Here is a 56,920-nt window from a genome sequence, read left to right on the forward strand (position 1 = left end):
GGCGCGGGCGGGCCTGGTCGCTCCCGGCCGCCCGGGATCAGGCGATCACGACCACCTTGGTCTCCTTCGGCGCGAAGTCCCAGAGCAGCTGCCCCTCGGCGCGGCCGCTGCGGATGCCGCCGGTCTTGGTGCCCGGGTCGGTGGTCGGCGTCGCGCCGTCCACGGCCGCGCTGAAGCCGAACACCACGCCGTTCTGCTGCGCGAAGCGCACCACGTGCTCGATCTGCCGGCCGTCCGTCCCGGTGGCGGTCGGGGTGCGGCTGTACACGGCGTAGTTGCCCGGGGCCGGCTCGACCGAGCCCGGGGTGACCGGGAAGGCGGCTGTGACCTGCGGGGTCTTCTTCGGGTCGACCAGCCAGACGTAGTGGCTGCCGACCGAGTACACGACCCGGATGCCGGTGCCCGAGGTGGTCGGCAGCGCGGGGACGGTCGGGGTGGCCGCGGGGGTCGGCGCCGCGGCGGTGGCCGTCCCGGTCGCCGTGGTGGTGGCGGTGGGCCTGGCGCCGCCCGCCCGCTCCTGGGCGCCGTTGGCCTGGAAGGCCAGCAGGCTCACCACCACCAGGGCCCCCACGGTCAACCCCGTGACCACCACTCCAGGACCCATCTTCGCCACGTTGCCGCTCCCGCCGCCGTCCCTTTACGTACGGCCCCATCGTGCCAGGTTCATCCGCGCGGGTCGCAGCGCCTCGGATGTGTGTTCCCGGGTAGTACGCCTTGCCGATCGGCCGGTCGGCCCAACGTCGGTCTAACCTTGACCCGTGCTGCTGCTCGCGTTCGACACCGCTACCCCCGCCGTCACCGCCGCCGTCCACGACGGCACGGCCGTCCTCGCCGAGACCCACCAGGTCGACGCCAGGCGCCACGGCGAACTGCTGCTGCCCGCGATCGACCAGGTACTGCGGGCCGCCGGGGTGGACAAGCACCGGCTGACCGGCATCGCGGTCGGCGTCGGCCCCGGCCCGTACACCGGCCTGCGGGTCGGTCTGGTCACCGCCGCCGCGCTCGGCCACGCGCTCGGGCTGCCGGTCCACGGCGTCTGCACCCTGGACGCGATCGCCTTCCAGGCCCGCGCCGAGGGCCTGGCCGGGCAGCCGTTCACGGTCGCCACCGACGCGCGCCGCAAGGAGGTCTACTGGGCCTCGTACGACGCCGAGGGCCGCCGCACCGAGGGCCCCGACGTCGACCGCCCGGCCGAGCTGACCCCGCGGGAGCGCTCCGTCGGCGCCGGCGCGCTGCTCTACCCCGACGCCTTCCCGGGCGCGCACGGCCCCGCGCACGTCTCGGCCGGCGCCCTGGCCGGCTTCGCCGCCGCCGAGCTGGCCGCCGGGCGCGAGCTGCTGCCGAACCACCCGCTGTACCTGCGCCGCCCGGACGCCCAGGTCCCGGCCGGCTACAAGGCGGTGCTCCCGGCGTGAACCACGGCACCACCCTGCGCCCGATGCGCTGGTGGGACATCGCGCCGGTGCTGGAACTGGAGCTGCGGCTCTTCCCCGAGGACGCCTGGTCCGCCGGGATGTTCTGGTCCGAGCTGGCCGACGCCCACCCCGGCGGCACCCGCCACTACACCGTCGCGGCCGCCCCGGACGGCACCGTCGTCGGCTACGCCGGGCTGATGGCGATCGCCGGCGAGGGCGACGTCCAGACCATCGCCGTCGACGAGCGCCACCAGGGCGCCGGCCTCGGCACGGCGCTGCTCACCGACCTGATCCGGGAGGCCGCCCGGCGCGAGTGCGCCGAGCTGCTGCTGGAGGTGCGGGTGGACAACCCGCGCGCCCAGCGGCTGTACGAGCGGCACGGCTTCGAACCGGTGGGCATCCGGCGCGGCTACTACCAGCCCGCCAACGTCGACGCGCTGGTGATGCGCCTCGACCGCCTGGGTCTCGACCACTCGAGTCCCGACCGCCCGGGCCTCGACCGCCCGAGCACTGACAGCACCGACCCGAAGGACATTGAGGACACCCGCCATGGCTGACGAACCGCTCGTCCTCGGCATCGAGACCTCCTGCGACGAGACCGGCGTCGGCATCGTGCGCGGCACCACGCTGCTGGCCGACGCGGTCGCCTCCAGCGTCAACGACCACGCCCGCTTCGGCGGCGTCGTGCCGGAGATCGCCAGCCGCGCGCACCTGGAGGCGATGGTCCCGACCATCCAGCGCGCCCTGGACACCGCCGGCATCAAGGCGAGCGACCTGGACGGCATCGCCGTCACCGCAGGCCCCGGCCTGGCCGGCGCGCTGCTGGTCGGCGTCAGCGCCGCGAAGGCGTACGCCTGGGCGCTGGACAAGCCGCTGTACGGGGTCAACCACCTCGCCTCGCACATCTGCGTCGACCAGCTGGAGCACGGCCGGCTGCCCTCGCCGACGATGGCCCTGCTGGTCTCCGGCGGGCACTCCTCGCTGCTGCTCAGCGAGGACATCACCAGCGACGTCCGCCCGCTCGGCGCGACCATCGACGACGCCGCCGGCGAGGCCTTCGACAAGGTCGCCCGGGTGCTCGGCCTCGGCTTCCCCGGCGGCCCGATCGTCGACCGCACCGCCCGCGACGGCGACCCCGGGGCGATCGCCTTCCCGCGCGGCCTGTCCGGCAGGAACGACCCGGCGTACGACTTCTCGTTCTCCGGTCTGAAGACCGCCGTCGCCCGCTGGGTGGAGGCCAAGCGCCGGGCCGGCGAGGAGGTGCCGATCGCCGACGTGGCGGCGTCCTTCCAGGAGGCCGTCACCGACGTGCTCACCCGCAAGGCCGTCAAGGCGTGCCGGGACAACGGCGTCGACCACCTGATGATCGGCGGCGGCGTGGCGGCCAACTCGCGGCTGCGCGAGATGGCCCAGCAGCGCTGCGACCGGGCCGGCATCCGACTGCGGGTGCCCCGGCCGGGCCTGTGCACCGACAACGGCGCGATGGTCGCGGCGCTCGGCGCCGAGATGGTATGGCGCGACCGCACGCCGTCCGCCTTCGACCTGTCCGCCGACTCCTCGCTGCCGGTGACCGACGTCCACGTGCCCCACACGGACTTCCACGGTCAGGCCTACGACGCCCTCGGCGGCGGCGCGGCATGACCGTCGCCGCGATGTGGGAGGCCCGGGCGGCGACCGGCCGGGCCGGCGAACTCGCCGCCTGGGTGCGGGAGTCGGCGCTGCCCGCGCTGCGCGGCTCGGCCGGGCTGGAGCGCCTCGAACTGCTCTCCGCCCCGGGCGAGAGGGTGCTGCTGATCGCCTGGTGGAGCGGCGAGCCGGTGCCCGTCGCCGACCCGCCGGCCGAGCTGTTGGGCCGCCCGGTGCACCGCTGGTCCTTCACCAGCGAGCACATCGAATAACTGATCGGGAACCGCTGACCTGTTCGCTACCGTGCTAGCTGAGAGAAAGCTGGACGGGAGCCGGGAGCGCGCAGCGGTGATCAGGGACGGGCGGAGCAGGGCCAGGACGTACGCGGCGGGGGCGGTGGCCCTGCTGGCCTTCGCCACCGCGTGCGGTGACGGCGGAGGCGGCGGTGGGGCCGCCCCGGCCGCCGCGGCCACGTCCGCCGCGGCCCGGCCCACCGGCGCCGCGCCGACCACCGGGGCCGCGACCGCCACCCCGTCCGGCGCCCCGGCGGGAGCGGGCGCCGCGGCCTGGGCCAAGTGGGGCCTCACCCCGCTCGCCCCCGCCCCGGCGCCGCCCGCCGACAAGCCCGTCAAGCTCCAACGGACCGGCCCGGTACCGGTGTTCAGCGACGTGAAGACGAGCGACAAGGTCGTCTTCATCACCATCGACGACGGCGCCGAGAAGGACCCGAAGTTCGTCGAGATGCTGACCGACCTCAAGGTGCCGGTCTCGATGTTCCTGACCCGGGACATCGTCAGGAACGACTACGCGTACTTCAAGCCGCTCCAGGCGCTGGGCAACCACGTCCAGAACCACACCGTGGACCACCCGGTGATGAGCAAGCTCCCGGTGGACAGGCAGAAGGCCGAGATCTGCGACGCGCAGTCCGCGCTCACCCAGCAGTACGGCACCGCCCCGCTGCTGTTCCGTCCGCCGTTCGGCGACGGCGCCAACACCCCGGTGCTCAACACCTCGGTCCAGGAGTGCGGCCCGCGCGCCATAGTGCTGTGGCGCGAGTCGATGCAGATCCACGACATGCAGTACCAGTCCGGGGACAAGAAGCTGAAGCCCGGCGACATCATCCTGGCGCACTTCCGCGGCCCCAAGGAGCTCAAGGGCGCCACGATGACCCAGATGTTCGGCGACCTGCTGGCCCGGATCCAGGAGCAGGGCTTCTCGGTGGCCCGGCTGGAGGACTACATCCAGGCGCCCGCCTCGTAGCTCAGACCGGCCGTCCCAGCATCATCAGCGGCCCGTGGTCGGTGCGGCTGAGGATCACCGTGACGGTGTTCGGCCCGGAGGGCTTGAGCTGGCGGCGCAGCTCCTCCGGGGTGATCGCCATCCCGCGCTTCTTGATCACCACCGTGCCGACCGCCCGCTCGCGCAGCAGCGCCTTCAGCTTCTTGATGTTGAACGGCAGCACGTCGGTGAGCTCGAAGGCGTGCGCGTACGGGGTGGCGACCAGTTCGTCCGAGGTCAGGTAGGCGATCTTCGGGTCGATCAGCCGGCCGCCCACCTGCTCGGCCACCTCGGCCACCAGGTGGGCCCGGATCACCGCGCCGTCCGGCTCGTACAGGTAGCGCCCGACCGGGCCGGCCGGCGGGTCGGGCAGGTCGCCGCCGGTCAGGCTGGCGCCCTGCGGCAGCAGGGTGGCGCGGTGCGGGCTCGCGGCCCGGGTGCCGAACCAGAGCACCGCCTCCTTGACGTCGCCGTGGTCGGACACCCACTCGGCCTCGGCGTCCTGCGGCACCGCCTCGTGCGGGATGCCCGGCGCCACCTTCAGTGCGCCGACCGGGGTCCGCCGGCCGGCCTCGACGGCCCAGGAGAGCGGCGGGGCGTACGCCTCCGGGTCGAACACCCGGCCGCGCGAGGTGCGCCGGGCCGGGTCGGTGAACACCGCGTCGAAGCCGGTGACGTCCACCTCGGCGACGTCCGCGCAGCGCACCTCGACCAGGTCGGCCAGGCCCAGCGCGGCGGCGTTGGCCGCGGTGGCGGCGCAGGCCGCCGGGTCCCGGTCGACGGCCAGCACCTCGATGCCCGCCCGGGCCAGCGCCAGCACGTCCCCGCCGATGCCGCAGCAGAGGTCCGCCAGCCGCCGTACGCCCAGGGCGGCGAACCGCCGTGCCCGCCACTCGGCCACGCTGCGCCGGGTGGACTGCTCCACCCCGTTGGGCGTGAAGTACATCAGGTCGGCGTCGGCCCCGAACTTCGCCCGCGCCCGCTGGCGCAGCCGCGCCTGCCCGAACGCCGCCGACACCAGCTCCGCCGGGTGCTCCCGGCGCAGCCGGGTCGCCAGCGCCAGCTCCTCCTCGGGGGTGAACTCGCGCAACTCGGCGAGCAGGGCCTGGCCCTCGGGGGTCAGCAGCGGCTGGAGGTTCTCGGTGTCCACGGGGCCATTCTCGCCGGTCGGGCGCCCCCGCTCCGCGTGCCCGCCGGCTCCGGCGGGCCGGACGGCGTCAGCGCCACAGGACGCCCGAGGACAGGACCGCCGGCAGCACGAAGGGGGAGAGCACCGCGGCGACCGGGAGGTACTGGTAGCCGGACCGCCGGCTGCGGAAGGCGACCACCAGGCCCGCCGTCAGGGCGGCGACCGGGGCGGCCAGCATCCCGATGCCCAGGAAGGCCCATTCGAGGCCGTCCCCGTCGTCCCCGTGGCCGGGGCCGCTGCCGAGGGAGGCGACGACGAAGAAGACCACGAACGGCAGCGCGGCTCCCAGCAGGGGCAGCGACAGCAGGGCGAGGGCGGCGTCCGTGGTCCGGGACGGGCCGACACGCACCGGGATCGATGTCATGACGAGGAGTCTGCCGACGGCGGGAGCGTCGCACATGAGTACGGCTACTCATCCGCGAATCGGGGTTCCCAGGGCGCGTCGTTGGCACTCTGGTTGACTGAGTGCTAACACGGCCCTATGGTCGTCCTTGGCACTCCCCACTAGGAGAGTGCTAACGCGACGACGTGTGTCTGACCCCCGCGACGGCAGACCCGCAGGATCGCCCCTACCCGTTAGAAAACCCCGTAATCTCCGAAGGGGAGCTCGGACGTGACCACCAGCAGCAAGGTTGCCATCAAGCCGCTCGAGGACCGCATCGTGGTCCAGCCGCTCGACGCCGAGACCACCACGGCCTCCGGCCTGGTTATCCCGGACACCGCCAAGGAGAAGCCCCAGGAGGGCGTCGTCCTGGCCGTCGGCCCGGGCCGCTTCGAGGACGGCCAGCGTCTGCCGCTCGACGTCGCCGTGGGTGACATCGTCCTGTACTCGAAGTACGGCGGCACCGAGGTGAAGTACCAGGGCGAGGAGTACCTGGTGCTCTCCGCTCGCGACGTTCTCGCCATCATCGAGAAGTAAGTCGTCCCGACCCGCCCCGGATCCGTGTCCTCCGTGACAGTGGCCCGGGGCGTGGTTGTTGGTTCACGTAGTTCGGCGGCCGGTCGGCCGGCCGCAGCCCCGAGGGAATAGGGAACATGGCGAAGATCCTGCAGTTCGACGAGGACGCCCGCCGCTCGCTGGAGCGCGGTGTCAACAAGCTGGCCGACACCGTCAAGGTGACCATCGGCCCCAAGGGCCGCAACGTCGTCATCGACAAGAAGTTCGGCGCCCCGACCATCACCAACGACGGTGTCACCATCGCCCGCGAGGTCGAGCTGGACGACCCGTACGAGAACCTTGGCGCGCAGCTCGTCAAGGAGGTCGCCACCAAGACCAACGACGTCGCGGGTGACGGCACCACCACCGCCACCGTGCTGGCCCAGGCCCTGGTCAACGAGGGTCTGCGCAACGTCGCCGCCGGTGCCGGCCCGGCCGCCCTGAAGAAGGGCATCGACAAGGCCGTCGCCGCCGTCTCCGAGCACCTGCTCTCCATCGCCCGCGAGATCGAGGGCAAGGACGACGTCGCCGCCGTCGCGTCCCTCTCCGCCCAGGACACCCAGGTCGGCGAGCTGATCGCCGAGGCGATCGACAAGGTCGGCAAGGACGGTGTCATCACCGTCGAGGAGTCGAACACCTTCGGCGTGGAGCTGGACTTCACCGAGGGCATGCAGTTCGACAAGGGCTACCTGTCGCCGTACTTCGTCACCGACGCGGAGCGGCAGGAGGCGGTCCTGGAGGACCCGTACATCCTGATCAACCAGGGCAAGATCTCCTCCATCCAGGAGCTGCTGCCGCTGCTGGAGAAGATCCTCCAGGGCGGTGCCTCCAAGCCGCTGCTGATCATCGCCGAGGACGTCGACGGCGAGGCGCTGTCGACCCTGGTCGTGAACAAGATCCGCGGCACCTTCAACGCCGTCGCCGTCAAGGCCCCGGGCTTCGGCGACCGCCGCAAGGCGATCCTCGGCGACCTGGCCGTCCTGACCGGTGGCCAGGTCATCTCCGAGGAGGTCGGCCTCAAGCTCGACCAGGTCGGCCTGGACGTGCTGGGCACCGCCCGCCGGGTGACCATCACCAAGGACGAGACCACGGTCGTCGACGGCGCCGGTGACGCCGAGGCCGTCGCCGGCCGCGTCGCCCAGATCAAGGGCGAGATCGCCGCGACCGACTCCGACTGGGACCGCGAGAAGCTGCAGGAGCGCCTGGCCAAGCTGGCCGGCGGCGTCTGCGTCATCAAGGTCGGCGCCGCCACCGAGGTGGAGCTGAAGGAGCGCAAGCACCGCCTGGAGGACGCCATCTCGGCGACCCGCGCCGCGGTCGAGGAGGGCATCGTCGCCGGTGGTGGCGCCTCCCTGGTCCACGCCGCCAAGGTGCTGAACGACGGCCTGGGCCTGTCGGGCGACGAGGCCACCGGTGTCGCGGTCGTCCGCAAGGCGCTGCACGAGCCGCTGCGCTGGATCGCCCAGAACGCCGGCCTGGAGGGCTACGTCATCACCTCCAAGGTCTCCGAGCTGGAGGCCGGCCAGGGCTACAACGCCGCCACCGGCGAGTACGGCGACCTGGTGAAGGCCGGCGTCATCGACCCGGTCAAGGTCACCCGCTCCGCCCTGGAGAACGCCGCCTCGATCGCCTCCCTGCTCCTCACCACCGAGACCCTCGTGGTGGAGAAGAAGGAGGAGGAGGCCGACAACGGTCACGGCCACTCGCACGGCCACGGCCACTCGCACTGAGGCTCCGACGCCTGACCGGAGGCCCGGTCCGCGCCCCGCGAGGGGAGCGGGCCGGGCCTCCGGCGTTCGCCCGCGCTTCAACTATCAGTAGAATTTTGCAGATTCCAAAGATTGCCTTATAAATAAGGCATGATCGAGGCCCGCCATCTGCGCGTCCTGCGTGCCGTCGCCCGCACCGGCTCCTTCTCCGCCGCCGCCCGCGAGCTGGGCTGTACGCAGCCCGCCATCAGCCAGCAGATGAAGGCCCTGGAGAAGTCGGTGGACACCCCGCTGGTGGTCCGCTCGGGCCGCGGGATGCAGCTCAGCGAGGCCGGCCGGGTCCTGCTCAAGCATGCCACCGGAATCCTGGCCGGGCTCTCCGCCGCCGAGGAGGAGGTCGCCGCGATCGCCGGGCTGCGGGCCGGGCGGGTGCGGCTGGTCTCCTTCCCGACCGCGAGCTCCACCCTGGTGCCGCCCGCCGTCGCCCGCCTGCGGGACGGCCATCCCGGGGTGCGCGTGTCGCTGGTCGAGGCGGAGCCGCCGGAGTCGCTGGCGATGCTGCGCGGCGGCGAGTGCGAGATCGCGCTGGCCTTCCGCTACCCGCAGTCCGACGGCGCCGCCGCGGCCCCGGCGCCCGCCCACGGCACGCCGCGCGAGGCCCGGGCCGAGGCCAACCTGGAGGCGCAGCAGCTGACCGCCGGGACCGACTGGTCCGATCTGGTGGTCACCCCGCTGCTGGACGACCCGCTGGTGGGCCTGCTGCCCGCCGACCACCCGCTGGGCGGGCGCGGCGGGGCGGTGGAGCTGGCCGAGCTGGCGGGGGAGCAGTGGATCGCCGGCTGCCCGCAGTGCCGGGGCCACCTGGTGGAGCTGTGCGCCGGCGCGGGCTTCGAGCCCCGGATCGACTTCGCGACGGACGACTACCCGGCGGTGGTCGGCCTGGTGGCGGCCGGGCTGGGGGTGGCGGTGCTGCCCCGGCTGGCGCTCCAGTCGGTGCGTCCTGACGGCGTGTCGACGGTGCCGGTGCGGACGGCCTCCGGGGCGCCCGCGGTGCGCCAGGTGGTCGCGCTGACCCTGCCGGACCTGGCCGAGGTGCCGGCCGTGGCGCTGATGCTGGAGCGGCTGGCGGGGGCGGCCGCCACGCGCTGACGGTGGGTGACGGGGCCGCCGTGGCCCTGTACGTACAGTGAGCCGACAGGCTGAAGCGCCGCGAGGAAACGTTTCTTCACGGCGCTCATGGAGACGGGTCTAGCGCCGGGCGACCGCCGGCGGGGTCAGCGGGACCTCGACCAGCCGGTGCCGCGAGCGTCCCAGCATCTCCTCGCGCTCGTCCTCGGTCATCCCGCCCCAGACGCCGTACGGCTCACGGACCGCCAGCGCGTGCGCCGCGCACTCGGCGATCACCGGGCAGCGCATGCACACCTCCTTGGCGCTGGCCTCGCGCGAACTGCGCGCGGCCCCGCGCTCGCCCTCGGGGTGGAAGAAGAGCGAGCTGTCCACGCCACGGCAGGCTGCGGAGAGCTGCCAGTCCCAGAGGTCCGCGTTGGGACCGGGGAGGCGGGAGAAATCTGCCATGGCTCATTCCCTTCAGAGGCTGTCGGCCGTCGGCCGGGCGTTCGGCGGGGCTGGCTGCCGAGCGGTGCGGCGGGGCTTCGATGCACTGGTGTGGACACCTGGAAATATGACTTAAGGCAACTCCATGGACAAGTCACCCACACACTGGCACAACAGTCAATGACCATACGAAAGCTATAAAAAAGGGCATAGTGGGCAAGGGGTCCGCCGGGCGCGGGCGTGGCAATCGGGTGGCCCGAGGGGCGCGCGGCGTGCCGGGCCGGTGTGCGGGTCGTACGCCGACCGCGCGCGAGCTGCGCAAAAGAGCGGCGTGTGCACCGCGATGCGGCTGATCGGTAACGGGTCGGCCACGTACAGTGGTGGAGATGGCCCCGAAGGCCGTAACTCATTCGAGTGACGGTCGTTGGAAGTGCGGAGGCGGTTAGCGGGCGCCGGACGTCGGGAACGATCGCGGGCAGGTTGGGGCGATCAGCACGGAGTCTGTCGCCGATCGGCCGTGTCGGAGAGGTTCGTACCAGCCAGGAGGCTCAACGTGACGCGGATCAGCTGCGGAGGACGACGGTCATGACTTCCGTTCTCGTTTGCGACGATTCCCCGCTCGCCCGCGAGGCGCTTCGCCGCGCGGTCGCGACCGTACCCGGTGTGGACCGGGTCACCACCGCGACGAACGGGGAGGAGGTCCTCCGCCGCTGGGTGGCCGACCGCTCCGATCTCGTTCTGATGGACGTCCGGATGCCCGGCCTCGGCGGGGTCGAGACGGTCCGGCGGCTGCTGTCCGCCGACCCGGGCGCGCGGATCATCATGCTCACCGTCGCCGAGGACCTCGACGGTGTCGCGCTCGCGGTGGCCGCGGGCGCCCGCGGATACCTGCACAAGGACGCCTCGCGCGCCGAGCTGCGGGCCACCGTCACCCAGGCCCTCGCCGACCCGACCTGGCGGCTCGCCCCGCGCCGGCTGCGCAGCCCCGACATGGGCGCGGCGCCCACGTTGACGGCGCGTGAGATCCAGGTGCTGGAGGGCATGAGCCACGGCCGCAGCAACGCCGAGATCGGCCGCGAGCTGTTCCTCTCCGAGGACACCGTCAAGACCCACGCCCGACGGCTCTTCAAGAAGCTCGGGGCCTCCGACCGGGCGCACGCGGTGGCGCTGGGCTTCCGCTGGGGCCTGGTCCGCTGACCACCGGCGGCGCCGCCGGTTGCGGCGTGCCGCCGGTGGTTCCCGGAGCGGACACCGCACAGGCGTGTGACGTTACGGTCCCGAGGTTGCACCATGGAGGAGTGGAGCACCTCGGGGACCAGCGGACAGGCACTGCGGCGAACCACGCAGCCGCAGGACACTCGGCGGACGGCGCGACGGACGGTACCAGCGACTGCGGCGGGGCGGGAGGCGGCACGGTGCAGGAGGGGCGGGTGGTGCACGGCATGCCGCACGGTGCCGCAGCGCATAACGTTCCGGTGCACAACTCCGGACGCGGTGCCGCGTTTTCCCGCTCGACCAGGCACCATGGACCGATGCGCGACGACGTCGCCGGTACGGCCGGCCAGGCGGACCCGGTGGAGGCCGAGCCCTCCGGTCCGGGTCACGATCCGTCGTACGCCGAACCCGGCGGTTCCGCCGGTGCGACCGGGCCGGACCGCCCGCCGGTGCTCGGCAGGGGCGGCTCCCCGTTGGTGGGCGAGCTGGTCGCGGCCGCTGTGCGCGGCGAGGGCCCGGCGATCGACGCGCTGCTCGCCTACGTCCACCCGCTGGCCCTGCGGTACTGCCGCGCCAGGCTGGTCCGGCTGCCCGGCGGGGCCCGGCACCACGTGGACGACGTCGCCCAGGAGGTCTGCGTCGCGGTGCTCTGCGCGCTGCCCCGGTACAAGGACCAGGGGCGCCCGTTCGAGGCCTTCGTCTACGGGATCGCCGCGCACAAGATCGCCGATCTCCAGCGGGCCGCGATGCGCGGGCCCGGCTCGACCGTGGTGCCCCAGGACGACCTGCCGGAGGTGCCGGACGAGGCGCTCGGCCCGGAGGAGCAGGCGCTGCTGAGCAGCGACGCGGCCTGGGCGAAGGAACTGCTCTCCAACCTGCCGGCCCGTCAGCGCGAGCTGGTGCTGCTCCGGGTGGCCGCCGGACTGTCGGCGGAGGAGACCGGCGAGGTGCTCGGGATGTCGCCCGGTGCCGTCCGGGTGGCCCAGCACCGGGCGCTCAGCCGGCTGCGGGCGCTCGCGGAGGAGTCCTCCTGACCTGTGCCGTCCCCGCCGCTCGCGGTGGAATGGCCCATGGTGCGGGGTTGTTGTCAAGGGCACACGAGGACACATTCGCGGTGCCAGTACCATGGGGTATCGGCGCCTGGGCGGGTTGCCAAAGTTTGACGGGTGCGCGCGGGGTCCCCTTGGAGGATCCTCCCATTGCACCCGGCTTCGGCGGTCTGCGCGAGTGAGCGATGAATGCGCCCCCACCCTCAGGGCGTGAGCGGATAAGGCCGGCCACGGAAGGTACCCCCCAAATGTCTTACAACGCCGCAGGCGTACCCGAGAAGTTCGCCATGCTCGGGCTCACGTACGACGACGTCCTGCTGCTGCCCGGGGCCTCCGAGGTGCTGCCGAACCAGGTGGACACCTCCTCGCGGGTCTCCCGGAACGTGCGCGTCAACATTCCGCTGCTCTCCGCGGCGATGGACAAGGTCACCGAGTCGCGGATGGCCATCGCGATGGCGCGCCAGGGCGGCGTCGGCGTGCTGCACCGCAACCTGTCCGTCGAGGACCAGGCCAACCAGGTCGACCTGGTGAAGCGGTCCGAGTCCGGCATGGTCACCGACCCGATCACGGTCGGCCCGGAGACCACCCTGGGCGAGGCCGACGCGCTGTGCGCCAAGTTCCGCATCTCCGGCGTGCCGATCGCCGACGAGGCGGGCAAGCTGCTCGGCATCGTCACCAACCGCGACATGGCCTTCGAGTCGGACCGCAGCCGCCAGGTCCGCGAGATCATGACCCCGATGCCGCTGATCACCGGCAAGGTCGGCATCTCCGGGGTGGACGCGATGGCCCTGCTGCGCCGCCACAAGATCGAGAAGCTTCCGCTGGTCGACGACGAGGGTCGGATCAAGGGCCTGATCACCGTCAAGGACTTCGTCAAGGCCGAGCAGTACCCGAACGCCGCCAAGGACGCCGAGGGCCGGCTGCTGGTCGGTGCCGCCGTCGGCGCCAGCGCCGAGGCGTTCGACCGGGCCCAGGCCCTGGTCGAGGCCGGTGCGGACTTCCTGGTGGTGGACACCTCGCACGGCCACAGCCACAACGCGCTGGCCTGGATCGCGAAGATCAAGTCGGCCGTCAAGATCGACGTGGTCGGCGGCAACGTCGCCACCCGCGACGGCGCCCAGGCGCTGATCGACGCCGGCGTGGACGGCGTCAAGGTCGGCGTCGGCCCCGGCTCCATCTGCACCACCCGCGTGGTCGCCGGCATCGGCGTGCCGCAGATCACCGCCATCTACGAGGCCGCGGTGGCCTGCCAGGCGGCCGGCGTGCCGGTCATCGGCGACGGCGGCCTGCAGTACTCGGGCGACATCGGCAAGGCGCTCGCCGCCGGTGCCGACACCGTGATGCTCGGCTCGCTGCTGGCCGGCTGCGAGGAGTCGCCGGGCGAGCTGATGTTCATCAACGGCAAGCAGTTCAAGTCCTACCGCGGCATGGGCTCGCTGGGCGCCATGCAGTCCCGCGGCCAGGGGCGCTCCTACTCCAAGGACCGCTACTTCCAGGCCGAGGTGGCCTCGGACGACAAGCTCGTCCCCGAGGGCATCGAGGGCCAGGTGCCCTACCGCGGCCCGCTGTCGGCCGTGCTGCACCAGCTGGTCGGCGGTCTGCGCCAGACCATGGGCTACGTCGGCGCCGCCACCGTCGCCGAGATGGAGAGCAAGGGCCGGTTCGTCCGGATCACCTCGGCGGGCCTCAAGGAGAGCCACCCGCACGACATCCAGATGACCGTCGAGGCGCCGAACTACTCGGCCCGCTGACGCCGCCGGACCACCGAGGGGCCCGCTGCCGCACCGCGGCGGCGGGCCCCTCGGGGCGTCCGGGCGTCCGGGCGCGGCTGTCGGGCGTTCGGGCGTGGGCCGTCGGGGCGGGACCAGCGGCAGTACGGGATACTGGGGTGCGGTCGGGGTGACCCGGCAGGCATGAGCAACAAAGCAGAAGGGCTCGAAGTGACTGAGATCGAGATCGGGCGAGGCAAGCGCGGCCGACGGGCGTACGCCTTCGACGACATCGCCGTCGTCCCCAGCCGCCGTACCCGGGACCCGAAGGAGGTCTCGATCGCCTGGCAGATCGACGCCTACCGCTTCGAGCTGCCGTTCCTGGCCGCCCCGATGGACAGCGTGGTCTCGCCGCAGCAGGCCATCCAGATCGGCCGCCTCGGCGGTCTGGGCGTGCTGAACCTCGAAGGCCTGTGGACCCGCTACGAGGACCCGCAGCCGCTGCTGGACGAGATCGCCTCGATCACCGACGAGTCCACCGCGACCCGCCGGCTCCAGGAGATCTACTCCGCGCCGATCCGCGCCGAGCTGATCAAGCAGCGGATCCAGGAGGTCCGCGACTCCGGCGTGGTCACCGCCGCGGCCCTGTCGCCGCAGCGCACCGCCGAGTTCTCCAAGGCCGTCGTGGACGCCGGCGTCGACGTCTTCGTCATCCGCGGCACCACCGTCTCGGCCGAGCACGTCTCCGGTGCCGCCGAGCCGCTCAACCTCAAGCAGTTCATCTACGAGCTGGACGTCCCGGTGATCGTCGGCGGGTGCGCCACGTACACCGCGGCGCTGCACCTGATGCGGACCGGCGCCGCCGGGGTGCTGGTCGGGTTCGGTGGGGGCGCGGCCCACACCACCCGGAACGTGCTGGGCATCCAGGTGCCGATGGCGACCGCCGTCGCCGACGTGGCGGCCGCCCGTCGCGACTACATGGACGAGTCCGGTGGGCGCTACGTGCACGTCATCGCGGACGGCGGGGTCGGGTACAGCGGGGACATCCCGAAGGCGGTCGCCTGCGGCGCCGACGCGGTGATGATCGGGGCCGCGCTGGCGCGGGCCACCGACGCTCCGGGCAAGGGGATCCACTGGGGGATGGAGGCCGTCCACGAGGAGCTGCCGCGGGGCAAGCGGGTGGACCTCGGGACGGTCGGGACCACCGAGGAGATCCTGACCGGGCCGTCGCACACGCCGGACGGGACGATGAATCTGTTCGGTGCGCTGCGGCGGGCGATGGCCACGACGGGGTACACGGAGCTCAAGGAGTTCCAGCGGGTCGAGGTGACGGTGAATCCGGCGCTGGATCACCGCTGAGGTTTGTCGATGGGGGCCCCTGCCGGGTGACGGTGGGGGCCTTCGGGGTTTGCGGGGGGTTTCTGTTCGGGGTTCGGGCTTTCGGGAGGGTGGGGGGCCGGGGGCGGCTCCGGGGGTGGGTGCTGCGGGGGCTGGATGATTTTCAGACTGCCGGTCCTGTGCCTGCGGGCTGGGGAGCGTTGGCAGTCTGAAAATCACCCGTCACGCCCCTCTCCGCACCCACCCCCTGCGCCGCCCCCTTCCGCAGCGCGTCCCTCTCGCGGGGGAGGAGGGGGTGGGTGGGTGGGGGAGGTGGGGGGATGCCTGCTGGGGGGTGGGGGGAGGCCTGCTGGGGGGTGGGGGCTGGGGGGTGCTGGTGGGGTGTGGGTGTTGCGGGTGTGCGGGCTTTCGCCCTGCGCGCCCGCTGGGGTGTTCGGGTGTAGGTGTGTGTGTGTGGTCAGGTGCGGGTGGCGGTGCGGCGGGTGAGGAGGAAGCCGCCGATGAGGGCGATGGCGTAGAAGGCGGCGTCGAGGGGGCGTAGGTCGGCGCGCCAGGTGGTGAGGGTGTCGTGGAGGAGGTTGTGGGGGGTGGGGCCTTCGGTGTGGAGGCGGCGGAGGTGTTCGATCAGTTGGCCGAGGAGGAGGGCGCCGGCGGCCAGGAGGGCGCCGAGTGGGGGGAGGAGGCGGCCTGGGCCGCCGAGGCGGCCCAGGGGGAGGGCGACCAGGCCGGCGGGGGCGATGGCCAGCCAGCCGAGGCTGTCGGCGGCGCGCAGGGGGGCGCTGCCGTAGGCGAGGCCGCCGAGGAGCATGGCGAGCAGGGCCAGGGTGACGGCCAGGGCGGTGCGGTGGCGGGGTGCGGGCCGGGGTTCGGGTTCGGTGGGGTCGAAGCCGGTGACGGCGCCGGGCATGCCGGGGGCGACGTAGCCCTCGGGGGCGGCCGGGGGAGGTTCGACCGAGTAGTGCTGGGCGGTGCGCGGCCGGGGCGACGGGCCGTCAGTGCCCGGTACGGGTGCGGTCATGGGCGTCGAATCCCCCCGGAAAGACGATGAGCTGCCGAACGGTAGCAGTGACTCGGACAGATCTTGGCGAGTTTTCGATCACAGATCGGGCACGGAGCGCCGCATCCGTTCAGGTCCGTCCCAGGTTGGGGCGGGGGCCGGGTGGTCGAGGGCCCTCGGGACAGGGGATGATGGAGGCTTGGGCGTTCGGGACCCAGGTCGGGCCGACGCGCCGTCACCACGACCGCCGGCAGCACATGGGGGAACGTTCCGAATGACCCAGGCGCAGGGTTCCACCGGCCGCCTCCTGGCCGGCCGCTACCGCCTGAACGGCGTGCTCGGGCGCGGCGGCATGGGCACGGTCTGGCGCGCCGAGGACGAGATGCTGGGCCGGACCGTCGCGGTCAAGGAACTGCGGATGAACGCCAGCGTCGACGAGGAGGAGAAGCACCGGCTGATCACCCGGACGCTGCGCGAGGCCAAGGCCACCGCGCGGATCCGGCACAACTCGGCGGTGACGGTCTTCGACGTAGTCGACGAGGACGACCGGCCGTGGATCGTGATGGAGCTGGTCGAGTCCCGCTCGCTGGCCGACGTGGTGCGGGAGGACGGGCCGCTGGAGCCCGCCCGGGCGGCGGAGATCGCGCTGGACGTGCTGGGCGTGCTCAGCGCGGCGCACGCGCTGGGGATCCTGCACCGGGACGTCAAGCCGTCCAACGTGCTGATCGGCGACGACGGCCGGGTGGTGCTCACCGACTTCGGCATCGCCAGCGTGGAGGGCGACGCCTCGGTCACCTCGACCGGGATGCTGGTCGGCGCCCCCTCGTACATCTCGCCGGAGCGGGCCCGCGGGCAGAAGCCCGGGCCGCCGGCCGACCTGTGGTCGCTGGGCGGCACGCTGTACGCCATGGTCGAGGGCCGGCCGCCGTACGACCGGGGCTCGGCGCTGGCCACGCTGACCGCGGTGATGACCGAGGACCTGGTCGCGCCGGTGAACGCCGGGCCGCTGCTGCCGGTGATCGAGGGGCTGCTGGCGAAGGACCCGGCCGAGCGGCTGGACGCCTCGCAGACCCGGTCGATGCTCAAGCGGGTGGTCGCGGAGTCGACCGCCCGGGCCGAGTCGACCACCGAGCACGCGGTGCCGGTGAAGAAGGCGGCCGCGGCGGAGCCGGAGGCCGAGGCCGGGCCGGCGAAGGCGGCGGCGGTGGAGCCGGAGCAGGCCGAGGACGGCCGCAAGCGGGCCGTGGGCGGGCTGCTGGGGACGGTTCGGGTCGGTAGCCGGGCCCAGGGCGCGGAGCCCGCCGGGAAGCCGTCGGGGGAGCCGGAGGCGGAGTCGATCCGACCGGTCACCAGCGAGTGGACGTTGGGCGCGACCCAGGCGGCCGGGGCCGATCCGCGCACCGGCCGGCGGCGGCTGGCCATCGCCACCGTGATCGTGGTGCTGCTGCTGATCGCGGGCGTGGTGGCGGTGGTCCAGGCGGTCGGCGGGGACGGCGGTCCGGGCGGCGGGGCCACCCGGAGCGCGGGTGCCACCGGGCCGGTGACGGCCAGTACGCAGCCGGAGCCGGTGTCGAGCCCGAGTGCGGCGGCGCCGCCGGCGCCGGCGCCCGCCCAGCCGACCGGTGACCCGGCGGCGGTGCCGGACGCGCCGGCGCAGTCCGCCGGTGCGCCCGCGGCTCCCGTGCAGACCCCGGCGCCGGTGCAGACCCCGGCTCCCGTGCAGACCCCGGCGGCGCCCGCGCCGGCCGCCGTGCCGGCCGGCTACCACGAGTACAAGGACCCGAGCGGCTTCTCGGTCGTGCTCCCGGACGGTCTGCAGCCGGCCGGGTCGGACGCCAACCGGCGGATCTTCAAGAACGCGGCCGACGGCAGCCAGCTGCGGATCGAGTGGACCACGTCGCCCGGGGCGAGCGCGGTCGCGGACTGGCAGGAGTCGGAGCCGAACGTCCGCGGTCAGGTCAGCAACTACCAGCGGCTGAACCTGGCGGCGATCACCTACCGGCAGTGGACCAACGCGGCGGACTGGGAGTGGACCAACGGCACGCCCAGGATGCACTCGCTCAACCGCGGCTTCGTGACCGGGACTCCGGCCAAGTACGGGTACTCGATCTACTGGATCGTCCCGGACGCGGAGTGGGCCGCCCAGGCCCCCGTCCGGGACGTCGTCTTCAACAGCTTCCAGCCGGCGCCGTAGGGCGACAGGCCCTAACCGATCAGGCGTTGCTTGGCGCGGGTGAACTCGTCATCGGTGAGGGCGCCGGAGGCGCGCAGGGCGGCCAGCCGTTCGAGCTGGCCGATGAGCTGGTCGCCGGTGGCGGCCTCGGCCGGGGCGGCGGGTACGGCCTTCGGGGCGTTGCGGGCGGTGCGGGCGGCGGTCCGGAGCTGTTCGGCGAAGAAGTCGGCCTTGACCACGTCCTCGAAGCGGTGCGAGCCGGTGAGCGCCACCACCAGGAGCACTTCGCCGTTGAGCTTGGTGCGGGTCACGGTGACGTCGGTGACGGCGGCGAGCGGAACCGGTACCGGAGGCTTCCCGTCCTTCAGGAAGAGCAGCCGATGGGTGGTCAGCACGAGCATGCCCTTGCGGAAGTGGTCGGGATGGCGCCCGGCGGTCGAGGCTACCGGCTTCTCACCGTCGATGATGGTTCCCTCGACGGTACGGAGGGCCTCGGCCTGGTTGGCCTTGCCGCTGTTTCCGGACGCCTCGAAGGCGGTGTCGATCAGATCGGTCCAGTCCATGGGATCGAGCCTAAGGGAGCCGCTCAGTAGGCTGCTCGGAGAGCGAGAGGAACTGGCATGCGAGGCGCCCCCGGGCAGTTGCTGGCGGGGCGGTACCGGCTGACGGACCGTCCTGAACCGCTGCGTGCCCACGCGGTGGACGAGCGGACCGGCGAATCGGTGCTGCTGAGCGCCCTGGAGCTGCCGGAGTTGCTGACGTCGGGTCAGGACCCGGAGGAGGCCGCCGCGGCGCAGGCGGACCGGTTGGTGCGGCGGGTGGCGGCGGTCGGTTCGGCCGCGCCGGTCGCGCACCCGAGGTTGCTGCGCGGGGTCGGCGCGTTCGTCGAGGGCGAGCTGTTGTGGACGGTGGAGGAGCGGCCGGCCGGGCGGACGGTGGCCGAGCTGCTCGCCGAGGGGCCGCTGCCGCCGTACCGGGCGGCCGAGCTGGCGGCGGACGTGGCCGGCGCGCTGCGGGCGCTGCACGCGGCCGGGCTGACCCACGGCGCCCTGACCGCGGAGTCGGTGCTGGTCTGCGAGGACGGCGCGGCGATGCTCGGCGGGCTGCTCGCCGGGGTGGCGGAGGAGGCGCTGGCCGAGGAGCTCGGCGGGCCGGGCGGGCGGCGCCGGTACGAGGTGCGGGCCACCCTGGTCGGGCCGGTGGCGGAGCGCTGGCCGCTGGACGGCGGCCCGGCGGGCGACTGCTGGGCGCTCGGGGTGCTGCTGCAGCGGCTGGTCACCGGCCGTGCGCCGTACCCGGAGCGGGACGTGCCGGAGCTGGTGACGGCCGTACGGGACGGGCGGCGCGAGCCCGCGGTGGTGTGCGGGCCGCTCGCGCCGCTGGTGGAGCGGCTGTTGCGGCCCGATCCGGTGCTGCGGCCGACGGCGGAGGCGGTCCGCGGCGAGCTGGCGGCGCTGCTGGCGGGGGCGCCGGAGCCGGTCGACGAGGAGCGGGCGGCGGGGGTCCCGGTGCTGAAGCCGGAGGCGCCGCTGGTGCCGCGCCCGCGCGGCGGGAGGGCCGGGAGGAGTGCCCGGAAGGGCGGGAACGGTGGGGACTTCGGGCCGGGGAACGGGGCGAAGCCGCCCCGGATACCCCCCGCCCTGTTGGGCCCGCTGCTGGTGGGTGGAGTGTTCGTGCTGCTCGCGCTGGGAATCGCCGCGGTGGTCCTGTTCGCAGGCTGACGGCCCGCCGGGGTTCCGGCCTGCCGGTCCGGGGAGCGGGCGAGATTACCCGGGGAGGCAAGGTGCGCCTAATGTGTGCCTGGGATTTGTTCGAACAGTGGTCTGCACCAGGCCCTCCGTCGCGGTGACGGCAGGCGGAATGTGTGGGGGAGCGGGCGCAGATGGGCGTGCAGGACCGGCCGGAGTCGGCCGAGGCGGAGCGGTTGCTGGCCGGGCGGTACGAGCTCGGCGAGCGGCTCGGCCGCGGCGGCATGGGCACTGTCTGGCGGGCCTGGGACCGGATGCTCGACCGCGAGGTCGCGGTCAAGGAGCTGACCGTCAACCACCTGCCCGAGGAGGACCTCCAGATCCTGCACGCCCGGATGAAGCGCGAGGCCAGCGCGGCCGCGCGGATCAAGCACCCCGGCGTGATCACCGTGCACGACGTGCTGGAGCAGGACGGCCGGCCCTGGATCGTGATGGAGCTGGTCGACGGCCGCTCGCTGGCCGACGTGATCAGCCAGGACGGCACCCTGCAGCCGCGCGCCGCCGCCGAGGTCGGCAGCCAGGTGCTGGCCGCGCTGCACCGCGGCCACCAGCTGGGCGTGCTGCACCGGGACGTGAAGCCGGCCAACGTGCTGCTGGAGCGCGGCACCGGGCGGGTGGTGCTGCTGGACTTCGGCATCGCGAAGTACGAGGGCTCGACCGAGCTGACCCGGCCCGGCGACCTGGTCGGCTCGCCGGACTACCTGGCGCCGGAGCGCGCCCAGGGCGAGCGGCCCGGGCCGGCCTCGGACCTGTGGGGCCTCGGGGCGACGCTGTACGCGGCGGTCGAGGGCCAGTCGCCGTTCCGGCGGGACTCGCCGATCACCACGCTCGCCGCGGTGGTCGACGAGCCGCTGCCGGAGTCGCGGCGGGCCGGGCCGCTGGGGCCGGTGCTGGCCGCGCTGATGGCCAAGGACCCGGCCGAGCGGCCCACCGCGGACGAGGCGGCCCGGATGCTGGCCGAGGTGCAGGCCGGGCACACGATGGGCCTGAAGTCGGTCGCGTCGGTGCGCACGCCCACCCAGTCGGTGCCGGTGGTGGACCGCAGTGAGGGCCGGGCGTCCGCGGCGGAGCCGGTCGAGGGCTCCGAGGAGCCGACCGAGCCGAAGGCCGCCGCGCCCGCCGTCCCCCTCGTCCCCGTCGGACCGGACACCGCCGGGGGCGCGCAGGCCGCGGCGATGGCGTACACCGGGCCCGTCGCGCCGGTGCCGCACTCCGTCACGCCCGCGCGCGGTCCGGCCAGGCGCCGCAACCTGCTGAAGATCGTCGGCATCGCGGTGGCCGTCGGCCTGCTGGCCGCCGCCGGCACCTTCCTCGTCACCCGGCACATGGTGGGCGGCGACGGCCCGGTGGACCCGACGCCGACCGCCGCCGAGTCCACCGGCCCCGAGCCCACCAGCGACGCCACCCCGGCGGTGGCGCCGCCCAGCGGCTACCACTGGGTCGACGACCCGGCCGGCTTCCGCTTCCCGCTGCCGAACGGGACCCCGTCCTGGCAGCGGATCAGCGCCGGGGACAACCAGATCTTCTACAGCCCCGACGGCAAGGTGCACTACCTCCAGTTCGCCGTCACCGTCGGCCAGTCGGTCAAGCCGCTGGACCACATGCGGCAGATGGAGGGCAACGTCTCCAAGTCGCTCAAGGACTACAAGCAGCACCGGATGGCCGGCACGGCGGTGAAGGGCCAGGAGGCGGCGGTCTGGGAGTTCAGCTACCTGGCCAAGGAGGGCGGCCGCCGGCGCGCGATCGAGACCGAGTTCATCAGCCAGGACGGCACCAGCTACGCGATCTACTCGTCCAGCCCGGAGAAGGGCAACGAGTGGAACGAGGCCGAGCAGCGCTTCTACGCGGTGCTCAACAACTTCACCCCGACCCGCTGACCGGGCGCGGGCGGAGCGCCCGCTTTCGCCCGACTGCGGCAGATTCTTGTTACCGACGGGTACCGGACCGGCCGCCGAGCGCCTAGGCTGCGCCGTATGTCGGACCTCACAGCAGATGCAGTGGCCACCGAACACCCCGGCACCGGCAATCCGGCGGCCCCCGGCGGCGGCCGGACGGTCGCCGCGGCCGTCCCGCCGTCCCTGGTCGCCAGGCTGGCCGCCGGCGTCACCGCCACCGGCGAGCCCGACCTGGTGGAGACCGTCGCCCCGCTGACCGGCGAACGGCTGGCCAGTCTGCCGCAGTCCACCCCGGCCGACGTCGAGGTCGCCTTCCAGCTGGCCCGCCGCGCCCAGGCGGCCTGGGCCGCGCTGCCGGTGCGCCGCCGGGCCGCCGTCCTGCTGCGCTTCCACGACCTGCTGCTCAGGCGGCAGGACGAGGTGCTGGACCTCGTCCAGGCGGAGACCGGCAAGGCCCGGCTGCACGCCTTCGAGGAGGTGCTGGCCGTCGCCATGGCCGCCCGGCACTACGGGCGGGCCGCGCACGCGTACCTCAGGGACAAGCGGCACGGCGGCGCGCTGCCGGTGCTCACCCGCGCCGTCGAGGCCCGCCGTCCCAAGGGCGTGGTCGGCCACATCTCGCCGTGGAACTACCCGCTGGAGCTGTCCGTCGGCGACGCCCTGCCCGCCTTCGTGGCCGGCAACGCGGTGGTCAACAAGCCCGACACCCAGACCGCGCTGACCGCGCTGTGGGCCCGCGAGCTGCTGGTCGAGGCCGGGCTCCCGGCCGACCTGTGGCAGATCGTGATCGGCGACGGCCCGGTGATCGGCCCCGCCGTGGTGGAGCACGCCGACTACGTCTCGTTCACCGGCTCCACCCGCACCGGCCGCGACGTCGCCCAGCGCGCCGCCGCCCGCCTGGTCGGCGCCTCGCTCGAACTCGGCGGCAAGAACGCCATGCTGGTGCTCGCCGACGCCGACCTCGACGCGGCCGCCGCGGGCGCCGTACGGGCCTGCTTCTCCTCCGCCGGGCAGCTGTGCATCTCGATCGAGCGGCTGCTGGTGCACCGCTCGGTGGCCGACGAGTTCCTGGAGCGCTTCGCCGCCCGCACCCGGGCGCTGCGCCTCGGCGGCGGCCTCGCGTACGGCGCGGACATGGGCTCGCTGGTCTCCGTCCGCCAGCTGGAGACCACCACCCGGCACGTGGACGAGGCGGTCAAGGCGGGCGCCACCGTGGTGGCCGGCGGGCGCGCCCGGCCGGATCTCGGCCCGTTCTTCTTCGAGCCGACCATCCTCGACGGCGTCACCCCGGACATGGCGGTCTGCGCCGAGGAGACCTTCGGCCCGGTCGTCTCCCTCTACCGCTTCGACACCGACGAGGAGGCGGTGGCCGCCGCCAACTCCACGCCGTACGGCCTGAACTCCAGCGTCTGGACCAGGGACCAGCGGCGCGGCCGGGCGGTCGCGGCCCGGCTGCGCACCGGCACGGTCAACGTCAACGAGGCGTACGCCGCCGCGTACGGCTCGGTCGGCTCGCCGATGGGCGGCATGGGCGACTCCGGGCTCGGCCGCCGGCACGGCGCGGAGGGCATCCTGCGCTTCACCGAGGCGCAGACCATCGCGACCCAGCGGCTGATGCCGATCGCGCCCGCGTTCGGGCTGGACGACAAGCAGTTCGCCGCCGTGATGACCGGCGGGCTGCGGGCGCTCAAGGCGCTGCGCTTCAAGTAGGCCCCGAAGGCCCGTGGGCCCCCGGACGGAGGCGGGCCCCGGAGGCACGCGGGCCCCGCGCGTCCGCCGGGGCCCGGTTCGCGGTACCCACAGGCAGGTTCACCCGGCGAAGGAGCGGTGGCAGATGGTGCAGTCCGGCGGTGCGGCGGAGTTCGACTACGACGTGGTGGTGGTCGGCTCCGGCTTCGGCGGTTCGGTCGCGGCCCTGCGGCTGACCGAGAAGGGCTACCGGGTCGCCGTCCTGGAGGCCGGGCGGCGCTTCGACCGGGACGAACTGCCCCGGAACTCCTGGGACCTGCCGAACTACCTGTGGGCGCCGCAGCTCGGGCTGTACGGCATCCAGCGCATCCACCTGCTGGCCAACGTGCTGATCCTGGCCGGCGCCGGGGTCGGCGGCGGCTCGCTGAACTACGCCAACACCCTGTACGTGCCGCCGAAGGCCTTCTTCGAGGACCGCCAGTGGCGCCACATCACCGACTGGCAGCAGGAGCTGGCGCCGTTCTACGACCAGGCGCAGCGGATGCTCGGGGTCCGGCTCAACCCGACCCTCACCCCCTCCGACGTCCACCTCAAGGCGGCCGCCGAGCGGATGGGCGTCGGTGACACCTTCCACATGGCGCCGGTCGGGGTCTTCTTCGGCGACGGCGGGGACACCGACGGCAGCGCCAAGGCGGCGCCCGGCGGCGAGGTGGCCGACCCGTACTTCGGCGGCGCCGGCCCGGCCCGCAAGGCCTGCGTGGAGTGCGGCGAGTGCATGACCGGCTGCCGGCACGGCGCCAAGAACATGCTCACCGAGAACTACCTCCACCTGGCGGAGCGGGGCGGTGCGGAGATCCACCCGCTGACCACGGTGGCCCGGATCCGCGAGTACGGCGCCGGCTACGCGGTGGACGTGCGCCGCACCGACTCCCGGTCGAGGACGGACCGGGTGAAGGCGGGCGCGCGGACGATCACCGCGGCCCGGGTGGTCGTGGCGGCCGGCACCTACGGCACCCAGTCGCTGCTGCACCGGATGCGCGACGGCGGCCACCTGCCCCGGATCTCGGATCGGCTGGGCGAGCTGACCCGCACCAACTCCGAGGCGCTGGTGGGCGCGCAGACCACCGACCGGCGCTACGGCGCCAGGGCGGACTTCACCAAGGGCGTGGCGATCACCTCGTCGATCCACCCGGACGCCAACACCCACATCGAGCCGGTCCGCTACGGCAAGGGCTCCAACGCGATGGGCGCGCTGTCCATCGCCCAGGTCCGGGGCGGCGGGGCGGTCCCGCGCTGGCTGCGCTACCTGGCCAACTCGGCGCTCCACCCGGTGACCTTCGCCCGCTCGATGAACCAGCGCCGCTGGTCCGAGAAGACGATCATCGGCCTGGTGATGCAGTCGCTGGACAACTCGATCACCGTCTCGCTGCGGAAGGGGCCGCTCGGCAAGGCCCGGCTCACCTCCTCCCAGGGCCACGGCGAGCCCAACCCGACCTGGATCCCGGCCGCCGAGAAGGGCGCCCAGGCGCTGGCCGACGAGATCAACGGCTTCCCGGGCAGCACCGTCGGCGAGATCTTCGACATCCCGATGACGGCGCACTTCCTGGGCGGCTGCCCGATCGGCGACGCCCCCGAGACCGGCGTGGTGGACCCGTACCACCGGCTGTACGGCTACCCCGGGATCAGCGTGGTGGACGGCTCGGCCGTCTCCGCCAACCTGGGCGTCAACCCCTCGCTCACCATCACCGCCCAGGCCGAGCGCGCCATGTCGATGTGGCCGAACAAGGGCGAGGCGGACCCGCGCCCGGCCCAGGGCGAGGAGTACCGGCGGGTCGCCGCGGTGGCCCCGGCGCGGCCGGCCGTCCCCGAGGGCGCGTTCGGCGCGCTGCGGCTGCCGCTGCTGCCCGTCCCGGAGGTCCCGAAGAAGCGCGGCTGACCCGGCCGGGACGTCCAACCGGCCTGTCCCCTTTCCCGGTTGACATCCGTTCGGGTCCGATGGGATAAACGGGCTCCCTGGGGCGCCCAGGGACTCGTCGAGCGGGGGGAACGCGGGCCATGGCCGACTGCACGTCGTGCGGGGCGACTTCGGAGGAGGGGGCCTCCACCTGCGGGTCGTGCGGCCGGCCGTTCGCGCCGCCGCCCCCGCCGGCCGCCGCTCCGCCCGTCCCGCCGCCCCCGCCGGGTGCGGCTCCGCCCGTCCCGCCGCCCGGGTACGGGCCGCGGCCGGAGTACGCGCCGGCCGTGGCCCCGCCCGCGCTGGCCAGCTGGGGAGCCGGGCAGCAGTACGACCGGCAGCCCGGGTTCCAGCGCCTGCTGACCGCCGCGGACTGGCGCCCGGCGGCCAGGGCGGCCGTCGCACCGACCCTCGTCCTGCTGGCCGTGGCGCTGGTCGCGGCGATCCCGAGCGACTACCAGTACCAGTACCGGTTCGAGGCGCCCGGCTTCGGCGAGCGCTACCTCGCGATGCTGTCGATGACCCTGAACGCGCTCGGCGCGCCGTTCCGGATCGGCTTCGAGAGCTCGGCGAGCCGGGGCACGGCCGGCTGGACGGAGTCCGTCCGGGTGCTGCCGATGACCGTCACCGCCCTGTGGTGCCTGGCGCTCTGGCTCGGCCTGCGGGCCGGGCTGCGCCGTCGCAAGGCGGTGGAGGGCCAGCTGACCAGGGGCCGGGCCGCCGCCGAGGCGGTGCGCACCGCGGCCGTCCTCGCGGCGGTGAGCCTGGTGCTCGGCCTGGCCGGCGGTACGGACTGGAACCCGGACGGCCGCCGGGTCGGGGCCGACTACCCCGGCTCCGGCCGGAAGTCGGCGGAGTCGCTGATCACCGCGGACTCCGGCTGGCTGGAGGCGGTCGCCTGGACCGCCGTGGCGGCCGCCCTGCTGGCCTTCCTGGTGTACGGCACCGACGCGCTGCGCTGGGCCGCCTGGCGCAGCCGGGCGGTGCGCGGCTGGGCGGTGGCCGCGCTGACCGCCGGCCAGGCGCTCGCGATCTCGGTGGGGCTGTCCTCGGTGGCGGCCTTCGTGCTGGTCGCGGCGAACGGCGACAGCGGGGCGCTGACCGGGATCTCGCTGGCCTTCCTGCCCAACCTGGGCCTCGGTCTGCTCGGCTTCGGCTCGGGGGCGAGCCTGCGGTCGCACACCAACCTGTCCGGCGACGGCGAGTCCTCGTGGCGGGATCGCGGCAGCGACACCGAGTTCTCCTTCTTCGACCTGCGGGACGTCAGCGCCGACTGGCGCTGGGCCGGCCTCGCGGCGCTCGTCGCGGCGGGCGTGCTCGGCTGGACGGCCTACCGGCGGCGCCTGGACGCCACCGACCGGCTGCGGCTGGCGGCCCTGTACGCCGGGGCGCTCACCCTGCTGATGACGGTCTCCGGGGCGGTGCTGGTGGAGACCAGCTCCATGACCGGCTGGGTCGACGAGGCCAAGCGGATGGAGTTCTCCCAGGAGTCCTCGGTCGGGCTGGTGTTCCTGACCGTGCTGGTGGCCAACGCGGTCTGGGCGCTGGCCGGCGTGCTGCTGGTGCCGGCGCTGCTGGCGGCCGTCCGCGGCCGGGGCGAGGGTGCGCCGGGCGGCGCCGTGCCGTACGCCGAGTCCCCGTTCGCGCCGGGCGGGGGCGCCGCGTCGTACCCGCCGGAGGTGCCGTACGCGACGCCTTCGTACGGTGTCCCGGCGCAGCAGGGCGGCCCGGTGCCGGGGGCCGGGGTGCCGCCGCAGGCCGCCGGTCCGCAGGACGCGCCGTACGCCGCCGGGAGCGGGGTGAGCGAGGTGCTCGCCTCGCACGAGGTGCCGTCCGCGCCGCCCGCCCCGGCCGGCGGGGCGCCGGTGCCGCCGCGCCCGGCCGAGGAGCCGGTCGACCCGAGCGTCTGGCGCGAGCACCCCTGAGCCGGAGCGCCCCTGAGCCGGAGCACCCCTGAGCCGGGGCGCCCCTGAGCCGGGGCGGCCCTGAGCCGGGGCGGCCCGGACAGGGCAAAGGGCCCCGCGGGGGAACGGGGCCCTTTGTCGTTCAGCACTCGGCGTCAGGGCCGCGCCGGTGCTGGGGTGACGGCGCCGGGGGAGGAGCGCCGTCGTGTCGGTTGGCTTCGGGGCGCGCCGTGCGGCTCCGGCGTGGGTGGCCGGCCGCGCGGGGCGCGCAGACCCGTGGGCGAGGGGTCGGCGCGCAGGTCTGCGCCGGTCCTGTGCTCACGGAGCGTGAACTGACGACCGCTGCCACCTCCCTGCGGCGCGGCTGCGGAGAACGCCCTTGGCGGGCCTCCTCGGCGAGCCGTGAGGCGCCGGGAGAACCGCTTACAAGGAGCATCGTGCTGGACGAGGGGCTCGCTCTGCAACCGGTTCGGCGCAGTTCGGCCCAGAGCAATTCCCGCCGCGACCGCCATCGATGATCACGGTGCGTAGTGGCTCGGGTGGTGGTGGCGCACGGGGACGCGCGTAGCGGCGCGGTGTGGAAGGGGGCGTGCGCCCGGGCGCGCACCGGATCGGACCGGGGGTGCGACGGCCGGCCCGGGCGTCCCCGGATTCCGGCCGTCCCACCTCTCGGCCCAGTCGCGGCCGGGGTCGCTGTCCCCTGCTGGCCGGCCGCGGCACCCGCGCACGGTCCCACGGAGCCGCGCGCCCGGCGGGCCGGGCGGCGGCACCACGTGCGCCGGTGGACTGGGTGGAACTCCACGCGTGGTCCTGCTGCCGTACGGCGGTGCCCCCGCGGGGACGGGCGGCGCGTCTGGCGGACGCGGCGCGGCCGTACGTTCGTCAGAAGCAACGAACCGCCGCCCCGCCCGGTCACGGTTCGTTGGACGGGCAGACGAGTGAAACCGGACAGCCCGGTAGAATCGGTGTCCAGACACCCCACACCGTCCGCAGCCGCAGCCCCCGCCGGGGAAGCGGGCCCGCGCGACACCTCGATACCGCTGCCGGAAGGCCGTCTGTGTCCTCTGCAATTCCCGTCCAGTCCGCGCCGGACAACGACCCCGTCCTGGTGGTCGACTTCGGCGCCCAGTACGCCCAGCTCATCGCCCGTCGGGTGCGTGAGGCGCGGGTCTACAGCGAGATCGTGCCGAGCAGCATGCCGGTCGCCGAGATGCTCGCCAAGAACCCCAAGGCGATCATCCTCTCCGGCGGCCCGTCGTCGGTCTACGAAGAGGGCGCGCCGCAGATCGACCGCGCGATCTTCGAGGCCGGTGTCCCGGTCTTCGGCATGTGCTACGGCTTCCAGCTGATGGCCAAGAGCCTCGGCGGCACCGTCGACAACAACGGCGCCCGCGAGTACGGCCGCACCCCGCTGACCGTCTCCCGCACCGGCTCCACCCTGTTCGAGGGCGTCCCGGCGCAGCACTCGGTGTGGATGTCGCACGGCGACGCCTGCTCCGCCGCCCCGGAGGGCTTCGAGGTCACCGCCTCCACCGACCTGGTCCCGGTCGCGGCCTTCGAGAACGACGAGGCCCGGCTGTACGGCGTCCAGTACCACCCCGAGGTGCTGCACTCCGACCACGGCCAGCTGGTCCTGGAGCACTTCCTCTACCGCGGCGCCGGCATCGCCCCGACCTGGACCACCGGCAGCGTGGTCGACGAGCAGATCGCCCTGATCCGCGAGCAGGTCGGCGACAAGCGCGCGATCTGCGGCCTGTCCGGCGGCGTGGACTCCGCGGTCGCGGCCGCCCTGGTCAACAAGGCCATCGGCGACCGGCTGACCTGCGTCTACGTCGACCACGGCCTGATGCGCAAGGGCGAGACCGAGCAGGTCGAGAAGGACTTCGTGGCCGCCACCGGCGTCCAGCTGAAGGTCGTCGACGCCTCCGAGCGCTTCCTGAACGCGCTGAAGGGGGTCACCGACCCCGAGGAGAAGCGCAAGATCATCGGCCGTGAGTTCATCCGGGTCTTCGAGCAGGCCCAGGCCGAGATCATCGCCGAGGCCGGCGAGCACGGCGAGTCGGTCGACTTCCTGGTCCAGGGCACCCTGTACCCGGACGTGGTGGAGTCCGGCGGCGGCACCGGCACCGCCAACATCAAGTCCCACCACAACGTCGGCGGCCTGCCCGAGGACCTCCAGTTCCAGCTGGTCGAGCCGCTGCGCAAGCTGTTCAAGGACGAGGTCCGGATGGTCGGCCAGGAGCTGGGCCTGCCGGAGGAGATCGTCCAGCGCCAGCCGTTCCCGGGCCCGGGCCTGGGCATCCGGATCGTCGGCGAGGTCACCAAGGAGCGCCTGGACCTGCTCCGCGACGCCGACGCGATCGCCCGCGAGGAGCTGACCGCGGCCGGCCTGGACCGTGAGATCTGGCAGTGCCCGGTCGTGCTGCTCGCCGACGTCCGCAGCGTGGGCGTGCAGGGCGACGGCCGCACCTACGGCCACCCGATCGTGCTGCGCCCGGTCTCGTCCGAGGACGCCATGACCGCCGACTGGTCGCGCCTGCCGTACGACGTGCTGGCGAAGATCTCCACCCGGATCACCAACGAGGTCCGCGACGTGAACCGCGTCGTCGTCGACGTCACCAGCAAGCCGCCGGGCACCATCGAGTGGGAGTGAGCACTCCCGCCGGCCGGCGGGGCGGGACTCCGTCTCCGTCCTGAGGCCGGTGCCTGAACGGCCGCGCCGTCGTTCCCGTACTGGAGGGAGCGACGGCGCGGCCGTTTGCCGTGCGGGTGCCGCTCTCCGGGAGGGACCTCCCACCGAAAGCGGTCGGGAACGGGCAGAATGCGGACCGGACCTGTCAGGGAGTGGCAGGCGGCGAGGGAAGGTGTGAGGGATGTCGGAGGCCAGCAACGCGGTGCCGGCCGGTGGGGGAGCGGCCGGTCGGGCCGACCGGGTGGCGCGGTGGCGGGCGCTCGCGTCCGGGCACGCGCTGCTGCCGCTGCGGCTCTTCCTCGGCGTCACGTTCGTCTACGCCGCCCTCGACAAGCTCTCCGACGCCCACTTCCTGGCCGGGGCGGGCGACCCGGCCTCCTTCGTCTCGCAGACCCGGGCCGCCAAGGCGGGCGGCAGCCCGATCTCCTTCCTGCTCGGCCCCGCCCTCGACCACCCGACCCTGTTCGCGCTCGCCGTCGCCTTCGGCGAGCTGGCGGTCGGCCTCGGCACCCTGCTCGGCCTCTGGGGCCGGGCCGCCGCGCTCGGCGGCGCGCTGCTCAGCCTCAGCCTGTGGCTGACCGTGAGCTGGAGCGTCGCGCCGTACTACCTCGGCAACGACCTGGCATACCTGATGGCCTGGACCCCGCTGGTGCTGGCCGGCACGCCGTACCTGTCGGTGGACGGCTACCTGGCCCGCCGGGCCGGGCGGGACCGCGCGCGCGGGCTCGGCGAGGACCACGTCAGGCGCCGGGCCCTGGTGGACGGCGGGATCGCGGCCGTCGCGATCGGCGGGGCCGGGCTGCTGGCCGGCTCGCTGACCCGCACCTTCGGCCGGGACCGGTCCGCCGCGCCCGAGCAGTCGGCCGCCCCGGTCTCCGCCGCCCCGGCCCAGGCCCCCGCAGTGCCCGCCGCGAGCGTGCCGGTCGGCGGCTCGGCCCAGGTCAAGGACCCGGCCACCGGGGACGCCGTCTACATCGTCCAGCCCAAGGCCGGCCAGTACTGCGCCTTCTCCGCGGTGTGCACCCACTCCGGCTGCGCCGTGGACGCGCCGAAGAACGGCCAGCTGTACTGCCCCTGCCACGGCTCCCGGTTCGACGCCGCGACCGGTGCGGTGGTCAACGGCCCGGCGGTCAAGCCGCTGCCCAAGTACGCCGTCCGCAAGGACGGCGACCAGTTGACCCTGGGCCCCCAGCAGATCTGAGGGCCCGGAGGGCCGTCGGCGGGGTCACTCCTCGCGGTCGGGCCGGCCGCGCCGGGCCACCGCCGCGACCGCGCCGGCCAGGCCGCCGACGCCGAGCACGATGAAGGTGACCGGGATGACGATCCGCCCGTTCACCGACTGGTCGTTGAGCGCCGCGACCAGGTAGAGCACCGCGATCACGGTGAACAGCGCGCCCGCGATCAGCGAGAACAGGTCGAGCCGGTGCTTCCTCACTGCTGGACCACCTTGATGTTGCCGAGCCCGATTCCGAGTTCGAGATTGAGGGTGCCCTTGGCCGGCTGCCCGTTGGCAGGGCCGATCAGGTAGGTGTGCCGCCCGGTGCCGTCGCTGCGGTCACCGGGCACGGTGACGTTGCCCAGGCCGACCCGGACCACCAGGTTCACCGTCACGTCGTCCGGCACGGTGACGGTCATGTCGCCGGTGCCGAGGTCGGCCTTGGTGGCCAGGGTGGCCCCGGCCGGGTCGACCGCGGAGAGGTCCAGCCTGATCGTCCCGGCGCCCAGGTTGTACCGGTCGTGCAGGTCCGTCGCCGAGGCGACGGTCCACTCGCGATCGCCGACCGCGTCGCGCACGGAGTCCGGCGAGTGGCCGACGAAGGCCAGCGCCAGGGTGAGCAGCAGACCGGTCACCGCCAGCCGGCGGGCCCGGCCGAACTTCGCTCCGACCAGCAGCGTCAGGCCCACCACCAGCAGCGCGGAGGCCAGCACCGTCGCGCCGCGGACGGTGGGGTCGTGGTGGCCGGCGGAGGCGGTCCACACCGCGGTGCCCGCGCCGACCGCCAGCAGGAAGCCGAAGAAGCCGAGCGCCGAGCGCTCCCGGGGGCGCCGGACGGCGGCGGGTTCGGGACGGCGCTCCGCGCGCTCCTTGCGCAGCGGATCGCCCTCCGGCAGGTCGGTGCGCCGCCACCAGGGCTGGGCCGGGGTGCCGACCGGCGGCACCGGGGTGCCGAACGGCGGGGTGGGAGTGCCGTACGGCGGCGTCGGGGTGCCGTACGGCGAGGTCGGGGTGCCCGGGGCGGCGCTGCCGTACGGGTTGCGCTCGGGGTGGCGCGGGTCCCACAGGTAGCCGCCGGCGCCGGGGGCCGGGCCGTCGGCGGGGGCCTTCCCGGCCGACTCGGCCTGCTCCGGCCGCGGCCAGCGGTAGGCCCCGGTGCCGCCGGTGATCCCGGAGCCGCCGGTGCCCTCGCCGTCGGGGAAGTGGCGGTCGTACGGGCCGCCGCGGCGGCGCTCGCGCCCCCGCCCGCGCCCCCGGCGGCGCTCCGGGTCGTAGCGCACCGCCAGGAAGACCAGGGCGGCGAGCAGCAGCAGCGGGAACATCTGGTCCCCGTCGCCCATCGAGGAGAAGAACACCCCGGTGCCGATCACGGTCAGCAGCACCGCGCCGACCGACTGGCCGTCCACCCGCCCGGTGAGCACCCGCTGGAGCTCGGTGCGCCCGCCGCGGCCCTTGGCGTCGTCGTCGGTCGGGACGATCAGCCAGGCCAGGCCGTACAGGAACAGCCCGAGGCCGCCGGAGAGGCAGAGCACCACCGTGACGATCCGGAAGACCACCGGGTCGATGTCCAGGTGCCGGCCGAGGCCGCCGCAGACGCCGGCCACCACGCGGTGGTGCTCGGCCCGGGTCAGTGGCGGGCGATCCGGTTCCGGCGGGGCGGCGGGCCCGGCCTCCTCGATGCGGGGGTCCTCGGTCATGGACACCATCCTTCCGGCAGGGGACGGTCCGGCCCAACCGGGTCGACCCCTGTCCGTACCCTGACTTGTCCCTGATACGGGATGGGGACACACCCTGATGCGCCCGCGGGTGCCCGCGTGGAACCATCGGTGGCGTGGCAGCCCCCGGTACCGATCCCCGATCCATCGCCCCCGACACCGCGCCGTCGGCCGGCGCCGACCCGAGCACGCCCGACGGCGGGCGGCCGCCCTACCGGCGGCTCTACCGCAGCCCGCAGGGGCGGATGCTGGGCGGCGTCGCGCACGGCCTGGCGGTGCACCTCGGGCTGCCGGTGCGGTGGGTGCGGCTGGCCTTCGTCGTGCTGTTCTTCGCCCAGGGGATCGGCGCGCTGCTGTACGCCGCGTTCTGGTTCGTGGTGCCGATCGGCATCGGCGAGCCCTCGCAGCGCGGCGGCGCCCAGTGGGTGTACCTCAACGGGGTGTTCGTCCCGGCCACGCCCGGGCTCCAGGGCGGCCTGCTGAGCAAGGGCGGCGAGAGCGGCGGCTGGGTGGGCCGGATGCGCCGGCTGCTCCAGCACACCCTCCAGGGCGAGCCGGTGGCCGCGCCCGCCGAGGGCGAGGAGGCGACCGGCAAGGGCGGGCAGGGCGGCATCGGCCAGCTCGCCGCCCTGGTGATGACGGTGATCGGCCTGATCGCCCTGCTCAACGTGCTCGGCTGGCAGACCGCCAAGCCGTACACCTGGCCGCTGCTGGCGATCGGCGTCGGCGTGGCGCTGGTCTGGCGGCAGGCCGACGACTCGCGCTGGCAGCGCTGGTTCGGCATCGAGGAGGGCGAGAAGCGGCGCGGCGCCTACACCCGGGTCGGCGCGGGCGTGCTGCTCGCGGTGGCCGGCACCATCGCGCTGCTCGCCATGCAGGGCAGCGGCTCCACGCTCGGCTCGGTGATCGAGGCCTCGCTCGCGGTGCTGGCCGGCGTGCTGGTGCTGCTCGGCCCGTACGGCCTGCGGCTCTGGCAGGACCTCGGGGCCGAGCGCACGGCCCGCATCCGCGCCCAGGAGCGGGCCGAGATCGCCGCGCACATCCACGACTCCGTGCTGCACACCCTGACCCTGATCCAGCGCCGGGCCGAGGACCCCAAGGAGGTGCTGCGGCTGGCCCGCTCGCAGGAGCGCGAGCTGCGGCTGTGGCTGTACCGCCCGGAGGCCGCCGCCGAGGCCGCGCCGGACACCATGGCGGAGACCCTGCGGGCCGCCGTCGCCGAGGTAGAGGACCGGCACGGCGTCCAGGTCGAGCTGGTGATCGTCGGCGACTGCCCGATGGACGAGAGGATCGCGGCGCAGATGCAGGCCGCGAGGGAGGCGACCGTCAACGCGGCCAAGTACGGTGGCGGGGGACCGGTCCAGGTCTACGCCGAGGTCGAGGGGAGGACGGTGTCGGTGTTCGTGCGCGACCACGGCCCCGGCTTCGATCCCGACACGGTGCCCGAGGACCGGATGGGCGTACGGGAGTCGATCATCGGCCGGATGAAGCGCAACGGCGGCACCGCTCGGGTGCGGCCGGCTGCGGGCGGCGGCACCGAGGTCGAGCTGGAGATGGAGAGAACTGATGACTGAGGCAGCTCCGGAGCGTACGGCGCGGGTCGTGCTGGTCGACGACCACCGGATGTTCCGGACGGGGGTCAGGGCCGAGATCGGCCGCACCGAGGTGACCGGCATCGACGTGGTCGGCGAGGCCGACGACGTGGACTCGGCGGTCCGCGTGGTCGCCGAGACCAGGCCGGACGTGGTGCTGCTCGACGTCCACCTGCCGGGCGGCGGCGGCGTCGAGGTGCTGCGCCGCTCGGCCGGGGTGATGGGCGAGCAGGGAGGGGTGAAGTTCCTGGCGCTGTCGGTGTCGGACGCCGCCGAGGACGTCATCGGCGTCATCCGCGGCGGCGCGCGCGGCTACGTCACCAAGACCATCACCGGCACCGACCTGGTGAACGCGGTGTTCCGGATCGCCGACGGCGACGCGGTGTTCTCGCCCCGGCTGGCCGGCTTCGTGCTGGACGCCTTCGCCGCCACCGACACCCCGCCGGTGGACGAGGACCTGGACCGCCTCACCCAGCGCGAGCGCGAGGTGCTGCGCCTGATCGCCCGCGGCTACGCCTACAAGGAGATCGCCAAGCAGCTCTTCATCTCGGTGAAGACCGTCGAGAGCCACGTCTCCGCCGTCCTGCGCAAGCTGCAGCTGAGCAACCGCCACGAGCTGACCCGCTGGGCCACCGCCCGCCGCCTGGTCTGAGCCCGAGCCCACCGACAAGCCCGTCCGCCCCGGGATCTCCCGGGGCGGACGGGCTTGTCGGTGGGTGGCCATAGACTCGATGTGCCATGAGTAGCCTCTTTGACGACCTTCCGCTCCCCGGTTTCGAGGCACCCGCCGCCGGGTCGAAGCAGCCCGCCGCTCCCGCCGACGAGGAGCCCCCGCCGTACGAGGAGGAGGTCCCGTACGACGCGTACGAGGAGGCCATCCCGGACGGGCTGTTCCACACCGACCACGCCGCCGAGGCGGAGCGGGACGCCTGGTACCGCAACGGCGCCGCCCGCACGGTGATCGATCCGGCGCAGCTGCTGGAGGGGATGAACGACCCGCAGCGGGAGGCGGTGCTGCACGCGGGCTCGCCGCTGCTGATCGTGGCCGGCGCCGGCTCCGGCAAGACCCGGGTGCTGACCCACCGGATCGCCCACCTGCTGGGCGCCCGCGGGGTGCAGCCGGGCGAGATCCTGGCGATCACCTTCACCAACAAGGCGGCCGGCGAGATGCGCGAGCGCGTCGAGGCGCTGGTCGGCCCGCGCGCCCGGGCGATGTGGGTCTCCACCTTCCACAGCGCCTGCGTGCGCATCCTGCGCCGCGAGTCCAAGCAGCTGGGCTTCACCTCCAGCTTCTCGATCTACGACTCGGCCGACTCGCAGCGGCTGATGTCGCTGGTCTGCCGGGACCTCGACCTGGACCCGAAGCAGTTCCCGCCGAAGTCCTTCACGGCGAAGATCAGCAACCTCAAGAACGAGCTGATCGACGAGGAGACCTTCGCCGACCAGGCCGCCAACCCGATGGAGAAGAAGCTCGCCGAGGCGTACGCGCTCTACCAGCGGCGGCTGCGCGAGGCCAACGCGCTGGACTTCGACGACATCATCATGACGACGGTGAACCTGCTGCAGGCCTTCCCCGACGTCGCCGAGCACTACCGGCGCCGGTTCCGGCACATCCTGGTCGACGAGTACCAGGACACCAACCACGCCCAGTACATGCTGGTCCGGGAGCTGAGCGGGGGCTCCGTCGCGGCCGCGCCGAAGCGCACCGCGGACGGGGACTTCGTGAACCCGGCGGCCGGGCGGCTGGCCGAGGTGCCGCCGGCCGAGCTGTGCGTGGTCGGTGACGCGGACCAGTCGATCTACGCCTTCCGCGGCGCCACCATCCGCAACATCCTCCAGTTCGAGGAGGACTACCCGAACGCGACCACGATCCTGCTGGAGCAGAACTACCGCTCCACCCAGACCATCCTGAGCGCCGCCAACGCCGTCATCGAGCGCAACGCCAACCGCCGCGAGAAGAAGCTGTGGACGGCCGGCGAGCACGGCGAGAAGGTCATCGGCTACGTCGCGGACGACGAGCACGGCGAGGCCCAGTTCATCGCCGACGAGATCGACCGGCTCACCGACAAGGGCGAGGCCAAGCCCGGCGACGTCGCGATCTTCTACCGGACCAACGCCCAGTCCCGGGTGTTCGAGGAGGTGTTCATCCGGGTCGGCCTGCCGTACAAGGTGGTCGGCGGGGTGCGCTTCTACGAGCGCAAGGAGGTCCGGGACGTCCTGGCGTACCTGCGGGTGCTCTCCAACCCGGAGGACACCGTGCCGCTGCGCCGGATCCTCAACGTGCCCAAGCGCGGCATCGGCGAGCGGGCCGAGGCGATGATCGACGCGCTGGCCGCGCGGGAACGGATCTCCTTCGCCCAGGCGCTGGTCCGGGTGGACGAGGCGTACGGGATGGCCGCGCGCTCGGCCAACGCCGTCAAGAAGTTCAACACCCTGATGGCCGGGCTGCGCCAGGTCGTCGAGTCGGGCGCGGGCCCGGCGGCGGTGCTGGAGGCCGTCCTGGAGGAGACCGGCTACCTGGCCGAGCTCCAGGCCTCCACCGACCCGCAGGACGAGACCCGGGTGGAGAACCTCCAGGAGCTGGCCTCCGTCGCCCTGGAGTACGAGCAGGACCCGGGCGAGCGGCCGGACGCGGGGGAGGAGGGCACCCCGCCGGTCGGCTCGCTGGCCGACTTCCTGGAGCGGGTGGCGCTGGTCGCCGACTCGGACCAGATCCCGGACGAGGACGAGGACGGGCAGGGCGTCATCACGATGATGACCCTGCACACCGCCAAGGGCCTGGAGTTCCCGGTGGTCTTCCTGACCGGCATGGAGGACGGGATCTTCCCGCACATGCGGGCGCTCAACCAGGTCAAGGAGCTGGAGGAGGAGCGCCGGCTCGCGTACGTCGGGCTCACCCGGGCCCGCGAGCGGCTGTACCTGACCCGCTCGGTGCTGCGCAGCGCCTGGGGGCAGCCGGCCTACAACCCGGCCTCCCGGTTCCTGGAGGAGATCCCGGAGGCGCTCGTGGAGTGGAAGCGCACCGGGGCGGCGCAGGCGCCGGTCCAGCGCGGCTACTCCTCGGGCTCGTCCTGGGGCAAGTCCTCGTCCGGGGGCGGAAGTTCGCGCGCCTCGTCGTCGGCGTCGCCGAAGGCCGGCTGGGGGCAGTCGGTGCGGCGCGGCGGCCAGGTGGTGGAGCGCGAGGTCGCCTCGCTCGCGGTCGGCGACCGGGTCACCCACGACAGCTTCGGGCTGGGCACGGTGGTGGCCGTCACGGGCGCCGGCGACCGGGCGCAGGCCACCGTCGACTTCGGCACCGAGGGGCGCAAGCAGCTGCTGCTGCGCTACGCGCCGGTCGAGAAGCTGTAGGGGCCGGCGGCTCGGCCCGGGGCTGCGGGGCCCCGGCGGCTCAGCGCGGGTCCAGCCCGTGGGAGAGGAACCAGGGCAGCGGGTCGATCGGTCCGCTGCCCTGCGGCCGGATCTCGAAGTGCAGGTGCGGGCCGGTGCTGTTGCCGCTGCTGCCGACGAAGGCGATCACGTCGCCCTGCTTCACCGGGCCCTTGCGGACCTTGTACGCCCGCAGGTGGCAGTACCAGGCCTCGGTGCCGTCGGGCATCCGGAGGATCGTCATGTAGCCGTAGAACGGGTTCCACTGGGTGCGGACGGTGCCGTCGGTCACGGCGTAGACCTCGGAACCGCCGTCCACCGGGAAGTCGATGCCGGTGTGCCGGTTGGCCCAGCGGGTGCCGGCCTCGCCGAACAGTTCGCCGAGGCCGTGCCGGGCGACCGGCATGACCACCTCGGGCCTGACCGGCTCGGGCGCCGGTTCGGCGGTGGGCTGCGCGGTCGGGGCCTCGGTGGGCCGGGCGCCGGCCAGCGGCTGGCGGGCGTCGCCGCGGGAGGCCTGGGCCGGTGCGCCGGTCGCGACCGCCTGGGCGGCGGCCGCCTGCGCGGCCGTGGTGCCCGGGTCGGCCTCCACCGCGGACTGCGGGGCCCGTCCGGCGGCCTGGGCGCGCTGCTGGTCGGCCTCCCCCTGCACGGTGACCGCGGCCGCCGCGGCCACTCCGAGCGCGGCCATCGACGGCAGCGCGACCCGCAGCAGCGCCGTCCGGGTGGCCGCCCTGGCGGCGCCGCGGCGCTGGGCGCGGGACTGTTCGCGGGCGGCGAGGCGCAGCTCCGCACGGGTCGGACGGGCGGCTGCATCGGGAGCCATCGGGGGCTGCCTCCTCGGTGGGCCTCGGACGTCGTCGGACGAGGGAAAACAGCCGTGACTGTAGCTCCAAGGCCGACGCCCCGGAAAAACCCCCGGATGTCAAGGGGTCGGCCGGGGGGTCTGTGCGGAGGTTGCGGGAAGGACGGGTATACCCGCTGGTAGCAAGGCCTGGAGCTGTGACTTTGCCCTCCTCTTCGGGGGCGGCACGGTCAACCGGGCCGGGTGGCGCTAACCTCCCCTCAGGTTGGTTATTGACCGTTAACCGCGCCGGCGGCCCACGAGGCCCGGTCGGATGGTGGACGACGACGTCCAGGAGGCAGTCATGAGTGTGTCGGGGCCGATCCGTGTGGTGGTCGCCAAGCCCGGGCTCGACGGTCACGACCGTGGTGCCAAGGTCATCGCGCGCGCCCTGCGCGACGCCGGTATGGAGGTCATCTACACCGGACTGCACCAGACGCCCGAGCAGGTCGTCGACACCGCGATCCAGGAGGACGCGGACGGCATCGGGCTGTCGATCCTCTCCGGTGCCCACATGACGCTGTGCGCGCGGGTGCTGGAGCTGCTGAAGGAGCGCGACGCGGAGGACATCAAGGTCTTCTGCGGCGGGATCATCCCGGACGAGGACATCGCCGAGCTCAAGGCGCTGGGCGTCGCGGACATCTTCACCCCGGGCACGCCGACCCGGGACGTGGTCGCCTGGGTCGAGTCGAACCTGCGGGCCGGCTGAACCACGGCGCGTCGAGCGGGCCGGCCCTTCCCGGGGCCGGCCCGCTCCGTCGTTCCGGGGCGCCCCGGGGGCGTGCGGGAGCCGCGGGCTCAGCCCGCCAGCTCCGCGAGCATCGCCGCCCGGAAGCGCAGGGTGCCGGCCAGCCGGGCGAAGGTCTCGGACCAGGCGGAGTCCGGAGCGGCCCCGGCGGCCAGCTCCTCCACCGCGGCGGCCGTCTCCGGGGCGAGCGCGCGCTCCGTCATCCCGAGCACCCCGCTGTGGCTCCACGGGTACGCCCCGGAGGCCGCCGCCCGGGCCAGCGCGGCCACCACGGCGGTGGACAGCGGCGGCGTCCACGGGGTGGCGCAGGCGCCGAGCAGCTGGAAGGCCTCGCCCAGCCCGTGCACCCCGATGAAGGCGGCCGTCCAGACCGCCCGTTCCTCCGGCGGCAGGACGGCCAGCAGCTTGGCCGGGGAACCGGTGGTGCGCGGCGAGCGGGCCCGCGCACCGCGCTCGGCGACGGGTGCCGGACCGAGCAGCGCCCGGGCCCAGTCGGCGTCCTGCTGGCGGACGGCGGCCCGCGCCCAGGCCTCCCGCAGGTCGTCGGCCCAGCTGCTGGTGGTCTCGTCGATGCTGTCGCCGACCCGCAGGGCGAGCAGCTGTTCGGGCGTCAGCCCGGTGCTCCGCGGCCACAGCGACAGCGGCGCGGCGGCCACCACCTCGCCGAACCACCAGGCCCGTTCGCCGCGCCCGGTGGGCGACTTGGGCGCGATCCCGTCGCGCTGCATCTGCGCGTCGCACTCGGCGGGCGGGGTGACCAGCAGGTGGGTGCCGGTGTCGGCGAGCCGGACGGCGGCCCGCGCCCGCTCGGCCATCCGGCGGGCCAGCGCCGAGCCGGGCAGGGTGGAGAGCAGCTCGGCGGCGGTGGCCCGGACGTTCTTGCTGCGGTCGCCGAGGGCGGCCTCCAGGAAGGGTTCGTCGTCGGCGGAGAGACCGTCCTGCAGGGCGTCCAGGAAGAGCAGGCGGTCCTCGGCGCGCTCGGTGGACCAGGTGCCGCGCAGCAGCTCCAGGCCGGCCGCCGGGTCGCGGCGGCGCAGCAGCGTGAGGTGGGTGACCCGCTCGGCGAACAGGCCCTCGTGCCAGAGCCGGTCGTCCGTGGGCTGCCGCGGCAGCTCGGGGGTGGCGGTGCGCAGCACGAACCGCCAGTCGGGGTTCCGCTCGGCCAGCCAGCGGCCCAGCGGACCGGCCAACGCCACGGCGTCGGGCCGCAGTTCGCTGCGGGCCCGGGCGGCGTCGAGCAGACCGGGTACCAGTGCGGCGGGCGGGCGCAGGCCGCGCTCCCGGGCGGTGTCGAGCCACTGCGGCAGCAGCTCGGCCAGGTTGGCCAGGGTGCCGCCGCCGCTGCCGGTCCGCCCCGAGAGCAGGACGGCCAGCCGGCGGGCGGCCGGCTCGGGCAGCTCCGGCCGCGGGTCCTCGGCCGCGGGCGGGCCGGGCGGCTCGGTGGCCGGTACCGGCAGCGCGCCGGCCCGGCGGCGGACGGTGGCCAGCGCGGCCAGCTCCAACAGGGCGGTGGCCGGATCGCCCTGGTCCACGGCGTCGGCGAACGGCAGGGCGGTGGCCGGGAGCGGGCGGCGGTCGGTGCCGAGCAGGGCGGTGGTGTGCAGCGTCTCCCACGGGTCCTGGGTGATCGTCATGCCGGGTTCTCCTAAGCGTTGGTGAGGCCGACCGGGCGTCGGCCGGCGGCCCAGGCCGTGACCGGGGCGAAGCCCTGGTGGCCGTACTCGCCGAAGACCGTCAGCGGGCGGCCGGTGGAGACCGCGGCCAGCCGCCACAGCGCGGCCTCCGGGACGGACGGGGTGCGGACCGGCACGGTGTGGTGGCCGTCCGTCAGGAACCAGCCGTCCGGGGCGTGCACCGGGACGACGCCGTCGAGCACGGTCGGGCTGCTCTCCAGCCACGGGTCGTCGGCGACCGCCGTGCCGTAGCCGGCCACCGCCTCGGCGACGGTGAGCCCGGCGGGCGGGTCGGCGGGGCCCGGCTCGGGGGCGCCGTAGCGCTCGCCGAGGGTGGCGCGCAGCGGGTGGGCGCCGGGGTGGTAGGCGAGGTCGGCCTCCACCAGGTGGCCGGTGGGCAGGGCGAGGGCGGGCGCCTGGCCGGGGCGGCCGAAGGAGAGCAGCAGCGCCGGGCGGCCGGTCTTGGCGCCGCGCAGCCAGATCCGGCGGCTGACGAGCCGCTCGTCGGCGCCCCCTTCCAGCGGTGCCGTCCGGCTGCCGAGCACCAGCCAGCGGTCGCGGACGGTGGGGCCGGCCAGCACCTCGGTCGACTCCACGGTGTAGCCGACCCGGGTGCGGACGGTGGCGGCCAGCTCGGCCGGCAGTTCGTCCGTCCGGGTGGCGGCGGTGGCGAGCAGGTGCAGCATCGCGTACTCCTCCAGCAGCCGCTCCTGCGGCAGCGCGTCCAGCTCCCGGACCCGGGTGGCCAGGCCGGGGGCCTGCGCGTCGACCATCCGGGCGGCGACCTCCTCCCAGGGCCCGGCGGTGGACTGGTCGGCCAGGCCGTGCCGGACCCGGTCCGCCAGCCGCAGCCGCAGTTCGGCGGCCCCGGCCGCGACCCGGGCGCCGCGCTTCTCGGCCCGGCGCCGGGCGGCCTCCGGATCGAGCGACTCCTTCGCGCGCTTCTCGGCGCGGTCCCGGCGGGACGTGAGCCACTCGGCCACCCAGTCGGCGGGCTCGCCGGCCGGGACGGCCTGAGGGGTGCCGCTCCACAGCAGGAGGAGCCCGAGCGCGTGCTTGCACGGGAACTTCCGGCTGGGGCAGCTGCACTGGTAGGCGGGCGTGGCGAGCTCGATCGCGGTGCGGTACGGCGTGCGGCCGCTGCCCTTGCACTCGCCCCACAGCGCGGTGCCGTCGGTGCCGGTGCCGGACCACGGCGCGGGCGCGGAGAGCTTGCCCGCCGCCTTCCGCGAGGCGGCGTCAGGCGCCAGGGACAGGACGTGTTCGGTGCTCCAGCGTTCCTCCATGCGACCGACCGTAGGCGGCGCCACTGACAGCGGCTGACGGGTCGTCCGGAACCCCGCCGGGGCGGCGGCCGATGTCAGTGGCTCGGTGCAGGGTGGTTCCCACAGGCCGGGACGCCGACCTGGCTCCCCCCGCGATCACCCTGCCGTCCAGGGCACCCGTGTGCCCGGCGGCCGACCCGAAGGAGCCCCCATGACAGACGTTCTGCGGCAGCACGCCGAGGACGCCTTCGCCGGTGAACTGGCCGCGCTGGCCGCGCAGGACGACCGTCCGCGCCCCGAGCGCTGGAAGCTCTCGCCGTGGGCCGTGGCGACGTACCTGCTCGGCGGCGAACTGCCCGACGGCACCCGGATCACCCCCAAGTACATCGGCCCGCGCCGGGTCGTCGAGGTCGCCGTGACGACCCTGGCGACGGACCGCGCGCTGCTGCTGCTCGGTGTGCCCGGCACCGCGAAGACCTGGGTGTCCGAGCACCTCGCCGCGGCGATCAGCGGCGACTCCACGATGCTGGTGCAGGGCACCGCCGGCACCCCCGAGGAGGCCGTCCGGTACGGCTGGAACTACGCCCAGCTGCTGACCCACGGGCCCAGCCGGGACGCCCTGGTGCCCTCGCCGCTGATGCGGGCGATGGCCGAGGGCAGGATCGCCCGGGTCGAGGAGCTCACCCGCATCCCGGCCGACGTGCAGGACAGCCTGATCACCATCCTGTCCGAGAAGACGCTCCCGATACCGGAGTTGGGCACCGAGACCCAGGCGGTGCGCGGCTTCAACGTGATCGCCACCGCCAACGACCGCGACCGCGGCGTCAACGAGCTGTCCAGCGCGCTGCGCCGCCGCTTCAACACCGTGGTGCTGCCGCTGCCGTCCTCGCTGGACGAGGAGGTCGACATCGTCACCCGCCGGGTCAACCAGCTCGGCCGCTCCCTGGACCTGCCCGAACTCCCGGGCGGCGCCGACGAGATCAGGCGGGTGGTCACCGTCTTCCGCGAGCTGCGGGCCGGGATCACGGCGGACGGCCGGACGAAGGTCAAGACCCCGAGCGGCACCCTTTCCACCGCCGAGGCGATCTCGGTGGTGACCAACGGGCTCGCCCTGGCCACCCACTTCGGCGACGGCGTGCTGCGCGCCGGGGACGTGACGGCCGGCATCCTCGGCGCCGTCGTCCGCGACCCGGTGGCGGACCGGGCGGTCTGGCGCGAGTACGTCGAAGGGGTGGTGCGCGAGCGCGACGGCTGGAAGGACTTCTACCGCGCCGCCCGCGAGGTGACGGCACCGTGAGCGGGCGGAGCGTGCGGACCGTCAGGAGGCGCGGGTTGCGCGAAGCGCCCGCCGTACGAAGCGAGGTGGGAGCATGAGCGCCGAGGTCGCCCTCCTCGGCATCCGCCACCACGGCCCCGGCTCGGCCCGGGCGGTGGCCGCCGCGCTGGCGCGGTGGCGGCCGGACGCGGTGCTGGTCGAGGGCCCGCCGGAGGCCGACGGCATCGTCCACCTGGCAGCCGCGAAGGACCTGGTCCCGCCGGTGGCGCTGCTCGCCCACGCGGTGGACGACCCGGCCAGGGCCGCCTTCTGGCCGTACGCCGAGTTCTCCCCGGAGTGGGTGGCGATCCGGCACGCCGTGGAGCACGACCTGCCGGTCCGCTTCATCGACCTGCCCGCCGGGTACGGCTTCGCGCCGGCCCCGGAGGACGCCGCCGCCGAGGACACCGGGGAGGACGGCGCCGGGCCGGTCGCCGACCCGCTGGCGCTGCTCGCCGAGGCGGCCGGGCACGACGACGCGGAGCGCTGGTGGGAGGACGTGGTCGAGCATCGCGCGCCCGGCGGCGACGCGCTGGCGCCGTTCGCCGCCGTCGCCGAGGCGATGGGCGCGCTGCGCGCCGAGGGCCTCGGCGAGTCCCGCCGGGACCAGCTGCGCGAGGCGTACATGCGCCAGCAGATCCGCGCCGCCCGCCGCGCCGGGCACCAGCGGATCGCCGTGGTCTGCGGGGCCTTCCACGTCCCCGCGCTGGAGACGATGCCCACCGTCGCCCACGACCGGGCGCTGCTCGCCGGGCTGCCGAAGAAGGTACGCACGGACATCACCTGGGTGCCGTGGACGCACCGCCGGCTCTCCCAGAGCACCGGCTACGGCGCGGGCGTGCAGTCGCCCGGCTGGTACCACCACCTGTTCACCACCGACGGGGACCCGGTGCCGCGCTGGCTCACCCGGGCCGCCGAGCTGCTGCGCGCCGAGGACCACCCGGTCTCCTCCGCGCACGTGATCGAGGCCGTCCGGCTCGCCGAGAGCCTGGCCGTGCTGCGCGGCCGCCCGCTCGCGGGGCTGACCGAGACCCTGGACGCCGTGCGCGCGGTGCTCTGCGAGGGCTCCGACGTCGCCCTGGAACTGGTCCGGGACCGCCTGGTGGTCGGCGACGCGCTCGGCGAGGTCCCGGACGCCGCACCGGCGGTGCCGCTCCAGCGCGACCTGACCCGGCTGCAGCGCTCGCTGCGGCTCAAGCCCGAGGCCGCGCCGAAGGACGTCGACCTCGACCTGCGCAAGGACACCGACGCGGCCCGCTCCCGGCTGCTGCACCGGCTGCGGCTGCTGGGCGTGGACTGGGGCGTGCCCGCGCGCTCCTCGGTGAACTCGACCGGGACGTTCCGGGAGAGTTGGCGGCTCTGCTGGCAGCCCGAGTTCGCGGTGCGGATCGCCGAGGCAGCCCAGTGGGGCACCACGGTCGAGGAGGCGGCGGCCAACAAGGCCGTCGGCACCGCGCGCGCCGCCGAAGAGCTCGCCGAGCTGACCGGCCTGGTGGAGACCTGCCTGCTGGCCGGGCTGTCCGGCGCGCTGCCCGCGGTGATGCGGGTGCTGGCCGACTGCGCGGCCCTGGACACCGACGTCGCCCACCTCGCGGGCGCGCTGCCGGCGCTGGTCCGCGCGCTGCGCTACGGCGACGTGCGCGGCACCGACCACGGCGCGCTCGCCGAGGCCGCCTCGGGCCTGGCCGAGCGGATCTGCGTCGGGCTGCCGCCCGCCTGCGTCGGCCTGGACGCGGACAGCGCGGCGGCGATGCGCGGCCGCCTCGACGAGGTGCACGGTGCGATCGGCCTGCTGGCCGCCGGTCCCGCCGCCGAGGCCACCACCACCGACACCGCCGCCGCCGGCACAGACACCGACACCGACACCGGCACCGAAACCGCCGGCACCGCGCCGGACCCCGACGGCCTGGCCGGCCTGGCCGACCGCTGGGCCGCCGCCCTGGGCTCGCTGGCCCGCCGCGAACCGGCCGGCGGACCGGCCACCGGCGCCCCCGGGCTGCTGCGCGGCCGGGCCGTACGGCTGCTGCTGGACGACGGCCGGCTCGACTCCGAGGAGGCGGGACGACGGCTCCGGCTGGTGCTCTCCGTCGCCAGCGCCCCGGCGGACGCGGCCGGTTGGGTCGAGGGCTTCCTGACCGGCGGCGGAGCCCTGCTGCTGCACGACCCGAGGCTGCTCGCCCTGCTGGACGAGTGGCTGACCGGAGTGAGCGGCGAGGTCTTCACCGACGTCCTGCCGCTGCTGCGCCGCACCTTCGCCGGACTGGAGGCGGGCGTGCGCACCACCATCGGCGGCCGGGTCGCGGCCGGCCCGCTCGGCGAGCCCCCGGCCGCCCGGTCCGAGGCCGGCGAACTGGACCGGGCCCGCGCCGACGCCGCCGTCCCGGTGGTGGCCCTGCTGCTCGGCATCCGGCCGAGGATCCCCCGGCAGACCGCCGGCCGCGACACCTGACACCCGGCACCCGGCACCGCCGCAGTGCCGTACCCCGCCGCGACGCACCGCCGCGGCCCGCACCGCACCGAGCGCCTGCCCCGCCGCAGGACCCGCTGAAGGAGGAGGACGAGATGGCAGCGCCCACGACCGACGAACGGCTGCGCCGCTGGCGGCTGGTGCTCGGCGGCGAGGCCGACGGCACCGGCTGCACCCTGCGCGGCCGTGACGCCGCGATGGACGGCGCCCTCGCCGCGCTCTACCGCGGCGCCCCCGACGAGGGCGCCCGAACCGGCCGCGGCGGCCGCCGCAGCGCCGGGCTGGGCGGCTCGGCCCCGCAGGTGGCCCGCTGGCTGGGCGACATCCGCGAGTACTTCCCGTCCACCGTCGTGCAGCTGATGCAGCAGGACGCGATCAGCCGGCTCGGCCTGGACCGGCTGCTGCTGGAGCCGGAGATGCTGGAGGCCGTCGAGCCGGACGTGCACCTGGTCGGCACCCTGCTGTCGCTCAAGCACGCGCTGCCCGAGACCACCCGGGAGACCGCCCGGGCGGTGGTCGGCAAGGTGGTCGCGGACCTGGAGCGCCGGCTCGCCGACCGCACCCGGGCCACCCTCGGCGGCGCCCTCGACCGCAGCGCCAAGGTCAACCGTCCCCGCCACCGCGACATCGACTGGGACCGCACCATCCGGGCCAACCTGAAGAACTACCTGCCCGAGCACGGCACCGTCGTCCCGGAGCGGCTGGTCGGCTACGCCCGCGCCCAGCGCGCGGTGAAGAAGGACGTCATCCTCTGCATCGACCAGTCCGGCTCGATGGCGCCGTCGGTCGTCCACTCGGCGGTGTTCGGCGCGGTGCTCGCCTCGATGCGCACCCTGGACACCCGGCTGGTCGTCTTCGACACCTCGGTGGTCGACCTCACCGAACAGCTCACCGACCCGGTCGACGTCCTGTTCGCCACCCGGCTCGGCGGCGGCACCGACATCAACCGCGCGCTCGCCTACTGCCAGTCGAAGATCACCCGGCCGTCCGAGACCGTCGTGGTGTTGATCAGCGACCTGTACGAGGGCGGCATCCGGGACGGCATGCTCAAGCGGGTCGCCGCGATGAAGGCGGCCGGCGTCCAGTTCATCGCCCTGCTCGCGCTCTCCGACGAGGGGGCCCCGGCGTACGACCACGCGCACGCCGCCGCCCTGGCCTCGCTCGGCGCGCCGGCCTTCGCCTGCACCCCGGACGCGTTCCCGGAGATCATGGCCGCGGCCATCGAGAAGCGCCCGATCCCGGTCCCGCCGCAGGGCGGGTGAGGCGTTCACCCGAACGCGTCAATCCGCTCGATCGGTGGACCGGCCGCCGACCCCGTCCCGCCGGGCATTCTGTGACGGTTCTCACCCGTGCCGGGCAGGCCCCGGGCGGAACAGGCCCGTCCCACGGGGATAACCTGCCAGACGGACGTGACGCGCGTGTTGATTGACGTGTGCGCCCGTGGCTGTGTGGGCCGCAAGGCCGTACCTCTGCGTACCCGCACAAGCCCCGACGACCCGCAGCGAAGATCCTGCCGTGGCACGCTCGTAGAGACACAATCCGCGACCACGAACAAGGACAAACACGTGGACCTGTTCGAGTACCAGGCGAGGGACCTCTTCGCCAAGCACGGCGTGCCCGTGCTTGACGGCGATGTCATCGAGACCGCCGCAGACGCTGCCGCCATCGCGGAGCGCTTCGGCGGCCGCGCCGTCGTCAAGGCTCAGGTGAAGGTGGGCGGCCGAGGCAAGGCCGGCGGCGTCAAGCTCGCCGCCGACCCGGCGGACGCCGTCGCCAAGGCCGAGCAGATCCTCGGCATGGACATCAAGGGCCACACCGTTCACAAGGTGATGCTGGCCCAGACCGCGGACATCAAGGACGAGTACTACGTCTCGTTCCTGCTGGACCGCACCAACCGCACCTTCCTGGCCATGGCCAGCGTCGAGGGCGGCGTGGAGATCGAGGTCGTCGCCGAGCAGAACCCCGACGCGCTCGCCAAGATCCCGGTCGACGCCAACGAGGGCTGCACCCCGGAGAAGGCCGCCGAGATCGTCGCCGCGGCGAAGTTCCCGGCCGAGGTCGCCGACCAGGTCGCCGAGGTCCTCCAGAAGCTGTGGACCGTCTTCATCAAGGAGGACGCCCTCCTCGTCGAGGTCAACCCGCTGATCAAGTCCGGCGAGGGCAAGATCATCGCGCTCGACGGCAAGGTCTCCCTGGACGAGAACGCCGAGTTCCGCCAGCCGGAGCACGAGGCGCTCGAGGACAAGGCCGCGGCCAACCCGCTCGAGGCGGCCGCCAAGGCCAAGGGCCTGAACTACGTCAAGCTCGACGGCCAGGTCGGCATCATCGGCAACGGCGCGGGCCTCGTCATGAGCACCCTCGACGTGGTCGCCTACGCCGGTGAGAACCACGGCGGCGTCAAGCCCGCCAACTTCCTCGACATCGGCGGCGGCGCCTCCGCCGAGGTGATGGCGAACGGCCTGGAGATCATCCTGGGCGACCCCGACGTCAAGTCGGTCTTCGTCAACGTCTTCGGCGGCATCACCGCGTGCGACGCGGTCGCCAACGGCATCGTGCAGGCCCTGGCACTCCTCGAGGGCAAGGGCGAGAACGTCACCAAGCCGCTGGTCGTCCGTCTGGACGGCAACAACGCGGAGCTGGGTCGCAAGATCCTCGACGACGCCAACCACCCGCTGGTCCAGCGCGTGGACACCATGGACGGCGCCGCTGACCGCGCCGCCGAGCTGGCCAACAAGTAAGGAAGGGGACTTAACACCATGGCTATCTTCCTTACCAAGGACAGCAAGGTCATCGTCCAGGGCATGACCGGCGCCGAGGGCATGAAGCACACCCGCCGCATGCTCGCCTCCGGCACCCGGATCGTCGGCGGCGTGAACCCGCGCAAGGCCGGCACCACGGTCGACGTCGACGGCACCGAGATCCCGGTCTTCGGCTCCGTCGCCGAGGCCATGAAGGAGACCGGCGCCGACGTCTCCGTCCTCTTCGTGCCGCCGGCCTTCACCAAGGCCGCCGTCGTCGAGGCCATCGACGCCGAGATCCCGCTGGCCGTCGTCATCACCGAGGGCGTCCCGGTGCACGACACCGCCGCCTTCTGGGCGCACGCCGGTGCCAAGGGCAACAAGACCCGCATCATCGGCCCGAACTGCCCCGGCCTGATCAGCCCCGGCCAGTCGAACGCCGGCATCATTCCGGCCGACATCACCAAGGCCGGCAAGATCGGCCTGGTCTCGAAGTCCGGCACCCTGACCTACCAGCTCATGTACGAGCTGCGGGACATCGGCTTCACCTCGGCCGTCGGCATCGGTGGCGACCCGGTCATCGGCACCACCCACATCGACGCGCTCAAGGCCTTCCAGGAGGACCCGGAGACCGAGCTCATCGTCATGATCGGTGAGATCGGTGGCGACGCCGAGGAGCGTGCCGCGGACTTCATCAAGGCGAACGTGACCAAGCCGGTCGTCGGCTACGTCGCGGGCTTCACCGCCCCCGAGGGCAAGACCATGGGCCACGCCGGCGCCATCGTCTCCGGCTCCTCGGGCACCGCCCAGGCGAAGAAGGAGGCCCTCGAGGCCGCCGGTGTCAAGGTCGGCAAGACGCCGTCCGAGACCGCCCGCCTGGCCCGCGAGATCATCGCCGCCCAGGGCTGATCCCGCCCCGCGCGTGACGAGCGCCCCCGCCCCTCCCGGGCGGGGGCGCTCGCCGTTGGCGGCTCAGGGCCCCGTCGGCCCCGTCGTGCACGGCTGCGGCGACCACAGCCGGCAGGCCGCCGGGCCCTGCGGCGGCGGAGCGGCGCCCCGGCCCGCCGACGGCAGTTCCCAGCGCGCGACCGCCTGCGCCCGCGGCGCCACCAGGACGGCCTCCAGACCGGGCGCCGGGCTGCACCAGATGCTGGTGACGCCGCTCGGCGGGCCGCCGGGCACCAGCGGCACGCCCGGCTCCGCCCCCGCCCCGTCGGCGGGCAGGCACAGCGCGGGCGCCGGCGGGGCGACCGGCCGGAACAGCTCCGCCGGGCGCACCCCCGCCAGGGTGGCCAGCGTGGCCCCGCCCACCGCGACCGTCAGCAGCGCCGCCGCGCCCGTCCGGCTCGCCGTCCGGAGCCGGTGCCGGGCCCGCAGCGCCGGAACCGGCATCCGGTGCGGCTCCGGGCAGCCGCGCACCGCGGCCCGGTGCAGCAGCCCGCTCAGCCCGTCCGCGAAGCCGGGTGCCGCCGGATCCGGCCCGACCAGATCCGGCACCCACCGCGCCAGCGCCGCCCGGGCGGCCCACACCCGCCCCTCGGCCGCCGCCAGGGTGGACTCCACCTCCACCGCGACCGCCGCGGCCGGCAGCCCCAGCCCGTCGTGCAGCACCAGCGCCCGGCGCTGCGGCCGGGACAGCCGCCTGAGGGCCTTCAGCAGCGCCCGGTCCCGGTCGGTCAGCCGGTCGTGGTCCGGCAGCACCGCCTGGGCCTCGTCGGCCGGCCGCACCTTGATCCGCCGGTGCGGCAGCCCCCACGCGTGCGAGCGCCGGGGCCCGCCCCGGTGCCACGGGGACAGCGCCAGCTCGCAGGCCCGCACCCGGACCCACCCCTCCGGGCTCCCCGAACCGGCCACCGCCTCCCAGTGCCGCCGGGCCTCCCCGAACGCCCGCCGCACGCAGTGCACCGCCCGGTGGCGGCAGGCGGTCAGCAGGAACATCTGCTGCACCAGCCGGGTGTGCGCGGTCTCGTACAGCTCCTCGAAGCCCATCGCCGGGGCGGCCGGGGGCTCCGCGTCGAGGTCGTCGTCCGCGTCCGAGGGAGCGGCGGCGGCCAGCGCCGCCCACCCGGGGCCGGCGGCGGGCTCGGCCGGGGACTGGGCGCGGGCCGCGGGGGAGGGGGCGGCGTCGCGCTCCTCCTGCTCCGCCTTCCGGGCCCGGTCGGTCGGCCGCGCTCCGGCCGCTTCCGGCGCGGTCGGGGCCCGGTGCGGAGTGCCGACGTGGCCTGCCCCGGGCGCCGGGCCGGCGTCGCGGCCCTCCCGCTCGGCCTCCCGCTCGGCCTGCCGCGTACGGCCGGGGTCGCCGGATGCGGCCGCGGCGGTCGCCGGCCCCGCGTTCGCGGCTCGGACGTCCCCGCTCCGGACGTCTCCGGCCCGGACGTCTCCGGCGGCGGGAGAGCCGCCTGGCCGCCCGGGGGCCGTAGGAGGTGCCGGTTCGCTTCCCGTGTCGGACGGCCGGTGCAGGCCGTCGCGCGTCGCCGGTGCGGCCGGGCGCGTCGGCCCGGTGGCGGCGCCTGCCGCCCGGGCGTCGGGCGTGCACTCCTCCTGCGCGCGCCCGGGGGCGGCGCCCTTCGGGCCGGGCGACGGCCTCCCGGTTCGGGAGCGGCGCCGCTTGCCGTCCGCTTCCCCGCCCGGCGCGGCGCCGGACCGCGCGCGGTCGGCTGCCGGAGCCGGTCCCGGGCCGGCTGCCGAGGCCGGTCCCAGATCGGCCGGGTTGCGGCCGGCGAAGCTCACCGGTTGCCCGGTCGGGCCTGGGCCCGGGGGGTGCGGCAGGGCGCCGGCCAGCAGGGCGAGGGCCTCCGCCTCGGTGCGGGCGCCGAGCTTGCGCAGGGCGCGCTGGAGGTAGCTGCGGACGGTGGTGGGGGTGACCCCGAGGGCGGCGGCGGTGCGGGGGAGGTCGTGGCCGGCCGCGAGGTGGGCCAGGGTCTGGGCCTCACGGGGGGTCAGTTTCCGCAGCAGCCGACCCGCGTCGGTGTCGGCGCGGGCCGGCTTGCGGTGGCGCTCCGGGGTGGGGGAGTCGGCCGTGGGTGGCGTGGTCATCAGACGCTCCGGGCCGGGGCGCCGGCGGCTTGGGGGCAAGGTCTGAAAATGCGCATAAGCCAATAATCTGGGACACGGCGGCGGTTTGGCGCTTCACGGAGCATGGCGAGTCGCCTTGGCACCATGTGGCCCATGACGCAGCTGATGGGCCGTCCGATCCTGGAGTCGCCCGGTGGATTGGGCGTACGCCCCGCGCTGGCCGACCTGTTGGCGGGAGTGCGGACGGCGCTGGTCGGCCTCGCGGTGGTCGGGGCGCCGGTGCTCGGGTGCTGGGTGGTGTCGCCGTACGCGGACGACGGCGCGGCCGCTGTCACCCGGTTGGCGGGGGTGCTCTGGCTGCTCGCGCACGGCGCGCCGGTGCTGCGCGGGCCGGCGGACGCCCCGCTGACCGTCACTCCGCTGCTGCTCGGCGTCCTGGCCGTGGTCCGGCTCCACCGGGCGGCCGCCGGGGTGGCGGCACGGCGCGGGCTGCGTTCGCGCTGGGGCGGTCCGGTGGCGGTGTGGGCGGGCTACTGCGCGGTGGCCGTCGGGGTGGCGCTGCACTGCGCGGGAGCCGGGCCGTTCCGCAGCCGGGTGCTGCTGGACGTCCTGGTGGTGGCGCTGGTGGCGGGACTGGCGACGGCCGCCGGGGCCCGCTCGGTGACCGCCCTCGGCCTGCCGGCCGACTCCCCGCTGGACCGCCTCCCCCCGCGCTGCCGCCCGGCCGACGGCGCGCCGGTGGTGCGGGCCGCGGCGCTGGCGGGCGGGGCCGGGCTGGTCGCGGCGGGCGGCCTGCTGGTGGCGTGCTCGGCGGTGCTGGACGCGGTGGCCGGCGGCGGCCGGGGGACGGCGCTGCTGGGCGGTGGGCCCGCCGCGGTGTTGGGACTGCTGCTGCTCGCGCTGGCCGTGCTGCCGAACGCGGTGCTGTGGGGCGCCGCGTACGCGCTGGGTCCGGGCTTCGCGGTGGGCGCCGGGACGGTGGTGGCGCCGGCCGGTACGGCGCTGGGCCCGGTGCCCGAGTTCCCGCTGTTCGCCCTGCTGCCGGCGGACGGCCCGGGCGGCTGGCGGCTCGTGGTGTCGGCGCTGCCGCTGCTGGCCGGCGTGGTGCCGGCGGTGCTGCTGGGCCGCGCGGCGGCGGGGCGGCGGCCCGCCGTGGCCGGGGCCGGCGAGCGCCCCCGGCCCTGGCCGGCGGCGGCGACGGCGGTGGCCGCGCTGGCGGCGGCGCTGACGGTCGGGGCCGGGGCGGCGGTGCTGGGCTGGCTCTCCGGCGGGGCGCTGGCGGGGGAGCGGCTGGCCTGGGTGGGGCCGGTGCCGTGGACGGGCCCGGCGGCGGCGGGCTGGATCGCGCTGGTCGCCGTTCCGGGCGCGCTGCTGGTCCGGTACCGCGTGCTGGGCCCGGCGCACGGCGTGGGCGTGTCCGCCCGGCTCGCGCGGCGGGCCCGCCGGGGTGCGCTGAGGCTGCGCGCCCGTACGTACGCCCTGGTGCTGCGGCTCTCCGCGCCGGGCACGAGGAAGGCCGGCGGCCCTGGCCCCGATGACCGGGACCCGGTCGACCGCGTGGACCCGGTCGACCGCGTGGACCTGGACGCCTGACCGGACCCGGAACGCCTGACCGGACTCGGACGCTCGGGCCGGACGGCCGAGCGGATCCGGAGATCCGACTACTCGGTGTTCCCGGTGAAGTCCACGTACCACCGCGGCGCGTACCGGTCGCAGTTCTGGGCGCCGACGCTGGTCAGCGAGTCCTGGACGCAGGTGACGTAGTCGCGGTAGTGGTACCCGAGGCCGATCACCGAGGTGGCGACCACGACGGTCATCGCACCGGTCAGGATGCCGGCGAGCGCGGCCGGGGTGAGCGGGTTCGACGCCGGGGCCACCGGCATCGGGCCGCCCGGTCCGGCGACCGCGGCGGAGGCCGGACCGGTCCGCCGGGCGCGCAGCGCGCCGACGCCCCAGACGATGCCGAGCACCCCGACCAGCAGGGCGATCCAGTGGAACCCCGCGAACAGGCAGACCAGGGCGAACGGCCCGGCCAGCGCGGCGTTGCGGGCCTTGCGGTGGGCCGGATCGGCGAGGTCGAGCCGGGGCGGCTGCGGGGCCGGCGGCCGCTGGCCGGGGCGGCCGTCGCCGCCGGGGCCCCACGGCGGCGGCAGCTGGGGGCGCTGGCCGCCCTGCTCGTCGGAGCCGCCCCGGCCGTCCTGGCCGCCCTGCCCGTCGGAGCCGTGGCCCCCGCCGCCCCAGGGGCTGCGCGGCTGCCACGGCTGGTCCGGGGCATCCGCCGGCGGCGGTGCGAAGGGGTTGCGCTCGCCGGTGTCGTCGCCGCTGCTCATGGGTTCAGCCATTCCTTCTCGGTCGGGGCTCGTTCGGAGGTTCTCGCGTCGGAGCGGTCTCCCGCGCCCCCAATGATCCCGCAGCCGTCCGCCGGCCCACCGGCGGCCCGTGCCGCGGGGCCGGTGCGCGACCGCCGGTGGGCCGCCGCGGGCCGGGCAACTGCGGTGCGGCGGGCCGGAGGAGATCCCCGTCTCAACTACGCGCGTAGCGCCGCCGGGAGGGTGCGGAGGCCGTCCGACCAGCCGTTATCGTGGTGACGGTCAGCAGCCCACAGAGGTTCCCCGGGCCCGCGTCGCGGCGGGTTTCCCCGGAGTTCCCCCTCGCTCGACCTGCCGTTCGTAGTGGCCCCACCGCCGGTGGACGTACCAGCGGACGGCGCCCGACCTACGGAGAAACGCGCAGTGGCCGCCGCCCCCGCCCAGCACTTCCCGCCCCGTACGCCCGGACCGGCCCGCCTGGTGGTGCTGGTCTCCGGTTCCGGCACCAACCTGCAGGCGCTGATCGACGCCGCGGCCGATCCGGCGTACGGCGCCGAGATCCTCGCCGTGGGCGCGGACCGGGACGGGATCGTCGGCCTGGAGCGCGCCGGGAAGGCCGGCCTGCCGACCTTCGTCCACCGGGTGAAGGACTTCCCCGACCGGGCCGCCTGGGACCGCGCGCTGACCGCCTCCACCGCCGAGTACCAGCCGGACCTGGTGGTCACGGCCGGTTTCATGAAGATCCTCGGCCCCGAGTTCATCGCCGCCTTCGCCGGGCGGATCGTCAACACCCACCCCGCACTGCTGCCCGCCTTCCCCGGCGCCCACGGCGTCACCGACGCGCTCGCGTACGGGGTGAAGGTCACCGGCTGCACCGTCCACCTGGTCGACGCCGGCGTGGACACCGGGCCGATCATCGCGCAGGGCGTCGTCGAGGTCGTCGACGCCGACCACGCCGATGGCGGCGACGCGCTGCACGAGCGCATCAAGACTGTCGAGCGCAAGCTGCTCGTCGACGTCGTGGGCCGGCTGGCCCGCGAGGGTCACCGCATCGAGGACCGAAAGGTATGGATTCCGGCATGAGTGCCAGCTCCACCACCACGCCCGTTTCGGAGAACGTTCGTCCGATCCGTCGCGCGCTGATCAGCGTGTACGACAAGACCGGTCTGGAGGAGCTGGCCCAGGGCCTGCACGCCGCCGGGGTCGCCATCGTCTCCACCGGCTCCACCGCCGGCCGGATCGCCGCCGCCGGCGTCCCGGTGACCGAGGTCTCCGAGCTGACCGGTTTCCCGGAGTGCCTGGACGGGCGCGTGAAGACGCTGCACCCCCGCGTGCACGCCGGCGTGCTGGCCGACCTGCGGCTGGAGTCGCACCGCGCGCAGCTGGCCGAGCTGGGCGTCGAGCCCTTCGACCTGGTCGTGGTGAACCTCTACCCGTTCAAGGCCACCGTCGCCTCCGGCGCCACCCCGGACGAGTGCGTCGAGCAGATCGACATCGGCGGCCCGAGCATGGTCCGCGCCGCCGCCAAGAACCACCCCTCGGTGGCCGTGGTGGTCGACCCGGCCCGCTACGGCGACGTGCTGGAGGCGGCCCGGGAGGGCGGCTTCGACCTGGCCACCCGCAAGCGCCTGGCCGGTGCCGCGTTCGCCCACACCGCCGCCTACGACGTGGCCGTCGCGTCCTGGTTCGAGGACGGCTACGCGCCCAGCGACGAGCGGTTCCCCGAGTTCCTCGGCTCGACCTGGGAGCGGCAGAACGTGCTGCGCTACGGCGAGAACCCGCACCAGGGCGCCGCGCTGTACAGCGACGGCACCGGCGGCCTGGCCGGCGCGCGGCAGCTGCACGGCAAGGAGATGTCGTACAACAACTACGTCGACACCGACGCCGCCCGGCGCGCCGCCTACGACCACGCCGAGCCGGCCGTCGCGATCATCAAGCACGCCAACCCGTGCGGCATCGCGACCGGCGCCGACGTCGCCGAGGCGCACCGCAAGGCGCACGAGTGCGACCCGGTCTCCGCGTACGGCGGTGTGATCGCCGTCAACCGCCCGGTCACCGTCGCGCTGGCCGAGCAGATCGCCCCGATCTTCACCGAGGTCGTCGTGGCCCCCGGCTACGAGGAGGGCGCCCTGGAGGTGCTCACCCGCAAGAAGAACCTGCGGGTGCTGCTCGCCCCCGAGGCTCCGGCCAACCGCCGGGAGGTGCGCCCGGTCTCCGGTGGCGTGCTGCTCCAGGACGCCGACCGGGTGCACGCCGAGGGCGACGACCCGGCGAACTGGACCCTCGCCACCGGTGAGGCGCTGTCCGCGGCCGAGCTGGCCGAGCTGGCGTTCGCCTGGCGGGCCTGCCGGGCCGTCAAGTCCAACGCGATCCTGCTGGCCAAGGACGGCGCCTCGGTCGGCGTCGGCATGGGCCAGGTCAACCGGGTGGACTCCTGCAAGCTCGCGGTCGAGCGGGCCGGTGAGCGCGCCAAGGGCGCCTACGCGGCCTCGGACGCCTTCTTCCCGTTCGCGGACGGCCCGGCGATCCTGATCGCGGCCGGCGTCAGGGCGATCGTCCAGCCCGGTGGCTCGATCCGGGACGAGG

Annotated in this window: 45 protein-coding genes (1 of these 45 only partly in view); 32 read left to right on the forward strand and 13 right to left on the reverse strand. The window is 74.7% G+C overall.

Annotated features, from left to right (window positions below; all coding sequences use genetic code 11):
* Positions 1-37 precede the first annotated feature (37 nt).
* Positions 38-604, reverse strand: a complete 567-nt coding sequence (locus ACFY0X_RS20030) for a hypothetical protein (RefSeq protein ID WP_387756371.1) — start codon at positions 602-604, stop codon at positions 38-40.
* Between the two features lie 154 nt (positions 605-758).
* On the opposite strand from ACFY0X_RS20030, the gene tsaB reads away from it, so the two are divergent.
* Genes tsaB through ACFY0X_RS20055 form a run of 5 tightly spaced genes read left to right on the forward strand, consistent with a single transcriptional unit; the run spans position 759 to position 4,301 of the window.
* Positions 759-1,415: a tRNA (adenosine(37)-N6)-threonylcarbamoyltransferase complex dimerization subunit type 1 TsaB gene (tsaB, locus tag ACFY0X_RS20035; RefSeq protein ID WP_387756373.1), complete on the forward strand. Its 657-nt coding sequence runs from the start codon at positions 759-761 to the stop codon at positions 1,413-1,415.
* A gap of 23 nt (positions 1,416-1,438) precedes the next feature.
* Complete coding sequence (gene rimI / locus ACFY0X_RS20040) at positions 1,439-1,972, forward strand: ribosomal protein S18-alanine N-acetyltransferase (protein ID WP_387756607.1); 534 nt, start codon at positions 1,439-1,441, stop codon at positions 1,970-1,972.
* Positions 1,965-3,056: a tRNA (adenosine(37)-N6)-threonylcarbamoyltransferase complex transferase subunit TsaD gene (tsaD, locus tag ACFY0X_RS20045; protein WP_387756375.1), complete on the forward strand. Its 1,092-nt coding sequence runs from the start codon at positions 1,965-1,967 to the stop codon at positions 3,054-3,056. Before rimI ends, tsaD begins: the two co-directional genes overlap by 8 nt.
* Positions 3,053-3,313, forward strand: coding sequence for a hypothetical protein (locus ACFY0X_RS20050; RefSeq protein WP_387756377.1), 261 nt, complete (start codon positions 3,053-3,055; stop codon positions 3,311-3,313). Before tsaD ends, ACFY0X_RS20050 begins: the two co-directional genes overlap by 4 nt.
* A gap of 31 nt (positions 3,314-3,344) precedes the next feature.
* Positions 3,345-4,301 carry a polysaccharide deacetylase family protein gene (locus ACFY0X_RS20055; protein ID WP_387756379.1) on the forward strand — a complete coding sequence of 319 codons (957 nt, stop codon included), beginning with the start codon at positions 3,345-3,347 and terminating at the stop codon, positions 4,299-4,301.
* 1 nt (position 4,302) lies between these two features.
* Here the strand turns inward: ACFY0X_RS20055 and ACFY0X_RS20060 are convergent, their stop codons facing one another.
* Together ACFY0X_RS20060 and ACFY0X_RS20065 are read right to left on the reverse strand one after the other, a co-directional pair.
* Complete coding sequence (locus ACFY0X_RS20060) at positions 4,303-5,469, reverse strand: methyltransferase domain-containing protein (protein WP_387756381.1); 1,167 nt, start codon at positions 5,467-5,469, stop codon at positions 4,303-4,305.
* 67 nt (positions 5,470-5,536) lie between these two features.
* Positions 5,537-5,872 carry a hypothetical protein gene (locus ACFY0X_RS20065; protein ID WP_387756383.1) on the reverse strand — a complete coding sequence of 112 codons (336 nt, stop codon included), beginning with the start codon at positions 5,870-5,872 and terminating at the stop codon, positions 5,537-5,539.
* A 249-nt stretch (positions 5,873-6,121) separates the two neighbouring features.
* On the opposite strand from ACFY0X_RS20065, the gene groES reads away from it, so the two are divergent.
* The 3 genes from groES to ACFY0X_RS20080 all read left to right on the forward strand — a co-directional run bounded on the left by groES (position 6,122) and on the right by ACFY0X_RS20080 (position 9,303).
* Positions 6,122-6,427: a co-chaperone GroES gene (gene groES / locus ACFY0X_RS20070; RefSeq protein ID WP_014136232.1), complete on the forward strand. Its 306-nt coding sequence runs from the start codon at positions 6,122-6,124 to the stop codon at positions 6,425-6,427.
* Between the two features lie 116 nt (positions 6,428-6,543).
* On the forward strand, positions 6,544-8,175 hold the full coding sequence (groL, locus tag ACFY0X_RS20075) for a chaperonin GroEL (RefSeq protein WP_387756385.1): 1,632 nt from the start codon (positions 6,544-6,546) through the stop codon (positions 8,173-8,175).
* A gap of 129 nt (positions 8,176-8,304) precedes the next feature.
* Positions 8,305-9,303 carry a LysR substrate-binding domain-containing protein gene (locus tag ACFY0X_RS20080; protein ID WP_387756387.1) on the forward strand — a complete coding sequence of 333 codons (999 nt, stop codon included), beginning with the start codon at positions 8,305-8,307 and terminating at the stop codon, positions 9,301-9,303.
* 99 nt (positions 9,304-9,402) lie between these two features.
* On the opposite strand, the gene ACFY0X_RS20085 is transcribed toward ACFY0X_RS20080, so the two are convergent.
* Positions 9,403-9,729 carry a WhiB family transcriptional regulator gene (locus tag ACFY0X_RS20085; protein ID WP_350735776.1) on the reverse strand — a complete coding sequence of 109 codons (327 nt, stop codon included), beginning with the start codon at positions 9,727-9,729 and terminating at the stop codon, positions 9,403-9,405.
* 564 nt (positions 9,730-10,293) lie between these two features.
* Between ACFY0X_RS20085 and ACFY0X_RS20090 the strand changes: the two genes are divergently transcribed.
* From ACFY0X_RS20090 to ACFY0X_RS20105, 4 genes are all read left to right on the forward strand, one after another.
* Positions 10,294-10,905, forward strand: a complete 612-nt coding sequence (locus ACFY0X_RS20090; RefSeq protein WP_014136228.1) for a response regulator transcription factor — start codon at positions 10,294-10,296, stop codon at positions 10,903-10,905.
* Positions 10,906-11,240: 335 nt separating this feature from the next.
* A complete protein-coding gene (locus ACFY0X_RS20095; protein ID WP_387756390.1) occupies positions 11,241-11,957 on the forward strand; it encodes a sigma-70 family RNA polymerase sigma factor in 717 nt (238 codons plus the stop codon).
* A gap of 263 nt (positions 11,958-12,220) precedes the next feature.
* The gene (guaB, locus tag ACFY0X_RS20100) at positions 12,221-13,723 is read left to right on the forward strand and encodes an IMP dehydrogenase (RefSeq protein WP_387756392.1); all 1,503 of its coding nucleotides are present in this window, start codon (positions 12,221-12,223) and stop codon (positions 13,721-13,723) included.
* Between the two features lie 189 nt (positions 13,724-13,912).
* Positions 13,913-15,040 carry a GuaB3 family IMP dehydrogenase-related protein gene (locus ACFY0X_RS20105; RefSeq protein ID WP_387756394.1) on the forward strand — a complete coding sequence of 376 codons (1,128 nt, stop codon included), beginning with the start codon at positions 13,913-13,915 and terminating at the stop codon, positions 15,038-15,040.
* A gap of 436 nt (positions 15,041-15,476) precedes the next feature.
* On the opposite strand, the gene ACFY0X_RS20110 is transcribed toward ACFY0X_RS20105, so the two are convergent.
* On the reverse strand, positions 15,477-16,037 hold the full coding sequence (locus ACFY0X_RS20110; RefSeq protein WP_387756396.1) for a hypothetical protein: 561 nt from the start codon (positions 16,035-16,037) through the stop codon (positions 15,477-15,479).
* Positions 16,038-16,290: 253 nt separating this feature from the next.
* On the opposite strand from ACFY0X_RS20110, the gene ACFY0X_RS20115 reads away from it, so the two are divergent.
* Positions 16,291-18,210, forward strand: coding sequence for a serine/threonine-protein kinase (locus ACFY0X_RS20115; RefSeq protein ID WP_387756398.1), 1,920 nt, complete (start codon positions 16,291-16,293; stop codon positions 18,208-18,210).
* Between the two features lie 11 nt (positions 18,211-18,221).
* Here ACFY0X_RS20115 and ACFY0X_RS20120 read toward each other — a convergent pair whose 3' ends face one another.
* Positions 18,222-18,752, reverse strand: coding sequence for an SHOCT domain-containing protein (locus ACFY0X_RS20120; protein WP_387756400.1), 531 nt, complete (start codon positions 18,750-18,752; stop codon positions 18,222-18,224).
* Between the two features lie 57 nt (positions 18,753-18,809).
* Between ACFY0X_RS20120 and ACFY0X_RS20125 the strand changes: the two genes are divergently transcribed.
* The 7 genes from ACFY0X_RS20125 to ACFY0X_RS20155 all read left to right on the forward strand — a co-directional run bounded on the left by ACFY0X_RS20125 (position 18,810) and on the right by ACFY0X_RS20155 (position 31,272).
* Positions 18,810-19,910: a protein kinase gene (locus tag ACFY0X_RS20125; RefSeq protein ID WP_387756402.1), complete on the forward strand. Its 1,101-nt coding sequence runs from the start codon at positions 18,810-18,812 to the stop codon at positions 19,908-19,910.
* Positions 19,911-20,071: 161 nt separating this feature from the next.
* Positions 20,072-21,814 carry a protein kinase gene (locus ACFY0X_RS20130; RefSeq protein ID WP_387756404.1) on the forward strand — a complete coding sequence of 581 codons (1,743 nt, stop codon included), beginning with the start codon at positions 20,072-20,074 and terminating at the stop codon, positions 21,812-21,814.
* Between the two features lie 96 nt (positions 21,815-21,910).
* Positions 21,911-23,542: a succinic semialdehyde dehydrogenase gene (locus ACFY0X_RS20135; protein WP_387756406.1), complete on the forward strand. Its 1,632-nt coding sequence runs from the start codon at positions 21,911-21,913 to the stop codon at positions 23,540-23,542.
* Positions 23,543-23,666: 124 nt separating this feature from the next.
* Positions 23,667-25,457, forward strand: a complete 1,791-nt coding sequence (locus ACFY0X_RS20140; protein WP_387756408.1) for a GMC oxidoreductase — start codon at positions 23,667-23,669, stop codon at positions 25,455-25,457.
* A gap of 305 nt (positions 25,458-25,762) precedes the next feature.
* Positions 25,763-27,400 carry a hypothetical protein gene (locus tag ACFY0X_RS20145; RefSeq protein ID WP_387756410.1) on the forward strand — a complete coding sequence of 546 codons (1,638 nt, stop codon included), beginning with the start codon at positions 25,763-25,765 and terminating at the stop codon, positions 27,398-27,400.
* A gap of 1,036 nt (positions 27,401-28,436) precedes the next feature.
* Positions 28,437-30,032 carry a glutamine-hydrolyzing GMP synthase gene (guaA, locus tag ACFY0X_RS20150; protein ID WP_387756412.1) on the forward strand — a complete coding sequence of 532 codons (1,596 nt, stop codon included), beginning with the start codon at positions 28,437-28,439 and terminating at the stop codon, positions 30,030-30,032.
* Positions 30,033-30,252: 220 nt separating this feature from the next.
* Positions 30,253-31,272, forward strand: a complete 1,020-nt coding sequence (locus ACFY0X_RS20155; RefSeq protein WP_387756414.1) for a Rieske (2Fe-2S) protein — start codon at positions 30,253-30,255, stop codon at positions 31,270-31,272.
* Between the two features lie 24 nt (positions 31,273-31,296).
* On the opposite strand, the gene ACFY0X_RS20160 is transcribed toward ACFY0X_RS20155, so the two are convergent.
* Complete coding sequence (locus ACFY0X_RS20160) at positions 31,297-31,506, reverse strand: hypothetical protein (RefSeq protein ID WP_049661234.1); 210 nt, start codon at positions 31,504-31,506, stop codon at positions 31,297-31,299.
* A complete protein-coding gene (locus ACFY0X_RS20165; RefSeq protein WP_387756417.1) occupies positions 31,503-32,984 on the reverse strand; it encodes a PspC domain-containing protein in 1,482 nt (493 codons plus the stop codon). The genes ACFY0X_RS20160 and ACFY0X_RS20165 overlap by 4 nt, the downstream gene beginning before the upstream one ends.
* Positions 32,985-33,118: 134 nt before the next feature.
* On the opposite strand from ACFY0X_RS20165, the gene ACFY0X_RS20170 reads away from it, so the two are divergent.
* From ACFY0X_RS20170 to pcrA, 3 genes are all read left to right on the forward strand, one after another.
* The gene (locus ACFY0X_RS20170; RefSeq protein WP_387756419.1) at positions 33,119-34,576 is read left to right on the forward strand and encodes a PspC domain-containing protein; all 1,458 of its coding nucleotides are present in this window, start codon (positions 33,119-33,121) and stop codon (positions 34,574-34,576) included.
* Positions 34,569-35,246, forward strand: coding sequence for a LuxR C-terminal-related transcriptional regulator (locus ACFY0X_RS20175; protein WP_380735377.1), 678 nt, complete (start codon positions 34,569-34,571; stop codon positions 35,244-35,246). Before ACFY0X_RS20170 ends, ACFY0X_RS20175 begins: the two co-directional genes overlap by 8 nt.
* 86 nt (positions 35,247-35,332) lie before the next feature.
* Positions 35,333-37,942 (forward strand): DNA helicase PcrA, encoded by a 2,610-nt coding sequence (gene pcrA / locus ACFY0X_RS20180; RefSeq protein WP_387756422.1) that lies wholly within the window; start codon positions 35,333-35,335, stop codon positions 37,940-37,942.
* 40 nt (positions 37,943-37,982) lie between these two features.
* On the opposite strand, the gene ACFY0X_RS20185 is transcribed toward pcrA, so the two are convergent.
* Positions 37,983-38,786, reverse strand: coding sequence for a M23 family metallopeptidase (locus ACFY0X_RS20185; protein ID WP_387756424.1), 804 nt, complete (start codon positions 38,784-38,786; stop codon positions 37,983-37,985).
* Between the two features lie 322 nt (positions 38,787-39,108).
* On the opposite strand from ACFY0X_RS20185, the gene ACFY0X_RS20190 reads away from it, so the two are divergent.
* Positions 39,109-39,513 carry a cobalamin B12-binding domain-containing protein gene (locus tag ACFY0X_RS20190; RefSeq protein WP_049660544.1) on the forward strand — a complete coding sequence of 135 codons (405 nt, stop codon included), beginning with the start codon at positions 39,109-39,111 and terminating at the stop codon, positions 39,511-39,513.
* An 89-nt stretch (positions 39,514-39,602) separates the two neighbouring features.
* Here the strand turns inward: ACFY0X_RS20190 and ACFY0X_RS20195 are convergent, their stop codons facing one another.
* Together ACFY0X_RS20195 and ACFY0X_RS20200 are read right to left on the reverse strand one after the other, a co-directional pair.
* Entirely contained in the window at positions 39,603-41,186 is a 1,584-nt protein-coding gene (locus ACFY0X_RS20195) for a DUF5691 domain-containing protein (RefSeq protein WP_387756427.1), read from the reverse strand.
* An 11-nt stretch (positions 41,187-41,197) separates the two neighbouring features.
* Positions 41,198-42,511, reverse strand: coding sequence for an SWIM zinc finger family protein (locus ACFY0X_RS20200; protein ID WP_387756429.1), 1,314 nt, complete (start codon positions 42,509-42,511; stop codon positions 41,198-41,200).
* A 190-nt stretch (positions 42,512-42,701) separates the two neighbouring features.
* Here ACFY0X_RS20200 and ACFY0X_RS20205 point away from each other — a divergent pair, with 190 nt between their 5' ends.
* The 5 genes from ACFY0X_RS20205 to sucD all read left to right on the forward strand — a co-directional run bounded on the left by ACFY0X_RS20205 (position 42,702) and on the right by sucD (position 49,919).
* Positions 42,702-43,787, forward strand: coding sequence for an AAA family ATPase (locus tag ACFY0X_RS20205; RefSeq protein ID WP_387756431.1), 1,086 nt, complete (start codon positions 42,702-42,704; stop codon positions 43,785-43,787).
* Between the two features lie 73 nt (positions 43,788-43,860).
* Positions 43,861-46,254 (forward strand): DUF5682 family protein, encoded by a 2,394-nt coding sequence (locus tag ACFY0X_RS20210; RefSeq protein ID WP_387756433.1) that lies wholly within the window; start codon positions 43,861-43,863, stop codon positions 46,252-46,254.
* Between the two features lie 113 nt (positions 46,255-46,367).
* Positions 46,368-47,534: a VWA domain-containing protein gene (locus tag ACFY0X_RS20215; RefSeq protein ID WP_387756435.1), complete on the forward strand. Its 1,167-nt coding sequence runs from the start codon at positions 46,368-46,370 to the stop codon at positions 47,532-47,534.
* A gap of 303 nt (positions 47,535-47,837) precedes the next feature.
* Complete coding sequence (sucC, locus tag ACFY0X_RS20220; protein ID WP_387756437.1) at positions 47,838-49,010, forward strand: ADP-forming succinate--CoA ligase subunit beta; 1,173 nt, start codon at positions 47,838-47,840, stop codon at positions 49,008-49,010.
* Between the two features lie 18 nt (positions 49,011-49,028).
* Positions 49,029-49,919, forward strand: a complete 891-nt coding sequence (gene sucD, locus ACFY0X_RS20225; RefSeq protein WP_387756439.1) for a succinate--CoA ligase subunit alpha — start codon at positions 49,029-49,031, stop codon at positions 49,917-49,919.
* A gap of 63 nt (positions 49,920-49,982) precedes the next feature.
* Here sucD and ACFY0X_RS20230 read toward each other — a convergent pair whose 3' ends face one another.
* Positions 49,983-52,046: a sigma factor-like helix-turn-helix DNA-binding protein gene (locus ACFY0X_RS20230; RefSeq protein ID WP_387756441.1), complete on the reverse strand. Its 2,064-nt coding sequence runs from the start codon at positions 52,044-52,046 to the stop codon at positions 49,983-49,985.
* A gap of 132 nt (positions 52,047-52,178) precedes the next feature.
* Between ACFY0X_RS20230 and ACFY0X_RS20235 the strand changes: the two genes are divergently transcribed.
* A complete protein-coding gene (locus tag ACFY0X_RS20235; RefSeq protein WP_387756443.1) occupies positions 52,179-53,618 on the forward strand; it encodes a DUF6350 family protein in 1,440 nt (479 codons plus the stop codon).
* Between the two features lie 68 nt (positions 53,619-53,686).
* Here ACFY0X_RS20235 and ACFY0X_RS20240 read toward each other — a convergent pair whose 3' ends face one another.
* Complete coding sequence (locus tag ACFY0X_RS20240) at positions 53,687-54,355, reverse strand: hypothetical protein (RefSeq protein WP_387756445.1); 669 nt, start codon at positions 54,353-54,355, stop codon at positions 53,687-53,689.
* Positions 54,356-54,757: 402 nt separating this feature from the next.
* Here ACFY0X_RS20240 and purN point away from each other — a divergent pair, with 402 nt between their 5' ends.
* Together purN and purH are read left to right on the forward strand one after the other, a co-directional pair.
* Positions 54,758-55,417 carry a phosphoribosylglycinamide formyltransferase gene (purN, locus tag ACFY0X_RS20245; RefSeq protein ID WP_387756447.1) on the forward strand — a complete coding sequence of 220 codons (660 nt, stop codon included), beginning with the start codon at positions 54,758-54,760 and terminating at the stop codon, positions 55,415-55,417.
* Positions 55,414-56,920 carry the 5' portion of a bifunctional phosphoribosylaminoimidazolecarboxamide formyltransferase/IMP cyclohydrolase gene (purH, locus tag ACFY0X_RS20250; RefSeq protein WP_387756449.1) on the forward strand. It continues 71 nt past the right edge of the window, so 1,507 of the gene's 1,578 nt are visible here — the first part of the coding sequence; its start codon is at positions 55,414-55,416; its stop codon lies beyond the right edge, outside the window. The genes purN and purH overlap by 4 nt, the downstream gene beginning before the upstream one ends.

This window comes from Kitasatospora sp. NPDC001547, from assembly GCF_042894165.1.
In the GTDB taxonomy this organism is placed as follows: Bacteria; Actinomycetota; Actinomycetes; order Streptomycetales; family Streptomycetaceae; genus Kitasatospora.

Excerpts from the sequence above, each read along its gene's own strand:
- ACFY0X_RS20030 (WP_387756371.1), bottom strand. The coding sequence starts at position 604 with ATGGGTCCTGGAGTGGTGGTCACGGGGTTGACCGTGGGGGCCCTGGTG.
- rimI (WP_387756607.1), top strand. The coding sequence starts at position 1,439 with ATGCGCTGGTGGGACATCGCGCCGGTGCTGGAACTGGAGCTGCGGCTC.
- tsaD (WP_387756375.1), top strand. The coding sequence starts at position 1,965 with ATGGCTGACGAACCGCTCGTCCTCGGCATCGAGACCTCCTGCGACGAG.
- ACFY0X_RS20050 (WP_387756377.1), top strand. The coding sequence starts at position 3,053 with ATGACCGTCGCCGCGATGTGGGAGGCCCGGGCGGCGACCGGCCGGGCC.
- ACFY0X_RS20065 (WP_387756383.1), bottom strand. The coding sequence starts at position 5,872 with ATGACATCGATCCCGGTGCGTGTCGGCCCGTCCCGGACCACGGACGCC.
- groL (WP_387756385.1), top strand. The coding sequence starts at position 6,544 with ATGGCGAAGATCCTGCAGTTCGACGAGGACGCCCGCCGCTCGCTGGAG.
- ACFY0X_RS20080 (WP_387756387.1), top strand. The coding sequence starts at position 8,305 with ATGATCGAGGCCCGCCATCTGCGCGTCCTGCGTGCCGTCGCCCGCACC.
- ACFY0X_RS20085 (WP_350735776.1), bottom strand. The coding sequence starts at position 9,729 with ATGGCAGATTTCTCCCGCCTCCCCGGTCCCAACGCGGACCTCTGGGAC.
- ACFY0X_RS20090 (WP_014136228.1), top strand. The coding sequence starts at position 10,294 with ATGACTTCCGTTCTCGTTTGCGACGATTCCCCGCTCGCCCGCGAGGCG.
- ACFY0X_RS20095 (WP_387756390.1), top strand. The coding sequence starts at position 11,241 with ATGCGCGACGACGTCGCCGGTACGGCCGGCCAGGCGGACCCGGTGGAG.
- guaB (WP_387756392.1), top strand. The coding sequence starts at position 12,221 with ATGTCTTACAACGCCGCAGGCGTACCCGAGAAGTTCGCCATGCTCGGG.
- ACFY0X_RS20110 (WP_387756396.1), bottom strand. The coding sequence starts at position 16,037 with ATGACCGCACCCGTACCGGGCACTGACGGCCCGTCGCCCCGGCCGCGC.
- ACFY0X_RS20115 (WP_387756398.1), top strand. The coding sequence starts at position 16,291 with ATGACCCAGGCGCAGGGTTCCACCGGCCGCCTCCTGGCCGGCCGCTAC.
- ACFY0X_RS20120 (WP_387756400.1), bottom strand. The coding sequence starts at position 18,752 with ATGGACTGGACCGATCTGATCGACACCGCCTTCGAGGCGTCCGGAAAC.
- ACFY0X_RS20125 (WP_387756402.1), top strand. The coding sequence starts at position 18,810 with ATGCGAGGCGCCCCCGGGCAGTTGCTGGCGGGGCGGTACCGGCTGACG.
- ACFY0X_RS20130 (WP_387756404.1), top strand. The coding sequence starts at position 20,072 with ATGGGCGTGCAGGACCGGCCGGAGTCGGCCGAGGCGGAGCGGTTGCTG.
- ACFY0X_RS20135 (WP_387756406.1), top strand. The coding sequence starts at position 21,911 with ATGTCGGACCTCACAGCAGATGCAGTGGCCACCGAACACCCCGGCACC.
- ACFY0X_RS20140 (WP_387756408.1), top strand. The coding sequence starts at position 23,667 with ATGGTGCAGTCCGGCGGTGCGGCGGAGTTCGACTACGACGTGGTGGTG.
- ACFY0X_RS20155 (WP_387756414.1), top strand. The coding sequence starts at position 30,253 with ATGTCGGAGGCCAGCAACGCGGTGCCGGCCGGTGGGGGAGCGGCCGGT.
- ACFY0X_RS20165 (WP_387756417.1), bottom strand. The coding sequence starts at position 32,984 with ATGACCGAGGACCCCCGCATCGAGGAGGCCGGGCCCGCCGCCCCGCCG.
- ACFY0X_RS20175 (WP_380735377.1), top strand. The coding sequence starts at position 34,569 with ATGACTGAGGCAGCTCCGGAGCGTACGGCGCGGGTCGTGCTGGTCGAC.
- pcrA (WP_387756422.1), top strand. The coding sequence starts at position 35,333 with ATGAGTAGCCTCTTTGACGACCTTCCGCTCCCCGGTTTCGAGGCACCC.
- ACFY0X_RS20185 (WP_387756424.1), bottom strand. The coding sequence starts at position 38,786 with ATGGCTCCCGATGCAGCCGCCCGTCCGACCCGTGCGGAGCTGCGCCTC.
- ACFY0X_RS20190 (WP_049660544.1), top strand. The coding sequence starts at position 39,109 with ATGAGTGTGTCGGGGCCGATCCGTGTGGTGGTCGCCAAGCCCGGGCTC.
- ACFY0X_RS20195 (WP_387756427.1), bottom strand. The coding sequence starts at position 41,186 with ATGACGATCACCCAGGACCCGTGGGAGACGCTGCACACCACCGCCCTG.
- ACFY0X_RS20200 (WP_387756429.1), bottom strand. The coding sequence starts at position 42,511 with ATGGAGGAACGCTGGAGCACCGAACACGTCCTGTCCCTGGCGCCTGAC.
- ACFY0X_RS20205 (WP_387756431.1), top strand. The coding sequence starts at position 42,702 with ATGACAGACGTTCTGCGGCAGCACGCCGAGGACGCCTTCGCCGGTGAA.
- ACFY0X_RS20210 (WP_387756433.1), top strand. The coding sequence starts at position 43,861 with ATGAGCGCCGAGGTCGCCCTCCTCGGCATCCGCCACCACGGCCCCGGC.
- ACFY0X_RS20215 (WP_387756435.1), top strand. The coding sequence starts at position 46,368 with ATGGCAGCGCCCACGACCGACGAACGGCTGCGCCGCTGGCGGCTGGTG.
- sucD (WP_387756439.1), top strand. The coding sequence starts at position 49,029 with ATGGCTATCTTCCTTACCAAGGACAGCAAGGTCATCGTCCAGGGCATG.
- ACFY0X_RS20230 (WP_387756441.1), bottom strand. The coding sequence starts at position 52,046 with ATGACCACGCCACCCACGGCCGACTCCCCCACCCCGGAGCGCCACCGC.
- ACFY0X_RS20235 (WP_387756443.1), top strand. The coding sequence starts at position 52,179 with ATGACGCAGCTGATGGGCCGTCCGATCCTGGAGTCGCCCGGTGGATTG.
- ACFY0X_RS20240 (WP_387756445.1), bottom strand. The coding sequence starts at position 54,355 with ATGAGCAGCGGCGACGACACCGGCGAGCGCAACCCCTTCGCACCGCCG.